At 45.7% G+C, this 57,671-nt stretch carries 55 protein-coding genes (1 of these 55 only partly in view); 29 read left to right on the forward strand and 26 right to left on the reverse strand.

The genetic code is table 11. The annotated features are described in order from the left end of the window. Nucleotides 1-383: 383 nt before the first annotated feature. The 11 genes from HUB64_RS10190 (at nucleotide 384) to dinB (ending at nucleotide 10,115) form a co-directional block, all read left to right on the forward strand. Nucleotides 384-1,718: a Na(+)-translocating NADH-quinone reductase subunit A gene (locus HUB64_RS10190; RefSeq protein ID WP_028761568.1), complete on the forward strand. Its 1,335-nt coding sequence runs from the start codon at nucleotides 384-386 to the stop codon at nucleotides 1,716-1,718. Further along, a complete protein-coding gene (locus tag HUB64_RS10195; RefSeq protein WP_105250021.1) occupies nucleotides 1,718-2,917 on the forward strand; it encodes an NADH:ubiquinone reductase (Na(+)-transporting) subunit B in 1,200 nt (399 codons plus the stop codon). Before HUB64_RS10190 ends, HUB64_RS10195 begins: the two co-directional genes overlap by 1 nt. Further along, the gene (locus HUB64_RS10200; RefSeq protein WP_028761566.1) at nucleotides 2,910-3,698 is read left to right on the forward strand and encodes a Na(+)-translocating NADH-quinone reductase subunit C; all 789 of its coding nucleotides are present in this window, start codon (nucleotides 2,910-2,912) and stop codon (nucleotides 3,696-3,698) included. The genes HUB64_RS10195 and HUB64_RS10200 overlap by 8 nt, the downstream gene beginning before the upstream one ends. Next, nucleotides 3,698-4,330 carry an NADH:ubiquinone reductase (Na(+)-transporting) subunit D gene (locus HUB64_RS10205; RefSeq protein ID WP_006080467.1) on the forward strand — a complete coding sequence of 211 codons (633 nt, stop codon included), beginning with the start codon at nucleotides 3,698-3,700 and terminating at the stop codon, nucleotides 4,328-4,330. The genes HUB64_RS10200 and HUB64_RS10205 overlap by 1 nt, the downstream gene beginning before the upstream one ends. A gap of 5 nt (nucleotides 4,331-4,335) precedes the next feature. After that, nucleotides 4,336-4,944 carry an NADH:ubiquinone reductase (Na(+)-transporting) subunit E gene (gene nqrE / locus HUB64_RS10210; protein ID WP_006080469.1) on the forward strand — a complete coding sequence of 203 codons (609 nt, stop codon included), beginning with the start codon at nucleotides 4,336-4,338 and terminating at the stop codon, nucleotides 4,942-4,944. A gap of 46 nt (nucleotides 4,945-4,990) precedes the next feature. Then, the gene (gene nqrF, locus HUB64_RS10215; protein ID WP_028761565.1) at nucleotides 4,991-6,247 is read left to right on the forward strand and encodes an NADH:ubiquinone reductase (Na(+)-transporting) subunit F; all 1,257 of its coding nucleotides are present in this window, start codon (nucleotides 4,991-4,993) and stop codon (nucleotides 6,245-6,247) included. A 98-nt stretch (nucleotides 6,248-6,345) separates the two neighbouring features. Further along, entirely contained in the window at nucleotides 6,346-7,392 is a 1,047-nt protein-coding gene (locus tag HUB64_RS10220) for an FAD:protein FMN transferase (RefSeq protein ID WP_105250020.1), read from the forward strand. Nucleotides 7,393-7,407: 15 nt separating this feature from the next. Then, the gene (nqrM, locus tag HUB64_RS10225) at nucleotides 7,408-7,632 is read left to right on the forward strand and encodes a (Na+)-NQR maturation NqrM (RefSeq protein ID WP_105250019.1); all 225 of its coding nucleotides are present in this window, start codon (nucleotides 7,408-7,410) and stop codon (nucleotides 7,630-7,632) included. Nucleotides 7,633-7,885: 253 nt separating this feature from the next. Then, the gene (gene bfr / locus HUB64_RS10230) at nucleotides 7,886-8,359 is read left to right on the forward strand and encodes a bacterioferritin (RefSeq protein ID WP_173496933.1); all 474 of its coding nucleotides are present in this window, start codon (nucleotides 7,886-7,888) and stop codon (nucleotides 8,357-8,359) included. A 9-nt stretch (nucleotides 8,360-8,368) separates the two neighbouring features. Continuing rightward, entirely contained in the window at nucleotides 8,369-8,836 is a 468-nt protein-coding gene (bfr, locus tag HUB64_RS10235; RefSeq protein WP_011918791.1) for a bacterioferritin, read from the forward strand. Nucleotides 8,837-9,038: 202 nt separating this feature from the next. Beyond that, complete coding sequence (gene dinB / locus HUB64_RS10240) at nucleotides 9,039-10,115, forward strand: DNA polymerase IV (protein ID WP_173496934.1); 1,077 nt, start codon at nucleotides 9,039-9,041, stop codon at nucleotides 10,113-10,115. A 44-nt stretch (nucleotides 10,116-10,159) separates the two neighbouring features. Here the strand turns inward: dinB and HUB64_RS10245 are convergent, their stop codons facing one another. Then, entirely contained in the window at nucleotides 10,160-11,059 is a 900-nt protein-coding gene (locus HUB64_RS10245; protein WP_028761561.1) for a LysR family transcriptional regulator, read from the reverse strand. A 92-nt stretch (nucleotides 11,060-11,151) separates the two neighbouring features. On the opposite strand from HUB64_RS10245, the gene HUB64_RS10250 reads away from it, so the two are divergent. After that, nucleotides 11,152-12,084: a DMT family transporter gene (locus HUB64_RS10250; RefSeq protein WP_173496935.1), complete on the forward strand. Its 933-nt coding sequence runs from the start codon at nucleotides 11,152-11,154 to the stop codon at nucleotides 12,082-12,084. A gap of 153 nt (nucleotides 12,085-12,237) precedes the next feature. On the opposite strand, the gene HUB64_RS10255 is transcribed toward HUB64_RS10250, so the two are convergent. From HUB64_RS10255 to HUB64_RS10270, 4 genes are all read right to left on the reverse strand, one after another. Then, nucleotides 12,238-13,884, reverse strand: a complete 1,647-nt coding sequence (locus tag HUB64_RS10255) for a methyl-accepting chemotaxis protein (protein WP_173246426.1) — start codon at nucleotides 13,882-13,884, stop codon at nucleotides 12,238-12,240. Nucleotides 13,885-13,977: 93 nt separating this feature from the next. After that, nucleotides 13,978-14,532 (reverse strand): cache domain-containing protein, encoded by a 555-nt coding sequence (locus tag HUB64_RS10260; RefSeq protein WP_106651425.1) that lies wholly within the window; start codon nucleotides 14,530-14,532, stop codon nucleotides 13,978-13,980. Between the two features lie 244 nt (nucleotides 14,533-14,776). Next, entirely contained in the window at nucleotides 14,777-16,237 is a 1,461-nt protein-coding gene (locus tag HUB64_RS10265) for an aminoacyl-histidine dipeptidase (protein ID WP_028761557.1), read from the reverse strand. Between the two features lie 51 nt (nucleotides 16,238-16,288). Next, nucleotides 16,289-16,465: a hypothetical protein gene (locus HUB64_RS10270; RefSeq protein WP_173496936.1), complete on the reverse strand. Its 177-nt coding sequence runs from the start codon at nucleotides 16,463-16,465 to the stop codon at nucleotides 16,289-16,291. On the opposite strand from HUB64_RS10270, the gene HUB64_RS10275 reads away from it, so the two are divergent. Continuing rightward, on the forward strand, nucleotides 16,457-17,995 hold the full coding sequence (locus HUB64_RS10275) for a leucyl aminopeptidase family protein (protein ID WP_173496937.1): 1,539 nt from the start codon (nucleotides 16,457-16,459) through the stop codon (nucleotides 17,993-17,995). The genes HUB64_RS10270 and HUB64_RS10275 overlap by 9 nt on opposite strands. Before the next feature lie 743 nt (nucleotides 17,996-18,738). Then, entirely contained in the window at nucleotides 18,739-19,128 is a 390-nt protein-coding gene (locus tag HUB64_RS10280) for a hypothetical protein (protein ID WP_251071146.1), read from the forward strand. A gap of 46 nt (nucleotides 19,129-19,174) precedes the next feature. Here HUB64_RS10280 and HUB64_RS10285 read toward each other — a convergent pair whose 3' ends face one another. The 7 genes from HUB64_RS10285 to HUB64_RS10315 form a co-directional block, all read right to left on the reverse strand. Continuing rightward, the gene (locus tag HUB64_RS10285; RefSeq protein ID WP_173246420.1) at nucleotides 19,175-19,519 is read right to left on the reverse strand and encodes a DUF2956 domain-containing protein; all 345 of its coding nucleotides are present in this window, start codon (nucleotides 19,517-19,519) and stop codon (nucleotides 19,175-19,177) included. Nucleotides 19,520-19,633: 114 nt separating this feature from the next. Further along, entirely contained in the window at nucleotides 19,634-20,473 is an 840-nt protein-coding gene (locus tag HUB64_RS10290) for a heme ABC transporter ATP-binding protein (protein ID WP_173496938.1), read from the reverse strand. Between the two features lie 10 nt (nucleotides 20,474-20,483). Next, on the reverse strand, nucleotides 20,484-21,500 hold the full coding sequence (locus HUB64_RS10295; RefSeq protein ID WP_173496939.1) for an iron ABC transporter permease: 1,017 nt from the start codon (nucleotides 21,498-21,500) through the stop codon (nucleotides 20,484-20,486). 65 nt (nucleotides 21,501-21,565) lie between these two features. Further along, the gene (locus tag HUB64_RS10300; protein WP_173246411.1) at nucleotides 21,566-22,537 is read right to left on the reverse strand and encodes a hemin ABC transporter substrate-binding protein; all 972 of its coding nucleotides are present in this window, start codon (nucleotides 22,535-22,537) and stop codon (nucleotides 21,566-21,568) included. Nucleotides 22,538-22,634: 97 nt separating this feature from the next. Beyond that, entirely contained in the window at nucleotides 22,635-23,072 is a 438-nt protein-coding gene (locus HUB64_RS10305; protein ID WP_028761550.1) for a biopolymer transporter ExbD, read from the reverse strand. Further along, nucleotides 23,069-23,824, reverse strand: coding sequence for a MotA/TolQ/ExbB proton channel family protein (locus HUB64_RS10310; RefSeq protein WP_173246408.1), 756 nt, complete (start codon nucleotides 23,822-23,824; stop codon nucleotides 23,069-23,071). The genes HUB64_RS10305 and HUB64_RS10310 overlap by 4 nt, the downstream gene beginning before the upstream one ends. A 137-nt stretch (nucleotides 23,825-23,961) precedes the next feature. Next, the gene (locus HUB64_RS10315; RefSeq protein WP_173496940.1) at nucleotides 23,962-24,849 is read right to left on the reverse strand and encodes an energy transducer TonB; all 888 of its coding nucleotides are present in this window, start codon (nucleotides 24,847-24,849) and stop codon (nucleotides 23,962-23,964) included. A gap of 348 nt (nucleotides 24,850-25,197) precedes the next feature. Between HUB64_RS10315 and HUB64_RS10320 the strand changes: the two genes are divergently transcribed. From HUB64_RS10320 to HUB64_RS10335, 4 genes are all read left to right on the forward strand, one after another. After that, nucleotides 25,198-27,288 (forward strand): TonB-dependent hemoglobin/transferrin/lactoferrin family receptor, encoded by a 2,091-nt coding sequence (locus tag HUB64_RS10320; protein WP_173496941.1) that lies wholly within the window; start codon nucleotides 25,198-25,200, stop codon nucleotides 27,286-27,288. Between the two features lie 35 nt (nucleotides 27,289-27,323). Continuing rightward, the gene (hutX, locus tag HUB64_RS10325) at nucleotides 27,324-27,905 is read left to right on the forward strand and encodes a heme utilization cystosolic carrier protein HutX (RefSeq protein WP_173496942.1); all 582 of its coding nucleotides are present in this window, start codon (nucleotides 27,324-27,326) and stop codon (nucleotides 27,903-27,905) included. Nucleotides 27,906-27,941: 36 nt separating this feature from the next. Then, complete coding sequence (hutZ, locus tag HUB64_RS10330) at nucleotides 27,942-28,499, forward strand: heme utilization protein HutZ (RefSeq protein WP_173496943.1); 558 nt, start codon at nucleotides 27,942-27,944, stop codon at nucleotides 28,497-28,499. Between the two features lie 218 nt (nucleotides 28,500-28,717). Continuing rightward, nucleotides 28,718-30,622 carry an ABC transporter transmembrane domain-containing protein gene (locus HUB64_RS10335; protein ID WP_173496944.1) on the forward strand — a complete coding sequence of 635 codons (1,905 nt, stop codon included), beginning with the start codon at nucleotides 28,718-28,720 and terminating at the stop codon, nucleotides 30,620-30,622. Between the two features lie 97 nt (nucleotides 30,623-30,719). Here HUB64_RS10335 and HUB64_RS10340 read toward each other — a convergent pair whose 3' ends face one another. The 3 genes from HUB64_RS10340 to HUB64_RS10350 form a co-directional block, all read right to left on the reverse strand. Beyond that, complete coding sequence (locus HUB64_RS10340) at nucleotides 30,720-32,321, reverse strand: AMP-binding protein (protein ID WP_173496945.1); 1,602 nt, start codon at nucleotides 32,319-32,321, stop codon at nucleotides 30,720-30,722. 521 nt (nucleotides 32,322-32,842) lie between these two features. Further along, the gene (gene ccoG, locus HUB64_RS10345) at nucleotides 32,843-34,315 is read right to left on the reverse strand and encodes a cytochrome c oxidase accessory protein CcoG (protein WP_173246391.1); all 1,473 of its coding nucleotides are present in this window, start codon (nucleotides 34,313-34,315) and stop codon (nucleotides 32,843-32,845) included. Between the two features lie 172 nt (nucleotides 34,316-34,487). Then, the gene (locus HUB64_RS10350; protein WP_105250005.1) at nucleotides 34,488-35,948 is read right to left on the reverse strand and encodes a sigma-54-dependent Fis family transcriptional regulator; all 1,461 of its coding nucleotides are present in this window, start codon (nucleotides 35,946-35,948) and stop codon (nucleotides 34,488-34,490) included. 369 nt (nucleotides 35,949-36,317) lie between these two features. Between HUB64_RS10350 and HUB64_RS10355 the strand changes: the two genes are divergently transcribed. Continuing rightward, complete coding sequence (locus HUB64_RS10355; RefSeq protein ID WP_173497906.1) at nucleotides 36,318-38,894, forward strand: TonB-dependent siderophore receptor; 2,577 nt, start codon at nucleotides 36,318-36,320, stop codon at nucleotides 38,892-38,894. 141 nt (nucleotides 38,895-39,035) lie between these two features. Here the strand turns inward: HUB64_RS10355 and HUB64_RS10360 are convergent, their stop codons facing one another. Further along, a complete protein-coding gene (locus HUB64_RS10360; protein WP_113939891.1) occupies nucleotides 39,036-39,587 on the reverse strand; it encodes a thioredoxin family protein in 552 nt (183 codons plus the stop codon). Between the two features lie 277 nt (nucleotides 39,588-39,864). Between HUB64_RS10360 and HUB64_RS10365 the strand changes: the two genes are divergently transcribed. Further along, nucleotides 39,865-40,479 (forward strand): LysE family translocator, encoded by a 615-nt coding sequence (locus tag HUB64_RS10365; protein ID WP_105250002.1) that lies wholly within the window; start codon nucleotides 39,865-39,867, stop codon nucleotides 40,477-40,479. A gap of 92 nt (nucleotides 40,480-40,571) precedes the next feature. Here the strand turns inward: HUB64_RS10365 and HUB64_RS10370 are convergent, their stop codons facing one another. After that, entirely contained in the window at nucleotides 40,572-40,892 is a 321-nt protein-coding gene (locus HUB64_RS10370) for a DUF3144 domain-containing protein (protein WP_105250001.1), read from the reverse strand. Between the two features lie 74 nt (nucleotides 40,893-40,966). Then, nucleotides 40,967-41,530, reverse strand: coding sequence for a Tfp pilus assembly protein FimT/FimU (locus HUB64_RS10375; RefSeq protein ID WP_173496946.1), 564 nt, complete (start codon nucleotides 41,528-41,530; stop codon nucleotides 40,967-40,969). Between the two features lie 187 nt (nucleotides 41,531-41,717). Here HUB64_RS10375 and ung point away from each other — a divergent pair, with 187 nt between their 5' ends. Beyond that, nucleotides 41,718-42,383 (forward strand): uracil-DNA glycosylase, encoded by a 666-nt coding sequence (ung, locus tag HUB64_RS10380; protein WP_173496947.1) that lies wholly within the window; start codon nucleotides 41,718-41,720, stop codon nucleotides 42,381-42,383. Nucleotides 42,384-42,468: 85 nt separating this feature from the next. Here ung and ispB read toward each other — a convergent pair whose 3' ends face one another. Next, nucleotides 42,469-43,440 (reverse strand): octaprenyl diphosphate synthase, encoded by a 972-nt coding sequence (gene ispB / locus HUB64_RS10385; protein WP_049821790.1) that lies wholly within the window; start codon nucleotides 43,438-43,440, stop codon nucleotides 42,469-42,471. A gap of 272 nt (nucleotides 43,441-43,712) precedes the next feature. On the opposite strand from ispB, the gene rplU reads away from it, so the two are divergent. The 7 genes from rplU (at nucleotide 43,713) to HUB64_RS10420 (ending at nucleotide 48,079) form a co-directional block, all read left to right on the forward strand. Further along, the gene (rplU, locus tag HUB64_RS10390) at nucleotides 43,713-44,024 is read left to right on the forward strand and encodes a 50S ribosomal protein L21 (protein ID WP_006080526.1); all 312 of its coding nucleotides are present in this window, start codon (nucleotides 43,713-43,715) and stop codon (nucleotides 44,022-44,024) included. 14 nt (nucleotides 44,025-44,038) lie between these two features. Continuing rightward, nucleotides 44,039-44,293 (forward strand): 50S ribosomal protein L27, encoded by a 255-nt coding sequence (gene rpmA / locus HUB64_RS10395; RefSeq protein ID WP_006080527.1) that lies wholly within the window; start codon nucleotides 44,039-44,041, stop codon nucleotides 44,291-44,293. Between the two features lie 214 nt (nucleotides 44,294-44,507). Continuing rightward, nucleotides 44,508-45,677 (forward strand): Obg family GTPase CgtA, encoded by a 1,170-nt coding sequence (gene cgtA / locus HUB64_RS10400; protein WP_105250000.1) that lies wholly within the window; start codon nucleotides 44,508-44,510, stop codon nucleotides 45,675-45,677. Nucleotides 45,678-45,704: 27 nt separating this feature from the next. After that, nucleotides 45,705-46,466 (forward strand): threonine/serine exporter family protein, encoded by a 762-nt coding sequence (locus tag HUB64_RS10405; RefSeq protein ID WP_113939893.1) that lies wholly within the window; start codon nucleotides 45,705-45,707, stop codon nucleotides 46,464-46,466. After that, nucleotides 46,463-46,936, forward strand: coding sequence for a threonine/serine exporter family protein (locus HUB64_RS10410; RefSeq protein ID WP_113939894.1), 474 nt, complete (start codon nucleotides 46,463-46,465; stop codon nucleotides 46,934-46,936). The genes HUB64_RS10405 and HUB64_RS10410 overlap by 4 nt, the downstream gene beginning before the upstream one ends. A gap of 27 nt (nucleotides 46,937-46,963) precedes the next feature. Then, nucleotides 46,964-47,446, forward strand: coding sequence for a type 3 dihydrofolate reductase (gene folA, locus HUB64_RS10415; RefSeq protein ID WP_028761532.1), 483 nt, complete (start codon nucleotides 46,964-46,966; stop codon nucleotides 47,444-47,446). 219 nt (nucleotides 47,447-47,665) lie between these two features. Beyond that, nucleotides 47,666-48,079: a DUF3718 domain-containing protein gene (locus HUB64_RS10420; RefSeq protein WP_105249997.1), complete on the forward strand. Its 414-nt coding sequence runs from the start codon at nucleotides 47,666-47,668 to the stop codon at nucleotides 48,077-48,079. Between the two features lie 235 nt (nucleotides 48,080-48,314). Here the strand turns inward: HUB64_RS10420 and HUB64_RS10425 are convergent, their stop codons facing one another. The 7 genes from HUB64_RS10425 to lptD all read right to left on the reverse strand — a co-directional run bounded on the left by HUB64_RS10425 (nucleotide 48,315) and on the right by lptD (nucleotide 57,368). Then, nucleotides 48,315-50,336: a methyl-accepting chemotaxis protein gene (locus HUB64_RS10425; RefSeq protein WP_173496948.1), complete on the reverse strand. Its 2,022-nt coding sequence runs from the start codon at nucleotides 50,334-50,336 to the stop codon at nucleotides 48,315-48,317. A 97-nt stretch (nucleotides 50,337-50,433) separates the two neighbouring features. Next, nucleotides 50,434-51,258 (reverse strand): symmetrical bis(5'-nucleosyl)-tetraphosphatase, encoded by an 825-nt coding sequence (locus HUB64_RS10430; RefSeq protein WP_173496949.1) that lies wholly within the window; start codon nucleotides 51,256-51,258, stop codon nucleotides 50,434-50,436. 21 nt (nucleotides 51,259-51,279) lie between these two features. Then, entirely contained in the window at nucleotides 51,280-51,660 is a 381-nt protein-coding gene (gene apaG, locus HUB64_RS10435) for a Co2+/Mg2+ efflux protein ApaG (RefSeq protein ID WP_028761528.1), read from the reverse strand. A 48-nt stretch (nucleotides 51,661-51,708) separates the two neighbouring features. Further along, entirely contained in the window at nucleotides 51,709-52,515 is an 807-nt protein-coding gene (rsmA, locus tag HUB64_RS10440) for a 16S rRNA (adenine(1518)-N(6)/adenine(1519)-N(6))-dimethyltransferase RsmA (protein WP_028761527.1), read from the reverse strand. A gap of 15 nt (nucleotides 52,516-52,530) precedes the next feature. Beyond that, complete coding sequence (pdxA, locus tag HUB64_RS10445) at nucleotides 52,531-53,517, reverse strand: 4-hydroxythreonine-4-phosphate dehydrogenase PdxA (RefSeq protein WP_105249994.1); 987 nt, start codon at nucleotides 53,515-53,517, stop codon at nucleotides 52,531-52,533. Between the two features lie 6 nt (nucleotides 53,518-53,523). Further along, nucleotides 53,524-54,828: a peptidylprolyl isomerase SurA gene (gene surA, locus HUB64_RS10450; protein ID WP_105249993.1), complete on the reverse strand. Its 1,305-nt coding sequence runs from the start codon at nucleotides 54,826-54,828 to the stop codon at nucleotides 53,524-53,526. A gap of 242 nt (nucleotides 54,829-55,070) precedes the next feature. After that, a complete protein-coding gene (lptD, locus tag HUB64_RS10455; RefSeq protein ID WP_173246378.1) occupies nucleotides 55,071-57,368 on the reverse strand; it encodes an LPS assembly protein LptD in 2,298 nt (765 codons plus the stop codon). Nucleotides 57,369-57,527: 159 nt separating this feature from the next. On the opposite strand from lptD, the gene HUB64_RS10460 reads away from it, so the two are divergent. Beyond that, nucleotides 57,528-57,671 carry the 5' portion of an aminoglycoside phosphotransferase family protein gene (locus HUB64_RS10460; RefSeq protein ID WP_173496950.1) on the forward strand. 897 nt of this gene lie beyond the right edge of the window, so the window shows 144 of its 1,041 coding nt (coding positions 1-144); it begins with the start codon at nucleotides 57,528-57,530; its stop codon lies beyond the right edge, outside the window.

The following is a 57,671-nucleotide window of genomic DNA, read 5'->3' on the forward strand; positions in this document are numbered from 1 at the left end:
TGAATTTAAATCAATTGAAACAAATAAGATCGATTTCGGCTGCGTTTAGTGGACGTTTCGACTTTTTGCTAAATTAAATCTTTAATTATTAATGCTATAGTACCCAGTGGCCGTAATATTCTCTCTTTCTGATCAGTCACTAGGTCGGAAGGTGAACGCCGTAGCGCATGATTCTTTTCAATCCGTATTTTAGGTTTGAAATCACCTATAATTTTCGTGGCGATGCCAAGTCAATTGGGGTAAAATGCGCGCGACCAGCGTGATTGCGATCGCATTTCTGTGATAAATCTGCGCTAGCTCAATGCAGTAGGTTTTGTTTAAAACCTAAGTATTTAGCAGGAACGCGGCGCATTGTCTTTCCTTCAAACGTAGTGCTTGTGGATATGATTACAATTAAGAAAGGATTGGAACTGCCTATAGCAGGCGGACCAGAGCAAGTTATCCATAATGGCCCAGCCATTAAACATGTAGCTACTTTGGGTGAAGAGTATATTGGCTTACGTCCAACGATGAAGATCAAAGTGGGCGATAAAGTACAAAAAGGCCAAGTTCTTTTTGAAGATAAGAAGAATTTAGGCGTTAAATATACGGCTTTAGCCAGTGGTACTATATTAGACATTAACCGGGGCGCCCAGCGTGTTCTGCAGTCTGTTGTCATTGAAGTGGAAGGAAACGACAGCGTTGCCTTTGCTAAATATGATGCCACTGCACTTGATACGCTCGACTCGCAGTTAGTCCGTGACAATCTGATTGAATCAGGTTTATGGACTGCTTTGCGTACTCGTCCTTTTAGCAAAGTTCCTGCTGTAGACTCTTCTGCTGCTGGTATTTTTGTAACCGCAATAGATACTCAACCTCTTGCCGCTGATCCCGTTGTGGTGATCCGTGAGCATAAAGAAGATTTTGCTAATGGTCTTAAGGTCTTAGCAAGACTTACTGACGGTAAAGTTTACCTTTGTAAAGCGCCTGGCGCTGATATTCCTGCCGCAAACGCCCAAGTTGAAGAATTTGCCGGTGTGCACCCTGCAGGATTAGTCGGTACTCACATTCACTTCTTATTGTCTGCCTCTGCAAAACGTACCGTTTGGCATATTGGTTACCAAGATGTAATAGCAATTGGTCAGCTATTTACGACGGGTGAACTCAATACCGAACGTGTTATTGCGATCGCAGGCCCTAAAGCGGCTAAGCCAAGACTCGTACGCACTGTTGTGGGCGCGAGCATGACTGAATTAACCGCAGGTGAAGCCTTAGATGGCAATGTTCGTCTGATTTCAGGCTCTGTTCTGAATGGTCGTACAGCCGTTGGCCCACAAGGGTATTTAGGTCGTTACCATGTTCAAGTAAGTCTGTTAGAAGAAGGTACAGAGAAAGAATTTTTAGGCTGGGTATTACCAGGCTCAGACAAATATTCTATCACTCGTGCATTCTTAGGACATCTTGCTCCTTCTCGTCTGTTCAGCATGACGACCAGTACAGGTGGTTCAGACCGCGCTATGGTGCCAATTGGTAACTATGAGCGTGTAATGCCATTGGACATTCTTCCTACTATGTTGTTGCGTGACTTGATTTCAGGTGACTTTGACGGTGCTGCTACGTTAGGCGCGTTAGAGTTAGATGAAGAAGATCTCGCACTGTGTACGTTCGTATGTCCAGGCAAGTATGACTACGGTTCATATCTGCGTGACTGTCTAGATACGATCGAGAGGGAAGGCTAATGAGCTTGAAAGATTTTTTCGAACGTATTGAACCCGACTTTGAAAAAGGCGGTAAATACGAAAAGTTTTATGCCCTATTCGAAGCGGCATACACGATTTTTTATACCCCAGGTAAAGTGAACAAGGGCAAAACCCACGTTCGCGATAACCTCGACCTAAAACGTATGATGATTACGGTTTGGGCTTGTGCTTTCCCTGCGATGTTCGTGGGTATGTACAACGTAGGTTTACAAGCTCAATTAGCTTTAGTTGCTGGTTTTGCTACCCCTGACGTATGGCAAGTGAGTTTGTTCAGCATGTTCGGTACCGAACTGACGGCAAACTCTGGCTGGCCTGCGCTGATGTGGTATGGCGCCTGTTTCTTCCTACCTATCTACGCGGTGACCTTTGCCGTCGGTGGTATCTGGGAAGTGCTGTTTGCCTCTATCCGTGGTCATGAAGTCAACGAAGGTTTCTTCGTTACCTCTATCCTGTTCGCTTTAACGCTGCCAGCAACTATCCCATTATGGATGGTGGCGCTGGGTATCACCTTCGGTGTGGTCGTGGCGAAAGAAGTGTTCGGTGGTACAGGGCGTAACTTCTTAAACCCAGCACTAGCGGGTCGTGCCTTCTTGTTCTTCGCTTATCCGTTGAACATGTCAGGTGATACCTCATGGGTTGTGGCTGACGGTTACTCAGGTGCAACTGCACTGAGCCAAGCGGCGTCTGGCACTTTAGATTACGCAATTAACCAAAACTGGTGGGATGCGTTCTTCGGTTTCATTCCAGGTTCAGTGGGTGAAGTGTCTACATTAGCGATTCTGTTAGGTGGTTTGGTCATCATCTACACGCGTATCGCTTCATGGCGCATCGTTGGTGGTGTAATGGTGGGCATGATTGCCATTTCTACGCTGCTTAACGTTGTCGGTAGCGACACTAATCCAATGTTTGCAATGCCTTGGTACTGGCACTTAGTGTTAGGTGGTTTTGCGTTTGGCATGATGTTTATGGCGACAGACCCAGTGTCAGCGTCATTTACTAACCAAGCTAAATGGGCATACGGTATCTTGATCGGTGCAATGGCTGTGTTTATCCGCGTGATTAACCCTGCATTCCCTGAAGGCATGATGTTGGCAATTTTGTTTGCTAACTTGTTCGCGCCATTGTTCGACCACTTCGTGGTTCAGGCAAATATCAAGCGGAGGATTGCCCGTGGCTAGTAATAAAGATTCGTTCGGCAGAACCTTATTTATCGTCGTTGGCCTGTGTCTAATTTGTGCGATATTTGTGTCTACTGCAGCAGTGTTACTGAGACCGACTCAAGCAGAAAATAAACTGCTTGATAAGCAAAAGTACATTCTGGAAGCCGCTGGTCTTATCGATACTAAAGCTGGCAAAGTGACCAAAGCGCAAATTCTAGATACATACGGCAAACACATCGAAGCTAAACTGGTCGATTTGAAAACGGGTGCTTGGGTTGAGGGTGTTGATGCTGACACTTATGATCAACGTAAAGCGTCTCGTGATGTGAAAACCTCATTTGTACCTGAGAATGACATCGCTTCAGTGAAACGTGTTGCTGATAAGGCTGTGGTTTATCTTGTTCGTGACGGCCAAGGTAAATTAACCAGTGTCATTCTGCCAATCCATGGTTATGGCCTATGGTCTACTATGTATGCCTTCCTTGCTATGGATGCTGACCTAAACACAGTGCAAAGCTTAGTCTACTACGAGCACGGCGAAACGCCGGGCTTAGGTGGCGAAGTGCAAAATGCTCAGTGGAAAGCGAAATGGCATGGCAAAAAGTTATTTGATGAGCAAGGTAAACTCGCTATCAGCGTAACGAAAAACCCAACTGTTGCTAGCACTGAGTACGGTGTAGATGCATTATCTGGCGCAACCTTAACGAGTAACGGTGTACAACATTCACTGACATTCTGGTTGGGTAAAGAAGGTTTTGCGAGTTTCATTGAAAAAGCACGCAATGGAGGTCTCAACTAATGTCTGACGCTAAAGAACTGAAACAGGTTCTGACCGGACCTATAGTCAACAACAACCCGATTGCTTTACAAGTACTTGGTGTATGTAGTGCATTAGCGGTAACGAGTAAGCTCGAAACTGCACTGGTAATGGCGTTGGCGTTAACTGCGGTAACTGCGTTTTCGAACCTGTTTATCTCAATGATCCGTAATCATATTCCAAGCAGTGTGCGTATTATCGTACAGATGACCATTATTGCCTCTTTGGTAATCGTGGTTGACCAATTGCTGCAGGCTTATGCTTATCAGATCTCTAAGCAGCTGTCGGTATTCGTCGGTCTGATTATTACGAACTGTATCGTAATGGGTCGTGCCGAAGCCTACGCGATGAAAACACCGCCAATGATGAGCTTTATGGATGGTATCGGTAACGGTTTAGGTTACGGTGCAATTCTGTTAGCTGTTGGCTTCGTACGTGAACTGTTTGGTAACGGTTCTCTGTTCGGTGTTGAAATCCTGCACAAGATCTCTGATGGCGGCTGGTACCAACCAAACGGTCTGCTACTACTGCCTCCGAGTGCGTTCTTCCTGATCGGTGTTTTGATTTGGATTATTCGTACCTATAAGCCAGAGCAAGTTGAAGCAAAAGGGTAAGTGCGATGGAACATTATATTAGCCTGTTAATTCGCTCTGTTTTCATTGAAAACATGGCACTGGCCTTCTTCCTAGGTATGTGTACTTTCTTGGCTGTGTCTAAGAAAGTCACTACAGCCATGGGCCTCGGGATTGCGGTAGTTGTAGTGTTAACTATCTCTGTCCCAGCAAACCAAGTTATCTATCAAGGGCTGCTAGCTCCTGGTGCACTTGCTTGGGCTGGCGCACCTGAAGCTGACTTAAGCTTCTTGAAATTCATTACCTTTATCGGTGTGATTGCGGCTTTGGTTCAAATTCTGGAAATGGCACTGGACAAGTACTTTCCACCTTTGTACAACGCATTAGGTATTTTCTTACCTTTGATCACAGTGAACTGCGCGATTTTCGGTGCGGTATCATTCATGGTTGAGCGTGACTACAAGCTGGGCGAGAGTGTAGTGTTTGGTTTCGGCTCAGGAGTGGGTTGGGCATTAGCTATCGTATTGATGGCCGGTATCCGTGAGAAGCTGAAGTATGCCGACGTGCCTAACGGCCTACGTGGTTTAGGGATTACCTTTATCACCGCTGGTTTGATGGCCTTAGGTTTCATGTCGTTTTCAGGTGTGTCTCTGTAAGAGACACATAACGGCTTCTTGAATTGGACCTTCTAAGGATAAGTTAATGGATATTCTTGGTATTTTTAAATCTACTCCGCTCGAGGTTTACCTCGGTGTGAGTATGTTTACTGCTATCGTCCTCATCTTGGTATTAGTGATTTTATTCGCTAAGTCTAAGTTAGTGGCTAGTGGTGACATCACGATCGGCATTAATGACGATCCTGAAAAAGCGATTACAACCGGTGCGGGCGGTAAGTTGTTAGGCGTTTTGGCTAACAGCGGTATCTTCGTATCGAGTGCGTGTGGTGGCGGTGGCTCATGTGGCCAATGTCGCGTGGTGATTAAGTCTGGCGGCGGCGATATTCTGCCAACGGAACTTGACCACATCAGCAAAGGTGATGCCCGTAAAGGTTGTCGTCTTTCTTGTCAGGTTAACGTTAAGAACGATATGGAAATCGAGCTTGACGAAGAAATCTTCGGTATCAAGAAATGGGAATGTGAAGTTATCTCTAACGATAACAAAGCCACTTTCATTAAAGAACTGAAGCTGCAAATTCCTGATGGCGAGTCTGTACCATTCCGTGCTGGCGGTTATATTCAAATCGAAGCACCAGCTCATCATATTAAATATGCAGATTTTGATGTACCTGCACAATACCGTGGCGACTGGGAACACTTCGGTTTCTTCAATCTTGAATCTAAGGTTGATGAAGAAACTATCCGTGCATACTCAATGGCTAACTACCCAGAAGAGTTCGGTATTATTATGCTGAACGTGCGTATTGCTACGCCTCCACCACGTAACTTGACACTGCCTTGCGGTAAGATGTCATCTTACATTTGGAGCTTAAAAGCTGGCGATAAAGTGACAATTTCTGGCCCATTCGGTGAATTCTTCGCGAAAGATACCGATGCAGAAATGGTGTTTATCGGCGGTGGTGCGGGTATGGCGCCAATGCGTTCACATATCTTCGACCAGCTGAAGCGTCTTCAGTCTAAACGTAAGATGAGCTTCTGGTACGGTGCACGTTCTAAGCGTGAAATGTTCTACGTAGAAGATTTCGACGGCCTAGCGGCTGAGAATGATAACTTCGTATGGCATGTGGCACTTTCAGATCCTCAACCAGAGGACAACTGGGATGGTTACACAGGTTTTATTCATAACGTATTGTATGAAAACTATCTGAAAAACCATGATGCCCCAGAAGATTGTGAGTTCTACATGTGTGGACCTCCAATGATGAACGCTGCCGTAATTGGTATGTTGAAAAATCTTGGTGTCGAAGACGAAAACATCCTGTTGGATGACTTCGGCGGCTAATGTTCATTAGTCCTAGATAGAAAAGTTGCAGATGTTGAGGTTAACCTTTCATCTGCAACTTTTGCATTTAAGGGCCCAAATAAGAGTAGTAGGTCACTATGTTTCAGACCTTAAAGATCAATACCTCAGCGTTAAAGTATTCATTTAACTGGCTAGTCCTCGTGGGACTGGCCTTTTTTGTTTCAGCCTGTTCTAAGCAAAACGAAGTCATTTCGTTGGCCGGTAGCACTATGGGCACGACTTATCACATTAAAGTCGTCCCGAATGAGCAGATGCCAACGGCGCAGTTACTTCAAGCGGAAATTGATTTAGCCCTTGAGCTAGTCAATGACCAGATGTCGACCTATCGGCCTAATTCAGAATTATCCCGTTTCAACCAATTGCCATTGGAGCAAAGCGTTGAAGTCTCACCGGATACCATAAAAGTGGTGCAAGAGGGAATACGTTTATATCAAGTGACGGATAAGGCACTTGATATTACCTTAGGTCCTTTAGTTAATCTGTGGGGTTTTGGACCTGATAAGCGTCCAACGAAAGTTCCGACACAGGCTGATATTGATGCGGCTAAAGCCAAAACAGGGATTAGTGAACTTTCCATTGAAGGCAATCGTCTAAGTAAGCACAACACCCATTTATATGTAGATTTATCATCAATCGCGAAGGGATTTGGGGTTGATAAGATCGCTTCTATTCTTGATAAATACCATGCGACTGGGTATTTAGTTGAAATTGGTGGCGAACTGAGTATCAAAGGTGCCAAAGGTGATGGAAGCTCTTGGCGTGTTGCTATAGAGCAACCGACCAATGATGGCTCTGAAGCCGTACAGCAGGTTATTGCACCTGGTACTATGGCGATGGCGACTTCTGGTGACTATCGTAATTATTATGAAGAAGACGGCCAACGTTTTACGCATATAATCGATCCGCGTACTGGTTTGCCGATAAATCATAAGTTAGCATCCGTGACGGTATTGCATCAAAATTGTATGACGGCCGACGGTTTTGCGACGGCCATGATGGTTTTGGGCACAGAAGCATCATTGGAGCTTGCCAAGAAGGAACACTTGGCGATAATGCTAATCGAAAAGCAAGGCGACGGATTTAAGGTCTATTACAGCGACGCCTTCAAGCCTTTCCTTATTTAGTTTTTGGAGTAAACCATGACCTCTTTTATTGCGGCATTTGTGATCTTGTTAGTCTTCTTTTTGCTCATGTCGATTGGTTATCTCATCAAGCGCAAAGCCGTTGAAGGAAGTTGTGGCGGTTTAGGTGTTCTAGGGATTGAGAAAGCGTGTGATTGTGATGACCCTTGTGACAAACGTAAACGTCGTATGGCCGCTGAAGAAGCGCGTCGTGAAAAGTTAACGAAAGACCGCATTATCTAAATAGTCTTGATTCGATCATAGCCTCCGATTTAGGGGGCTATTTTTTTGCCTCGTATTTTCTTACACGGGTTAATCATTTGAGATTTATCCTTGGGATTAGAGTGGGATAGCAAGTTAATCTAAGCAGGAATGAGAATGCTTTTCATCATTAAGTGAGTGAAATATAAAGATAATTTGAGTTGGTCGATAAATTGTACTAGGCTAGAAGCTTGATTTAGATCAATCTTTTCACGCTTACCAAGGATAGTAACTTATGAAAGGTCATCCTAAAGTGGTTGGGCAACTGAATCGGGTGCTTACCTGTGAGTTGACCGCCATCAATCAATATTTCCTCCATGCCCGCATGTTTAAACATTGGGGCTTAGAGAAGTTAAACCACGTCGAATACAAAAAATCCATCCAAGATATGAAGCACGCCGATAAGCTCATCGAGCGAGTGCTGTTTTTGGAAGGTCTGCCTAATCTGCAACAACTCGAAAAACTTCGCATTGGTGAACATAGCCAAGAGATGCTCGATTGCGATCTGGCCATGGTGCAAGAGCAGCTTACATTGCTGCGTGATGCGATCAGCTTGTGTGAAGCTGAACAGGACTATGTGAGCCGCGATCTGCTGGAAGATATTCTCGAAGACGAAGAAGAGCACTTAGATTGGCTTGAGTCGCAGCAAGAGCTCATTACGCTAACCGGTATTCAAAATTATCTACTATCGCAAATTAGCGACCAATAGGAGCAAGATATGAAAGGCGATAAAGACGTCATCGATGCGTTAAATCGACTCCTAACGGGAGAACTCTCGGCAATGGATCAGTATTTTGTCCATGCCCATATGTATGAAGATTGGGGCCTGAATGAACTCTATGAGCGTATCGCCCATGAGTCAGATGATGAGAAAGCCCATGCAGCCAAATTAGTGCAGCGCATTTTATTCCTCGAAGGTACACCCAATGTTGCCGCCCGTGAGGCATTGAACATAGGTAAAGATGTAGAAGAGATGCTACGTAATGATCTTGCCTATGAATACAAGGTCGCGGACGATTTGCGCAAAGTGATTGCACTGTGTGAGCAGAAGCAAGATTACCAGACCCGCGAAATCCTCGAAGTATTACTCGACGATACAGAGTCTGACCATATGTATTGGCTCGAAAAACAACTTGGGCTTATTGACCGTGTTGGATTGCAAAACTACCTGCAAACTAAGATGTGAGCCTTAGATTGTTAGGTTGAGTAAATACCTAGGCCACTGAGTGTAATGGCCTAGGAAACTCAGTTATTAAGCATGTCTGTTGTTCCTCACACTTGTCTTGTTCTCTTTTCCAGCGCTAGGCCACATCTTATTGGCCCAAATCTATCAGGAATACTTGATTACTGTTTTTATATACAGTATTTTGGCATTGGAGGAATTCAACGTGCGAAAAATTATTCATATCGATATGGACTGCTATTTTGCTGCAGTGGAAATGCGCGACTTTCCTGAGTACCGTGGCAAGCCTTTAGCCGTGGGGGGGAGTAGCGACCGTCGCGGTGTTATCAGTACTTGCAGTTACGAGGCACGTAAATTCGGTGTACGTTCAGCAATGGCAACGGCTTATGCCTTTAAGTTGTGCCCTGAGCTGATTTTAGTACCAGGCCGGATGCAGGTTTACAAAGAAGTGTCGCTACAAATTCGTGAAATATTTTCTCGCTATACCCAATTAATTGAGCCGCTTTCCTTAGATGAAGCTTATTTGGATGTGAGTGAGTGCCAGCAATATAAGGGCTCAGCGACCTTGATTGCCCAAGCGATTCGTCGCGATATCTTAGCCGAAACGGGTTTAACCGCATCGGCGGGTATCGCGCCAGTAAAATTTTTAGCTAAGGTCGCCTCGGATCTGAACAAGCCAAACGGCCAATATGTCATTGCGCCAGAGACGCTTTCTGAGTTTGTTAAGACCTTATCGCTGCGTAAAATTCCCGGTGTTGGTAAAGTCACCGCAGAAAAGCTCTCTTCGCTCGGGCTCAATACCTGTGGTGATGTGCAAGCTTATTCTAAACCTGAGCTCTTAGCGCGATTCGGTAAGTTTGGTGGTGTGTTGATTGAGCGTTCCCAAGGCATAGATGAACGGGGGATTTCTGCCGACAGAGAGCGCAAATCAGTGGGGGTTGAAACCACATTAGCAAAGGATATTTATAGCTTAGAGCAGTGCCAGCAGGTGATGCCGAGTTTGATCCAAGAACTGTCGTTGCGTTTAAGTCGCAGTGCTAAGGAACGCAAAATACATAAACAGGTGGTCAAACTTAAGTTTAACGATTTCAAGCAGACTACAATTGAGCACCGGAGCGATGAAGTCTCGATTGTAATGTTCTATGAGCTACTCGCACAGGCTATGGAAAGGCAAGAAGGCCGCGGCATTCGTCTATTGGGGATTTCAGTTGGCCTTACTGATTCTACTCTTGTCGTCGCCACAAGCTTAAACGGCCAGACTCAGCTGGATTTAGCACTCTAGCCGTTTATTGAGTCGATAAGCCGCAGACTCATGCCTGCATTGGCTCAATAAGCCTCGGGTGGATTCGCCAACATAAAATCAATTAACAGTCTGACTCGTAAGGGCAGGTTGTCTCGATCGCGATACATCAAGTAGGCGGTACGCGGAATACCTTGCCACTCGGGCAGTATTTGAATGAGTTTGCCACTTCGTATCTGTTCACTCGCCATGCTGATGGGTATGAGTCCAATCCCAAGCCCCGCCACCACGGCCTGACAGGCAATCGCCATATCATCGACGGCTAATTTGATATTCCCCCTTGGTTCAAACTCGACATTTTGCCCTGTGCTATTGTGCTGTAAACGCCACGTTTTTGTGGGCTTGGCGATGATAACCGGATGCTGATCCAGCTCTTCAATGGATTGCAGCGCATGCCACTGCGTTGCCGATGTGCTGGTGCAAAGTACAAAGCTAATCGTGGTAAGTGGCCTTGCAATCCAATCGGGATCTTTAGGTTCGCCCACTCGAAAGGCGATATCGATGGCGTTTTCACTGACATCGATATTCATGTTCGACAGACTTAAATCGATATCAATATTGGGATAATGCCGTTGGAAGGCGTTGAGTGATTCACCTAGCCAACGATAGGTTGTATTGATGGGCGCCGAGATCCGCAATTTGCCAACCGCTTGATGTTTATCCGCATGCAACTCACCAGATACCTGGTTTAACTCGATAAATAGCGGGCCGCAGCGTTCGAGATACCGCTGACCTGTGGCGGTAAGGTTGACTCTATGGGCGTCTCTGTGCAGTAAACGCAGACCTAAGGATTGTTCTAACAGATTGATTCGACGGCTTAAGGTTGAAGGTGGAATGCCTAAGTGCTGCGCCGCGAGCTTAAAACTCCCTTGCTGTGCCACTACCCAAAATAAGCGCATATCGTCTAAGGAATAATTAAGTTTCATATTTGGAATTTAAGCTCTCAATCTTGTTGGTTTTAATAATATATGAAACTTATAAACTAAGCTCAATCCCAATTACCTCCCTAGAGGACGATATGAAATCCCATACACCTTACATGACATTCGTTTGTCTACTGATTTGCGTTTTTAGCTGGGGCAGTGTGTTTCCGATTGCTAAGCGAGTGCTGGAGGAGATGTCAGGGGAATCTCTCGTATTCTGGCGTTTTACCATTGCGGCTGTGACTCTAGCGTTATATATCGTTTTTACTCGTCAGGTTTGGCCCAAATTGAGTTTGGCGCAATATATTGTCATAGCGTTAGTGGGTGTGATTGGTGTGGGCGGCTTAAATCTGGCGTTATTTAATGGCCTGCAGCATACCTCTGCTGCCAATGGTGCCTTGATTATGGCGCTCAGCCCGTTGGTGACTTCAATCGTCAATGGGCTATTACAGCGTGAATGGCTCAGCAGACAACAAGTGTTCAGCTTAGTGGGCGGTTTGGCGGGCGTACTGCTAGTGATCACCAACGGTAGTGTGCAGCAGTTGCTCAACTTTAGTTTTAACCAAGGTGATGTGATGATTGCCGCCGGCATGTTGGCGTGGAGTGGTTATACCATTTGTTCGCAACGGGTCGGCCATTGGTTGCCTGTGTTGCCATTTACCTTGCTGAGTATGATAGCTGCCAGTGTGTCTATGTCCGTGGTTGGGCTTGGCCGAGGTGAGTTTCACCCTTGGCTGGAGTTGATGGAAGTGTCGGCAACGGCTTTTTCTAGCGTGCTCTACATAGGTTTGTTCGCCACTGTGCTCGGTTATCTGTTTTGGATTAACGGCGTTAAAGCGCTTGGCCCCGCTAAGGCATCGATCTTTTTTAATCTCGTGCCCGTTTTTGCAGCATTAACGGCGTTAGCCATGGGGCAGGCGGTGACGGAAATTCAGTTGGTAGGGATGCTGATAGTGATCCTTGCGTTGATGTTACCTATGTTAGTCAACCTGCGCGCGGCAAGAGGCTTAGTGGTTAAGCGCTGCTAATCAGTGCTAGCTTTGCTGTTTAAATATAAGGGAGCACCTGAATTCAGATAATCACTGCGACAGGTTTATGCTCCCTTATTCGTTAGAGGGGACTTTTCAAACATCACTGATTTACAAAAGGTAACTTATATAAAAGCTTTCACCCTCAACAAATTACAGTTTAAAGCGGCTGACCAGCGCAGTGAGATTACTCGCCATTGACGAGAGTTGTACGCTTGCTGCGTAGATTTCATCAGTGGTTCGTAGACTCTCCTCCGACTGTTCGGCAATGTGTTGAATATTTTGATGACTCTCGTTGGCCATAGTGGTTTGCGCTTTAGCTGCTAGGGCGATTTGATTATTCATCTCACTAATTTGGCTGACCATTTCTGCAATATGCGCTAAGGCTTCACCGGCATTACTGGCGGCTTCTACGCTTGAGATAGCCTTTTCATTACCGATATTAATCGCCGCCACAGCGCTTTGAGTGCCATTTTGCACATTGGCGATCATTAATTTAATTTCTTCGGTGGATTGGTGAGTCTTAGAGGCAAGGGATCGCACTTCATCGGCAACCACTGCAAAGCCGCGTCCTTGTTCGCCCGCGCGCGCCGCTTCAATTGCAGCATTAAGGGCTAATAGATTCGTCTGTTCGGCAATGGCTTGAATCACCTCAAGCACGCGGCCAATATGTTGGCCTTCCTGTTCGAGTTTATTGATCTGCATTTCTGCCGTGCCTACATCTCCCGCAAGTTCACGAATCACATTGATGGTTTTTTTCACTCTTGCCTGACCGTCGGCGGTAAATACGTCGGCTTGTTTAGCGGCATCGGCGGCATGACTGGCACTGACTGATACTTCTTGTACTGAGGCGGCAATATGATCGCTGGCATCGGCGATTCTGTGGGTGGCAGCTTGTTGATCCATCAAGTTATGTTTTGCTGATGCGCTGGTTTTGGCTAGACCTTCGGCAGCGGTGTTGAGCTCTGATGTAGACTGTTTAAATTGCGAGATAATACCGTGTAAGTTATCGAGAAAATGATTGAATGCCTTGGCGAGATCACCAAGCTCGTCTTTAGAGGTTAAGTGGACTCGTTCGGTCAAATCGCCATCACCATCGGTAATGTCGTGGATTTTTGCGAGTAAAACCGCCAGCGGTTTGCTGATGAGTTTAGGCAGTGCAACGATAAAGAGTATGCAGATCAAGAGACTGATGGCTAAGGCAATTAACTGCATCTGTTGTCCATGATTGGCATCATCATCTACTTGGGCTATCGCTGCGGTAGTATTACTGTTTAAATCATTGATTAAATGATTAATGTTCTGGTGTAGTTGCTCGAATTGCGTTGCTGCTTGACCGAAACTAAGATCAATCGCCGTTGTTCTACCGTTACGGCCATTTTGGGTGCGTTGATTACTGATTTCTGTGGTTGTCGCTCGCCAAATATCGAAACTGTGATTCAATTCATTGAGCTTATCTTTAGCGAGGGGACTTGTGGTCACATCGGCAAACTTATCAATATGTTCTTTAACGAGAGAGATACTATTAGTGTGCTGCTTTAAAAGGTCGTTGTAAGAGTCTGTGCCCACGTTAACAAACATCAGGCTGCGCTCGGCCACTTGAGCTTGATAAAGCTCTTTATCGGCTTGTAGTAGTTCAGATTGGCTAGGTAAGTATTCAAGCGCGAGTGTATTCGCGCTGTGATTTAAGGCTTTGAGTCCTAAAATGCCAGTTGAAGAGGCGAAGATGACTACGCCAGCGAGTAGCAGACTTGGATAAGTCAGTTTCTGATTAACGGATAGATCTTTATACCATTCCATAGTCACGCCCTCCTTGATTGATACACTGAAAAGGTGAGAGCCGCAATAACCTCTGTGGTAAGAGTGCAGCCCATCACTGGCGTTCTCTGGTAATTAGAGTCCAAATTGATCTAGGTTGATCCCAATCGTGATAGCACCAATTGCAGCATCGCCATCCATCACTGGAATAGAAATTTGTACTAGATAGGCTTGGGAGCTCTCGTCAAATTTGACCGGACCTATGTGTTTATCACCTTTGCCATTGGCGAAGGATTTTTGCCATTTATCTTCATCACCCTGCCAATAATCTGAAGTTTTACTGATCATGGCGACGTTCGCGCCTTGATTGTCCATGAGGAAAATTTCTTGGTAGTAAGGTTTGCTGGCTTCGAAGGTCGTGAGATACTTGGCCGCTTCGTTGTTCATCAGGGATGACATAAAGTCATCAATACCTGCGGTGGCAATCCATTTTTCATCTAATGTTTTGATTGAATCTAAGCTTTTGCCTTGGGCGTTTTGCGCTTTAACGGCATTCACCAGTACCACTTCTCTGCCTAATGGCATCAGTGAATCGGCTAGGTCGATAACGGCTTTGGGGACTTCTTCGGCGAAACTGAGGTTACTGCTGAGCAGTAGTGCGGCGGCTGACAAGATTTTACCAAATTTCATGATCTCTATTCCTTAAGGTCACAGTATTGAAGGGGAAAGCGGTTATCTCTAAAAGCGCGATAAGCAAAAATACGTTAGGGTCAGACAGAACAACTATAGTAGAAAATTCAAGTTATTCAGTTCTTTCATAAAAATTTTATCGATGGCATTTCTACACAAATAGAATCCGCGGTAAAAAATAAGGCCACATCTGACTTGAGCAGATGTGGCCTTGAATTGAGTGAGCTTGGGTAAGGTTAAAACATTAAGCCTTGACTGGAATGCGCTCGAGTACGGCTAATAATAATGTCCAATATTGGCCGACTGTGGTGATGTTTACCATTTCGTCTGGACCGTGTGGATAGCGAATGGTGGGACCAATCGAGACCATGTCCATGTCTGGATAGGGTTTCTTGAATAGGCCGCACTCGAGACCCGCATGGATCACCATGATCACTGGCTCTTTGTGGTAAATGTCTTGATAGGTTTCGCGCACTATTGCCATTACAGGTGAGCTGTTATCTGGCTTCCAGCCTGGGTAAGCACCGCTTAAATCGATATCGGCTCCGGCTAAGTTGGTCAGCGCAGTTAACATGCCTTCGACTTGAGTACGGCCAGAATCGATCAGCGAGCGGATAAGGCACAGGATAGTGACTTCTTCATCGTTAGTGCTGATAACGCCAACGTTGAGCGAGGTTTCAGTCACACCTTCGACTTCATCACTCATGCGGATCACGCCGTTCGGGCACACATGCAGCAAATCGATCAGGGTATTTTGGCTGTTTTCGCTCATCACACGTTTTGGCGTTGGGATAGTGTTTAACACTAAACGCATATCGGGATCGGCAATGGCGAGTTCGGTGCGGATAAGCGCTTCAAACTCAGCGACTTTTTCGTTTAAGGCGCTGACGTTTTCTTCTGGCAACATAAAGCTGATGTTGGCTTCCCGTGGGATCGCATTACGCAGTGAACCGCCGCTAAATTGGGTCAACTCCAATGCTAAATCATCTGCGTTTTCAAAGAGGAAACGCGCTAATAGCTTGTTGGCATTACCACGACCTAAGTGAATATTCACCCCAGAGTGACCCCCTTTTAAGCCTGATAAGTGCAGGCTAAAGGCTGAGTAACTTTGCTCAGACGCTTGCCACACCATAGGCAGGGTGATTTGAGCATCGACACCACCGGCGCAGCCCATGTAGATTTCACCTTCTTGCTCTGAGTCGGTATTGATCAGAATGTCTGCGTCTAACATGCCAGCCTGTAAACCGAAGGCGCCTGTCATGCCCGCTTCTTCATCTATCGTCAGCAGCACTTCTAATGGGCCGTGCTTGATATCATCAGAGCCTAAAATGGCTAAAGCCGATGCCATGCCAATACCGTTATCTGAACCTAAGGTTGTACCCTTGGCTTTAACCCAATCGCCATCGACATAAGCTTCGATAGGATCTTTAGTAAAATCATGCACTTTATCGGCATTTTTTTGTGGCACCATATCGATATGGGCTTGAATAACCACGATTTTACGATCTTCCATACCCGGCGTCGCAGGTTTACGGATGATCAAGTTGCCAACGGCATCCTCAACGACGGCAAGTTGTTTGCTTTTAGCCCACGCTTGAATGTGCTGGCTTAATGCTTGCTCATGCTTAGATGGATGGGGAATCGCGCAAATTTGTTCGAACCATTGCCATAATGGCTGCGGGTATAACTGACTTAAGGCTGTCACTTGAGTGTCCCTCATAAGGTCTTGTGGGTATAGGGCAAATTTGCGGCCATTCTACCACATTCTGTGCAGCCAAATAATCTCAGCATCACAGGCTTTTGGTGAGCTGGCAGCCAAAGTTTCCAATTCGATTTTTTCTGGGAGTGTCGGTAGCACTTTTAGATTGGTAATTAAGCGATAGAGCGGGAATAATGCAGGCACAATAATGAAAAAGGATGGGTCATGTTTCAAGTTAACTTCGTTGATGTAAAAGCAGAAAATGCCATTTTTGATGGTGAAGGCTGGGATGCGGTTGTGGTGGTGACGCCCGATCTGGATTCTATCGGTTTTGATGAGATAGGTTTATTGGCTCAGCACGGTGCCCACGTGGATAAGCGCGTGGGTAAGAGCCCGACATTACTGTTTGCCCCAGGGCTTGCGGGAGGGCGTTTGATCATTGCCCCTGTCACCCAAGTGAATGACGAGTATGTGGACGTGCGAGTCTATGCCAATGCTGCAAGGGCGGCGATTGCCATTGCAAAAGACGCAGGCGCAAAACGTCCGTTGTTATATGTAGTGCCATCGAAGGACTCACGTTTTAGTTTTGCCTCTGAAGTTGCAGCATTAGCCTGCGGTCAAGAACTGTGGCAAACCTTAGAGCTGCGTGAAGCGACAGGCTTAACACCTGCATTTGAGGCCATAGGGTTATTATCTTCATCAACCCATAACAGCAATTTGCTCAATGCCTTAGAAGCGGGCCGCGTATTAGCGCGGGATTTGTGTGGTACTGAACCTGAGCGCATGTCGGCTAAAGCCTTTGCCGATTATTGTCTGCAATCCTTAGCGGGCAGCGTGATCAAAACCGCAGTGGTAGAAGACAGAGATATTTTAGAGCGTGATTATCCGCTACTCAGTGCTGTGGCGCGTTCTTCTTTTGCCGTCGGTCGTCATCAGCCTCGCGTGGTGAAACTAGAGTATCTGCCGGAGGGTCAAGTGACTCGCACTTTCCTGTTTGCGGGTAAGGGCGTGATTTACGATACCGGCGGCGCCGATCTGAAAGTCGGCGGCGCTATGGCGGGTATGAGTCGTGATAAAGGCGGCGCTTCTGCCGTGGCGGGTTTATTTAAAACTCTGTCAATGCTAAAGCCTAAAGGTATTCGAGTCATTGCCGAGTTAGGTTTAGTGCGTAACAGCATAGGCAGCGAAGCCTTCGTGACCGATGAAATTATTACGAGCCATGCGGGTGTGCGGGTACGAATTGGTAATACGGATGCTGAAGGGCGCTTAGTGCTGGCGGATTTACTGAGCCATTTACGTATCAAAGCCGTGTCGGCGGTGAAGCCTGAGATGTTTTCGGTAGCAACACTCACAGGTCATGTCGTACGTTGTTATGGCAGTTATCCTGCGGCGGTTGAAAACTCAGTGGCGAGTTCACAGCAATGCGCTGTCACTTTACAACAGCAGGCGACTCAATGGGGTGAACCCTTTGAAGTGTCTACATTACGCCCTGAAGACTTCGCTAAGATCCGCGATGTGTCAGGCGCTGCTGAAATATTATCTTCCAATAATGCACCATCATCGATTACCGCCCGTGGACATCAATATCCCGCGGCGTTTTTACTGAAAGCCTCTGGACTATTTGATCATGGGGTTAATGCCCCTATTCCCTTGGCTTACACACACTTAGATATTGCAGGAAGTGCAACAGAAGGTGATCCGCTCTACGGCAAACCCACAGCGAGTCCGCTGGTGGGCTTGTATCAATATCTGATCAATCGCTAACGATTTGTGGTAACAAATAGAAATAATTCTGTAATATCTTATTTATTAGATATTTACAGGGTTATTTCTGTTTTTCTGTGAAACAGATCGCCATTAACCTCACTATAATTGTGTAATTTAATTACATTAAAAAGCCTTAATCAAAAAAAATACAAATAAAGGTTGTAATAAAACTACAAATCCATATAATTACTTTCGTGGATTAGGCACTACGCCTTTCCTCTCTAGTCTATCCAGGATGGATATTTTTCTCCAAGGACCTGAGTGACAAGTCGTCTCAACGGATATGAGAATCTCTAGTTCCAAGGAACCGAGCCAAGCTTCACTAGAGTACTTAATCACAACTAATTTAGGAGTATTGACTATGTCTTATACAGGCAACAACCATATTTATTGGCAAAACACTTGGTTTAACACTGATGTTTTGCGTGGCGGTTTATTCGCCATGAGCTTTAAGGCCTAACCCTCCTTAAAGTTTTAGTTTCCATCATCCATCAACCTTTGTATCGCCTTTTTTGGCGTGTTTAGACTCAAGTAGCATATTGATGTTTTTGCATGGATATGCCAGGTTTTTCCCGCTAGCGCGGTAATGTACTTCCCCGAAAGGGACGCTTGAAATATGTCTTTGCCTGCTCATTGAGCAGGCTTTTTTTTGTCTTTTTTTCGCTTAAGTATTTAACGGTTTTGCCTGATGTAATGAGCGTAAACGGTTCGTGTTAGAAGTGATGTGGTATGGACAATAAATGGATATGGGGTTCAATATACAAGCTATCGGCCTATCGCTTGTGATACTTGTTACTCAGGGACTGTTTATGGACACTAAGTTGTTTTTTCAAAATGGTAAGTTAACACTGGATATCAACCCCAGTGAGATGCGAATGTCGCATTGGGTTTATGCGCCAGTGTTAATCAATACTGAAACGGCGGAAGTGCTTTTTGATTTATCAGGGAAGGGCTGGGATTTTCGGTCTGCAGAAGAAAGTGGTGATGACATCATTTTAAAGCTTGCCCGTTATCCTGATGCGAACAATGTATTTAGGCTCGTTCTGAATATATCAAAAGACCGAGCAAGCCTTAACGGTAATATTTTTTCAATTAATGATGTGTGTAAGGTATTAGAGGATATTGCCTAACAAGTGATATATGGATTTTTTAATTTTTATATATAAATCATAGCCTTTAATCTGCAAAGATATATGCGGCAAACCCTACCCAACTTAATAGTAAAAGCGTTATGGCAATCCAAGTCGCGGTGGTGAACTGACGTTGAGATTCGAATAATGCGTCTGAATCCTCTAGTTCATCAGTGTCATTAACTGTGCGAGATTTTGCTCTCAACTGTTGTTTACGTGCTTTATCCCGTTCGCGAGCTTTGGCTTTTTGCAGCTTTTTATATTCAGCTATGCCTTTTTCTATCCCTTGGGCAATGAGTTTAGTTTGCTCTTTGGTTTGGCCCGGCTTTTGGGTGGCTTTGGCTGCGACCAGTGCTTCTTGTTGAGTTTCTGTCGAGATAGTGGGTTTCATCTGGGCTCTGCCTAAATTAATGCGGCTGTGGCTAAAAGGTGATAGCTAAAGTGTAAACGCAGCGATTATACCCACATTAGACCTCAAAAACGTAAGATGAATATCTTCTTTCCATTAAAAAATCAGTGGATGTCCACCCTGTGGGGCGGGGATATATACAGGCTCGTAGTCCCATACTTCCCTAATGGTATCAACCGACAAAGCATCGGATGGCGTGCCTTCACTGACGATTCGCCCTTGTTTTAACACAATTAATTGATCGCTATAGCGCGCGGCTTGGTTTAAGTCATGCAGTACCACTATTACAGTGTAGCCTTGTTGGTGAGCTAAGTTTTGGGCTAATTCAAGTACTCTGTGCTGCTGGGCAAGATCTAACGCCGATGTTGGTTCATCCAGTAATAGTACGGGCGGAAACGGCGATTGCCTGAGTTGAGTTAAGACTCTGGCGAGTTGGACTCGCTGTTTCTCGCCGCCAGAGAGGGTTGGATAGCTGCGCTTAGCCAGATGGGTTAAGCCCACTTGCGCCAGTTGCTCGGTAACTAACGCATCACCTTCTATCTTACTGATGGTTAAGGGATATAAGCCCATTGCTACGACTTCTGACACAGTGAAAGGAAAGGTGAGGCTGGCGTGTTGCGGCAGTACAGCTAAGGATTTTGCCAGCTCGCTCCTAGGCCAATCCGCCAGCTGGCTATGGCCTAGTCGTATACTTTGCCTTGGTGTGCTGATTTCTTGGCAAAGGGCTTTAAGCAGGGTGGATTTACCCGCACCATTTGGGCCGAGTAGGGCGGTTACCGCACCCGATTGAAACTGTACATTAATATCACTGAGCACGGTTTTTGGACCGATGCTGACATCGAGCTGACAAATGCTGAGCTGGGTGCGATCAAATTGCGCCTTGGCTGAATAAGTTGTCGATTGTGTTGGTTGATTTGCAAAGGATGTTGCAGCCATAAAAACTCGCTTAGATTAGCTTACTGCGTTGTTGCAGTAGTAAAAAGATGAAGAAAGGCGCACCGATGAGCGCGGTGACGAGTCCAACGGGTAACTCGGCAGGCGGTAAAAAAGCGCGCGCGCCGATATCGGCCAATGCCAATAGGGCTGCACCTAAAAGTGCGCTGATGGGCAGCAGTTGGCGATGATCTGGCCCTAACATCATGCGCACTAAATGCGGCACGATGAGGCCGATAAAGCCGATAATTCCTGTTGCAGCTACACTTACGCCAACCCCTAAGGCGCAAAGCAAAATAAGCCTAAGTTTGAGCCTATCGACATCTATCCCTAAGTGGCGTGCTTCGGATTCGCCAAGCAGCAAGGCATTGAGTGCCGCCGCATCTTGGTGAAATCGCCAACTCAGTAGCGCTAAGGTCACAAGACACAGACTGACATATAGCCACTGCGCACCTGCAATCGATCCCATTTGCCATAGGGTTAAGTCACGTAGCGCCATGTCGTTGGCAAGATATGTGAGAACACCTATTCCTGCGCCTGCCAGCGCAGCTATGGCAACACCCGATAAAAGTAATAATACGACCGATGTACCTGTTGGGCTGCTGGCGAGTCGGTAGACGATAAGGGTGGTCACTAATCCCGATGCAAACGCACTGATGGGGATCATCAATGGATTCGCGTTGGGTAGCAGCACGATACAGATGGCTGCGCCAAGTGCTGCGCCGGATGACACTCCGATAATACCGGGATCCGCTAAGGGATTGCGAAAAAGCCCCTGCATTACCGCGCCGCACTGTGCGAGCGTAGCGCCTACTGCTAACGCCAGTAATGTCCGCGGTAAGCGCACATTGTTGATTACCAGTTGCTCGTGGGGCGCAATATTGCCGATATTTTGCTGGGTAGCCCAATTGAACACTGCATTTAGGGCGTCGATAAAGCTGATGCTAACGGGGCCAGTGCTGACCGAGAGTAAGCCGCTTAGGGCTAACAGTGTGACTAGACTCGGCCAGAGCCAGCGGTTGAGGAACATCTCAAATATCCTTTCTATTTTTATCTGGGGTTAATTAGTGCTAACTGTACTCATCGCTGTGTTTGTTAATGGTTTTGCTTGAGCAATGTGCTGGCGAGCGTATCCGCGGCGCTTATGGCACTGATGCCTAAACCACCGAGAAGGGCTTGCGGTGCTAGTGTTTGAATATGGCCGTTTTCCCCTGCTGGGGTATGGGCGAGTAGTGGCATCTCTTTCAACAGTTCTTGGGCAATTTGTGCATTAGTTTGATCTGTGGGTTTATCGCTACGCTTTGACAGCAAAATAATGTCGGGCTGTAAGGATAGAATCCCTTCTTGAGACATGCTTTTGTAGCCATCAAACTCGGCGATATTTTGTGCCCCAGACAGCTCAATAATAGTATCTGCGGCTGTGCCTTTACCGCCAACACGTGCACCGCGGCCTTCTTGTAACAGCATGAAGAGAATTTTGGGCTGAGAGCCAGCATCGCGCACTTGTTGTTTTTTACCCGCTAAGCTTTGCAGTTGTTGATGTAAATCTTGTTTTAATTTAACCGCATGTTCTTGGCGATTGAGTAAGTGACCTAAGGTATCCACATTGTTCATCAGTTGTGGTTCATCATTTGTTGCGGGTAATTGCACAACTTGGATATTCGCCTGTTTTAATACCTTTAGTGTGGTTTCTGGTCCCATCACATCTGAACCGACAACCAGCGTTGGGGAGAGGGCAATAATGCCTTCGGCGGAGAGCATTCTGTGATAACCAAGCTTAGCCACATGGCTCAAACTTTCAGGCACATAGCTGGTGGAGTCGATGGCGACTAGCTCATTGCCTGCGTCGAGGGCGAGTATGAGCTCTGTGACTCCTGTACCCGCACTCACGAGTCTTATCTCTGGCTCGGCACTCAGTTCAGCGCTAAAAACGCTTGAGGATAGTAAGGCCGTAAGTGCTGATGTGAAAAAAATAAATTTTTTCAATGCTTTATATGTGCGTCTATGTTGATAACGTTGAGCAATGGAACCTTTGTTTACTGGTATTTTAGTTGCTTGAAACAACATGGTTAAACTCCTAATACAACTTGTTCGCGACAGGCTTAGATGCCGTTTTTTGATGTCAGACTTTTGCTTTCTCGTTTAAATGGCTGGTTCGGATACGCTAATGCTCCATCAAAATTTGGGTCTGACTGATGGACTGCGTCTGCAACAGTGCAAGCAGTTGCATCAAAGGTTCCACTGGCGCGGCTTTGTCGGCGGCAATGACAACCGTCGCCTTCGGCATAGTCTGAAAATGTGCAGTAAATTCAGTGGTAAAAGTGGCTAAGTCATCAAACTCTTTGCCATCAATAGCCCAATAAGGCGCTGTTGCCATGATATTGATGGCAATTGTTTGTTTGTTGTCGATTGCCGTGATGGCCGAGCTTGGGCTTTGTGGCACATCTACCGGCAAACTTAATAATTGGCTATTTGCCGTCAGCAGTAAAAACACCAGCACGATAAAAATAATGTCGATTAACGCGGTTAAATCTAGGCTCGGAAGTTGCTCAGGCGAAGCAATGCCAGCCTGCGATAAGAATGGTTTATCTGCACTTATCATGTCTGTGGCTCAATTTGAGAATGGGGCTTGGATGCCAATTTTTGCTCGACTCTGGTTTTACTGACTCGGGTGAATGCATGGTAATGATTGGCATCAATTGAAATATCTTCGATACCCGCTAACCAGAGATTGAGTTGATTGAGCACATGCCCAGCACGCAGGCATTGGCCTTGAGCCCAGATCCCAAAAAGATGGGCGGCGGTAATGGCGGGCACGGCGATCATGAGTCCGGCAGCTGTGGTGTTCATCGCAAGGCCCAGTCCAGCACTGAGTTGTGCTGGAGTGACGGGGCCTTGTGATTGCCCGAGTTGGGCAAACATTTCGATGAGTCCCAATACTGTGCCGAGCAAACCGAGTAGTGGACTAATGATGCCAATCACTTGTAAAACCTTGAGTCCGGCTTGCAAGTCGCGTTGTTGCTTATTGAGCCACAGACTGAGTAATTCTTCCCTTAGCACTTTTGGCTGGTGGACTTGTTTGAGTAGCAAGGTCGCGCCACGGGCGAGTAAATCTTGCTGTGCGCTGGTTTGCGCTAGCAGCGCGCTGACGTTTTCAGTGGTTGCCGCTGAGCTTGATTGACGCAATGCTTTTACCCAGGCCTGTTTTTTGGGCCAGATTGATAGCAAAGTTTGATGCAAAAACAAGGCGCTACGTTCAAGGCAGATCATCAAAGCTAAAAAAGCACATAACAACAAGGGCCAAGTCAGCACGCCAAGCTGAGTCTGTAGGGTTGAAAAATCAGTTACGGGCATTAAGCCTCTCCAATCTATTGAAAAAAGTAGTTTTATATGTAAGTTAGTAAAACAAAAATCAGGCTAGTTGTGCGGTGGCTAATTCCCTACGAGCTAACTCTCCACGGGCTAACTTTTCACTGGTAGCATTGGGCCTGTTAGTTGAGCGCGAAGCGAATAGGCACTCTGACCTTATAATGACTCGCTAGCCTTTGCGCTGGCGCCGTAAATTGCCAGTTTTCAACTGCATCTAACGCGGCTTGATCTAACAGACTGAACCCTGAGCTTTTTACTAACGTCAGTGCCAGTTGCTCACCAAGTTCGTTAAACATCACTTCTATGGTTGCAGTTCCTTCTAGCCCTTTTTTACGCGCTATTTTTGGATAAGTCGGTTGCGGTGGCGTTGCAGCGAACAGCGGTTTTGCTAATTCCACTATGTTAGTTTGGGCACTGTCAGTTGTTACACTGGCCACATTTGGGGTCGCTTTTGCATCAACTTCGGCTGCGTTAGCGATTAAATCCATTTGTGCAGTTTGGGGTTCTGTTTGTTGTTCAACTTGTTCGAGTCGCTTATGTGCTAAAACGCTTGGATTTAAAGCACTTGAATTTAAAGCACTTGGTTCTAAAGCGTTCGTCGCTAAAGGGTCCGTATTCGGATGATTGTTAGCCGTGGGTTTTGTTGCTGAAGATTTTTTGGCGAGTTGGCTGTCAATTCGTTGATCAGCTTTAGTTTTCGGGATAACCGCCTTATCGACAGATTCTGCTGTTGATACTTTTTGCGCTGTACTGTTTTTTTGCACTGTACTGTTCACTGTTGCTACTTTGGCGTCTGTTTGCTTGATGGGCTCTGCACTCGTGTTGCTTGTAGCGCTAGTCGCGGTAGAAAAATTAAGGGTGACAGTATTTGCGCTGGGAGTGAGTGATGCTTGGTTTACGCTCGATGATTGGGCGCTTGGCTGCATAGTCATAGCGGGTTGGGAGGCGATAACACCCGTCTGGATGGCAACCGTTAACGCGCCAAAGGCAAGATATCGTTTTGGTGTCACAGCAACCTCTTTTTCCAATGAAAGCCATTTTCCTAATTAAGATATCTCAATATAAACAAGATCGCAAATGATAATGATTTGCATTTGATCTATTTTGTTGTCTCAGGTAGAGTGCCTGCAATAGCTCGAATGAGCGCTTAACAAAGCAGCTAAACCGACAATTTATCCTACTTTATGGGTACTGATTGCCTTGGGCTCGATCTGGAAGAGGCTCAATCTCGAAAGGGCCAAATCTGGAATGCAACATCTGTAACAGACTAAATCTCGAAAGGATTGGCGTCTGGAAGAGAGTCTAGGCTCAGTAATAAATTGTACGGAAACAGCTGAATATCACTTGAGGATGAAGAGATGAAAAAAAAGCCGTTAGTGATCGCCATGGCGATAGCACTGAGTGGTACGGCCCTAAGTTTTACGTTAGCGGCAGAGGAAAGTGTTAAGCCTGTTGTTCAACAGGATGCGGATAAAAAACTGGTCACAACAGAGTTTGATGAAGTATTAGTGAGTGCAACACGCATCAGTGAAAAAGCCTCCGAAACCAGCCGTAGCGTGGCAGTGGTGGATGAAGAGCAACTTACGGTCGCCCAAGCATCATCAGTTGCCAATGCCCTTAAAAATGAGGCGAATATTACGTTGACCAATGGCCCAAGAGCTTCGTCTCAAGGGGTTGAAATCCGTGGTTTAAGTGGCGATCGTGTGTTGCAAACAATTGACGGCGCAAGACAAAATACCAGCTCTGGTCACAGGGGTACCTACTTTATGGACCCAGAGTTGCTCAAATCCATCGAAGTGCTGCGCGGCCCTGCCAGTAGCTTGTGGGGCAGTGGTGCCCTCGGTGGCGTCGTAGCGCAGAATACTAAGTCGGCACAAGATTTTTTAGCACCAGACGAGACCTTTGGTGGCTATTTCAAACAAGGTTATGAGACCAATGGCTCCCGCACTAAAACCAGTGGCGCTATTTATGGTCAACAAGACAGCATCGATTGGTTACTCAATGGTTCCTATTACGATTCAAACAATATAAAAACCGGTAATGACGAAACTCTAAACAACAGTGCATCCCAAGGCAGCAGTGGTTTAGCTAAATTCGGTTGGCAAGCCGACGAGGCATCACGGTTAGAGTTATCTGCAAGAGCTAGCAAAAACAATGAATTAGTACCGAGCAATCCTTCTGCTGCTGTGAGTAGTTCAGTGCCTTTGGTGCGCCGCAAGACTGACGATCAAAACCTCACCCTAAACTATAGTCTCAATCCTGCTAATAACCCGTATCTGGATACTAAGATGCAAGTGTATTGGAACAGTACCGACTACGATGAAGACCGTATTTCGAAAGGTCAGCAAGACAGTACTGAGTTCAGCACTGTGGGGATTAACCTTAATAACAGTTCGCGTTTAGGCAATACTCTGTTGACCTACGGGGTCGATGGTTTTCGCGATACCATAGAAACGACACGTGATGATTCGGGCCAAGTGGGCCAGCGTCCAGAGAATATTGATGGCGAAACCACAGTATGGGGCGCTTTTACGCGGGCAGATATTGAGTTGACTCAGACGTTAAATCTTGATGCGGGTCTGCGTTATGACAGCTTTAAAAATGACAGTCATAATCTCAACTTATCCTCAGATGACAATGAGTTATCACCATCGCTTGGCTTGGTGTGGCAGACTCAGCCTTGGCTGACCTTAAGCGCCCGTTACGATCAAGCCTTCCGCGCACCTACGGTAGAGGAAATGTTTTCCAGCGGCACCCATTATTGTATCCCGCCAATCCCCGGATTTTTACCCCAAGGTTTATGTAACACCTTCGCGGTGAATTCGGATCTAAAAGCAGAGACTGCGCGCAATAAAGAAATCAAAGCGGACTTACGTTTCAGTGAGTTAGCGGGTGATGATGAACTGGCGCTAACGTTTAACGTTTTCCGTAACGATGTGGACGATTTTATCGTGCAGCAAGTGTCTAATCCTTGGCGTGGCATTCCTGGATTCGAGCAAACGACCTCATGGAATAACGTTGAAGATGCACGTTTAACAGGTTTTGAAATTAGCGGTCGTTACCGTATTGGCCAAACTCGTTTAGCGATGAATTACGGCCAAACCCATGGCGAAGATCGTCAAACGGGCGATGATATAGAAAATATACCTGCCAATAAGTTCAATGTCGATTTATCCCAAGGCATTATGGAAGGCGACATGAAACTGGGCACTCGCGTCACTTATGTGGCGACTCAGTCGAATACGCCTGATGGCTTTAAAGTGGCGAAATACGACGATTACACCCTATGGGATGTGTATGTTGCGTGGGAGCCGACTATGGGCGCGATGGCGGGTGTGAGAGTGGATTTCGCAATCGAAAATATCGGTGATGAGAAGTATCAACAAGCGTGGCAAACCTTGTATCAACCGGGTCGTAATATGAAGTTATCGGCGCGCTATATGTTCTAAGCCACTCAATAGTCACTACCGCTGGAGACAGTAAAATGAAGATGACACTCGATACCGAGCTCGATGTCGTGCCAGATTTAAACTCTGAGCAACGTCAGCTAAGTGAGCAACAGGCGCAATTGCGACAACGATTTGAGCAACAAGCTGATTTAATGCCGGCGCAGCTCGCCAGTGAATTAGGCATTGCCGAGCTTGAAGTGGTCGCTGCATTGCCGCCCGAACAAGTGGTGTTTGTTCCGTTAACTCAGCTCGATACCTTACTGCAAGCCTTACCCAAATGGGGAAAGTTAACCACTATTGTGATGTTATCTGGCAGCGTATTTGAATTTAAAGGGGATTTCCCCGAGGGAAAATACGCCCACGGTTATTACAACCTCTACAGCAAGGGTGACGGTTTGCATGGTCATCTCAAATTAGATGCCATGAGTGGTATCGCCTTGATCAGCAGACCTTTTAGAGGCAGCGAGAGCCATTCGATTAACTTTTTCGGCAGTGAAGGTGAGGTAGTGTTCAAAGTGTATTTAGGCCGTGATAAACAAAGAGCACTGTTTCCTGAGCAAGTTCGCCAATTTAAAGCGCTCGCGACTGCCTTTGCCTCGGTGCAATCACACCTCTGAATTGAGCATTAACAAAAGTATTAAGGAAAACAGTAAATGAAGTCTGAAATTACCGAACAAGAACAGCGTTTAAGAGACAAACTCTTACCCGAAATCGAAGCCTTTAAACAGCAGCGCGAAACTCTGCAACTGGCCACCATTGGTACAGATGGCCAGCCGAATGCGAGCTATGCGCCCTTCGCTCTGGCTGATGATGGTTTTTATATTTTGGTGAGTGACTTAGCCCGTCACGGTCATAATTTAAAGCACTCATCTAAGATCTCTGTGATGTTAGTTGAAGACGAAACTGCGGCCAAATCGGTTTTTGCCCGCAAGCGTTTAACCTTCGATGCGATTGCCGAGGCAGTGCCTCGCGATACGCCCGCCTTCAGTAAAGGTGTTGGTGTGCTATCGGCACGTTTTGGCGAAATGTCCGATAACCTTGCGGCATTAACCGATTTTAACTTATACAAGCTCGCGCCCCATCAAGGTCTTTACGTGAAAGGTTTTGGCCAAGCATTTAGCCTTAGCGGCGCAGAGTTGTTAGATGTGGATTGGAAACGCGATGGCCACCACGGCACGCCAAAAACGCCGGAAAACAAGCAAGTCGCTTAAGCCGCGCTAAGCGATGGCAATAAAACAAACCCGCACTCGCTGCGGGTTTGTTTTATGCTTTTCTTTTGAGTAAAACCACACAGCCCTTGAATTCCACTGCAAGAGGTAGCATCTCACTTATATGCTTTAAGTCATGCTGCGCGGTTAACGGCTGCAGATGATCCCATTCATGCTGATGTTATATTTGAATTGCCTTACCTACCTCAAGGATGCCACCCGTGACCGAGCCGACAGCTGAACTCGCCAAATCTTCTGAACCCATTAAAGCGGGGGCTGAGCCATTGCCCGAAAAGTTAATTCCAGTCATGCCTACAACAAGCGCTGATGCATCAAAGGCTAAATGGACCTCGGCGCAGCAAAGATCGGTATTGCCTTGGATTATGGGTTTTCTTAAACCCTACAAACTGAAAGTTGTCGCGGCGATTATCTGCTTGATGATAGGGTCGCTCGCTTGGTTATCATTGGGCCAAGGTGTGCGCTTGATGGTCGATGAAGGCTTTGTAAGGGATAATGCGCAGCGGCTGAATGAAATCATACTGTTAGTGCTCGGAATTACCGCCGTCAGTGGCACAGCGGTGTTTTGCCGCTTCTACTTGATGACTTGGCTTGGCGAGCGGGTCAGCGCCGATATTCGTCTAACGGTTTACAATCAACTGCTTAAACTCTCTCCCGCCTTTTACGCTAAGGTACGCACTGGTGAAGTTATCTCCCGTTTTACCGCCGATTCTACTTTGCTACAAACTGTGGTGGGTTCGAGTCTGTCCATGGCGCTGCGCTCTAGCGTAACTGTTCTTGGTGGTTTAGTCATGATGGGTATCACTAGCGTTAAGATGACATTGCTGGTGTTGTTGGCTGTGCCCTTAGTGTTAGGGCCGGTGATCTTTTTCGGCCGTAAAGTCCGTACGCTGGCGCGAGAAAGCCAAGATAGGGTTGCCGATCTCGGCGCTTATGTTGATGAAACGCTTCATGAAATCCATACGGTGCAAGCCTATGGGCATGAAGATAAAGACCGTAGCTTGTTCAATCGCCGCGTCGAAGATGTCATGTCTGCGGCCAGTGGCCGGATCCGTTACCGTGCCTTGCTGATCTCAACTGTGATGTTTTTAAGTATCGCCGCGATTGCTATGGTGACTTGGGTTGGTGCCCACGATGTGATGGTGGGTAAGATGACGGGCGGTGAGTTATCTGCCTTTATGTTTTACGCTGTGATGGTCGCGGGCGCAGTGGCGACGATTAGCGAAGTGATAGGCGAAATTCAGCGGGCTTCTGGCGCCGCCGAACGTTTAATCGAACTGGCTGAAACACAAGTGGATATTCCCGTTGCAACTCATCCTGTGACTTTGCCCGCCAAGGTCAGTGGCGAGTTAATGATTGAAGGGCTCAATTTTGCCTATCCAGAGCATGATGCCTTAGTGCTAAAACAGCTCAATATGGCTATTGCCGCGGGTGAGCGGGTTGCCTTAGTCGGGCCAAGTGGCGCGGGTAAAAGTACCTTGTTCCAGTTATTGCAACGCTTTTATGTGCCTAGCGCTGGCAGTATTCGACTGGAAGGTATTGATATTGCCAATCTTCTTCCGCAGGAGTTGCGGTCGCAGTTTGCTCTAGTGCCGCAGGACTCGGTGATTTTTGCGACTAGCGTACTTGAAAACGTGCGTTATGGTCGAGTCGATGCCACCGAGCAAGAAGTGATAGATGCCTGTATTGCGGCCCGTGCCCACGAGTTTATTAGCGAGTTTACTGAAGGTTATCAAACCTATTTAGGTGAGCGTGGTGTGCGGCTTTCTGGTGGACAAAAGCAACGTATTGCCATTGCGCGGGCGATTTTAGCCAACAGACCGATATTGTTACTCGATGAAGCAACCAGCGCTTTAGATGCGGTAAGCGAGCAGAAAGTGAAGCAAGCGCTGGATGTATTGATGGCGGGTAAAACGACTTTGATTATTGCTCACCGTTTATCGACGGTAATCAATGCCGATAGGATTTTTGTGTTTGATAAGGGCGAGATTGTCGCCAGCGGTCGCCACCAAGAGCTGATGCAATCTAATGCGTTATATCGTGAATTTGCCAGTCTGCAATTGTTAACCGAAGAGGCCAATGCCAGCGCCTTGAATGAGACCATTTAGGTAAAATAAAACCCAGTTGCTAGCTGAAACGCTCAGGCTAGCTTACTGGGTCTTTTATTGTGTTTTTGTTTCTTAGCTTTGCCTTTAAATGCGTTTTTTAAGCTTTATCTTTTAGCTCGCGGCGCAGAATTTTGCCGACGGTACTTTTAGGTAATTGCGCCATAAATTCAATGACTTTTGGCAATTTATAGGCGGTTAACTGCTCGCGGCAATAGGTTAGAATGGCCTCTTTAGCCTGTTGATGATCTTGGCTATCATCCTTAAGCACGATAAAGGCTTTAACCGCTTCGCCCGAGTGTTCATCTTTTACTCCCACCACGGCGCATTCGATCACATTAGGGTGGCTCGCTAGGACGTTTTCCACTTCGTTGGGATAGACATTAAAACCTGAGACTATGATCATATCTTTTTTACGATCAACTATTTGGTGGAAACCTTCCGCTGTTGCTATGGCAATATCCCCAGTTTTGAAGAAGCCATCTTGAGTCATAGCATTGGCGGTTTCCTGCGGATTATTCCAATATCCCCGCATGACTTGTGGGCCGCCTGCAGCTAATTCTCCGGCCGTACCTAAGGGCACTTCAATGTCGTTTTCATCTAAGAGTTTAACCTCAGTGCCAATCACAGGTTTACCAATAGTGCCTAGTTTTTGATAACCGGGTGCATTGAGTGAAATCACCGGCGAAGTTTCAGATAGCCCATAACCTTCACTGATCATGTTGCCTGTCGTCTGTTGCCAAATGTTGGCCGCCGCGGCCGTCAGTGCTGTGCCGCCCGAGATGGTGATTTTTAAATGGCTAAAGTCGAGTGCTTTAAACTCGGGTTGATGGCATAGGGCGACAAACAGAGTATTGAGTCCTGCAAATCCAGTGAAGGGATATTTGGCGAGTGTCTTAATTAAGCCGCTAATATCCCGTGGATTTGGAATTAATACCGAGCAGCCGCCACACTCGAAATACAGCACTAAGTTCACCATAAATGCATAAATATGGTAAATCGGTAGCGGTGCAACGAAGATATCTTCCCCTTCGGTGATCACGCTCGCGATGCGGGATTTTACCTGCGCCGCATTAGCGAGCATATTGCCGTGGGTCAACATGGCACCTTTAGATAATCCAGTGGTGCCGCCCGTATATTGCAACGCCGAGAGGTCGTCGAGATTTGAGATAAATCGGCTAAAGGGGAGTTCTGCGCCTTGTTTTAAAATTTGGCAAAACTCCACATTCTTCAGGCCTGTCTTAGGCTGTACGTGCGGATCGATCAAATCTAAAGGGTGGGTTGAAATGACATATTCTATTTTGGTGCTGTCGATGACTTTGGCTAAGGTCGGTAATAGATCGGATAACACCACGATCGCTTTGGCACCAGAATCATTGAACTGATGGATGAGCTCACGCTCGGTATACAGGGGATTAGTGTTAACTAAGATAAGCCCAGCCCTGATTGCGCCGTAGGCCGCGATGACAAATTGGGTGATATTAGGCAATTGAATGGCGATGCGATCGCCCGGTTTGAGTGTGGTCTTATTCTGTAAATAGGCGGCAAAGTAACGAGAATCGCGTTCTATCTCGTTAAAACTGCTGGTTTTACCGAGACAGGCATAGGCGGGTTTATCACCGTAACGCAGGCTAGTTTTCTCGATCAGATCGACCAGTGATGAGTAGTTTAGTTTGAGTTGAGAGTCTTGATCGTATGCCATGCTGAACTACCTCAAAGATGATGTTTATTAGTTGTTATTATTTTGGAGTTAAACAGGTGTTTAGATTAGAGGGTGTTAGCACTAGAGGTCAATGCTTATCGCGAAAAACATCTTTATGCCAATAACGGTATCTTTATGTAACAAATAGTATTTTTACTCTAAAGCTGAGTGCTTAACTATAGCTTAGTTATCTTAGAAGCTTAGTTAACTAATGAACCACAAAACCTAAATAAGAGTTGAAGGAAAGATAATTTAAAATTTGTAACCGTTATGTTTCTAAGGATTGAGATTAAATGTGCTCAATTTGCTTTGTCTATGCGCCGTTTAACGGGGAAATTTTCAGCTTTGTAGGCGTTTAAGGTTTAATTCCGATGTATGAGACGTTAAAGATCTGGTTGTCTTTGGGGATGAATATCTGCCTTTAACCGGCGCTTGAGTTGATTCCTCAAGCGCCGATTGGCTAGTTAATTTGATGATGACCAATGTTACGGTAACTCATATTAAGCGCTAAAAGCTTAGTGCTAAGGACTGAAGAATCCGGTTTCTTGGCTCACTTGTTGTGTTGGCTGTTTAACATCCGTCACCGAGAATTGGATAATTTTGCGCCCCGAGGGGATGGCATCCTTATCGGCTAATACTGTGACGGGATAGTCCACTTGTTCACCCGCTGCCAAGGTAATAATAGGATCGGCAATCAAGCTAAAGGGCATTTCACTGTCGACGGCGAGTTGATATTGCTTAGTATCTTGTGTCTTGTTGCGGATCTTCAGCTGATAGGTATTTTCAACTTTATTATCCGAGGTTTCACGGTACAAGCTTTGACGATCACGGATCACGTTAAGCTGGATCTCGCTGCGGCTATTTAAGTCTAACCCTATGACGATAAACATGATAATGACCGCTGCACCGTAGCCTAAGAAACGCGGCGAGCGCCAATAGGAGTAATTCACTCCCTTAAGATCATTTTCACTCATATAGCCGATAAGATTCTGCTTGTAATCGAACTTCAACATAGTCTCATTACAGGCATCGACACAGGCGCCACAGTTAATGCACTCATATTGCAAGCCGTTACGAATATCTATCCCTGTCGGGCAAACTTCGACACACAAATTACAGTCAACACAGTCACCTAAAGTATGGTTATCTTGATTGTTCTCTTGTTTACGTTTGCGAGGGCCACGGGCTTCACCGCGCTGTGCATCATAGGTCACGGTTTTAGTGTTGGCATCGAACATCACAGCTTGGAAACGTGAATAGGGGCAGCAATGTAAGCACATTTGCTCGCGCATCCAGCCCGCATTGAGATAAGTACAAATGGCGAAAAACCACACCCAGCTTGTCACCCAGAAGCTGGCATTACCCGTCAAGATGTCCACATAAAGTTCGCGGGCGGGAATAAAATAACCGATAAAACCACAGCCAGTGAGCAGAGCTGTTAGACCCCAAAGTAAGTGTTTTGCACTTCTTTTACCGATTTTACTGCTAGACCAAGGGGCTTTGTCGAGCTGCTTACGTTTATTACTGCTGCCTTCGATGCGCGTTTCTATCCACACATAGATAAAGGTCCACGCCGTTTGTGGGCAAAGGTAACCGCACCAAACACGGCCCCAAAATACGGTAATGAAAAACAGACCGAAGGCGGCGGCGATAAAAATCCATGCCAGCAAGGTAAAGTCCTGTGGCCAGAGCGTGATACCAAAGAAAAAAAACTGTTGTTGGCTGATATCTAACAGTATTGCTTGGCGGCCATCAATAGAGATAAACGGCAGGGCGAAAAACATCACGATCAATAGGCTATTCATCATGGTTCGCAGGCGCTGAAAATCACCTTTTTGCTCACGAAAATGGATATTGCCAGAGGGGAGACGGCTTTTTGCTGCGGTTTCAGTAGAGAGGTTTTTAACCGGAATGTGTAGCTCTACTGAGGCAGGTTTCGCGCCCACACTCTTATTTACACTTGGAGAATTTGGGGTAACTTCGCTCTTGGGCATAAAGGGTCCTAACGGCTTAAATAAGATTCGCCTCCCTATAGCAAGCGCTAGGCCAAGTTTTAATTGGCTCAACATCATGATATTTATAATTATTTTTTGATTGGAACTAGATGGAGAACACGATATATCACACATTGGCGATATATCGCGTTTTTAGTGTGCTCGTTTTGAATTAGATTTCACTCGATTGACGCTGGATCCCCAGTTTTTTCATTCGCGATCTCAGTGTACTTGCGGGCACACCGAGGACATTCGCTGCGCCGAGTGGGCCGGATATGCGCCAGTTTAAGCGCTTAAGGGTTTGTTCTATATGCAGCGCTTCCGCTTCTGCTAAGGTTTGCCCTTGGGTTTGAGCTAAGGGATTATTGCTCGGCATAGCGTGGATCTGCAGAATATCTCCTTGGGATAGAATGGCTTCGCGTTCGAGGATATTTTGCAGTTCGCGCACATTGCCCGGCCAAGTATAAGCCATGAGTTTTTGTAGCCCTTTTTGGCTCACTCCACGAATTTTTTTACCTAGCTTACGATTCAAGTTGTGCAGAATATGGCTGACGAGTTCGGGAATATCTTCGATTCTTGCGCGCAGTGGTGGTACTTGAATAGGGAATACATTCAAACGGTAATAGAGATCCATCCTAAATAATCCCTGTTCGACTCGCTTGAGTAAATCGTGGTGACTGGCGGCGACTAAGCGAATATCCACTTGAATGGTTTCGCTGCCACCGAGACGTTCGAAGGATTGTTCTTGGATGACTCGCAGTAGCTTTGATTGGGCTTCTAAACTGAGTTCAGCGACTTCGTCGAGGAACAGTGTGCCTTGATGAGCAAGTTCGAAGCGACCTTTACGGCGGCTTGTGGCGCCAGTAAATGCCCCCTTCTCGTGACCAAAGAGTTCACTTTCTAGTAAAGATGCCGAAAACGCGGCACAGTTGACACTGATCATGGGTTTATCTTTGCGGCGACTGAGCTGATGTAAGTTACGGGCAACGAGTTCTTTTCCTGTGCCATTTTCACCACAAATGAGCACAGTACTGTCGGTATTGGCCACCATGTGCAATTGCTGGATCATATGGCGGATCACTGTACTGGCACCCGAAATATCCACATCACCCGTTTTGTCTGCCAACTCTGCCTGTAGATAATGATTTTCAGAGGCGAGTCGCTCCGAGAGTGCTTGTACTTGGGCTAGGGCTTGGCGTAATGACTGCTCTGTTTGTTTTTGAATACTAATGTCACGAAATATCGCGACTACGCCAATCAGTTGATTGTCACGGTAAACAGGGGTGGAACTGTAATGAACGGGGAAGCTACTGCCATCTTTACGCCAAAATACATCGTGGGTGATTTCTCGGGTGATCCCATCCTTTAAGGTGTTGTAAATTGGACAATCCTCTTGGGGATAATGACTGCCATCTGCATGGCTGTGATGATGGCAGTTATGGATGTTTTTACCGAGTAGCTCTTCATTCTTCCAACCCGTCATGCGTTCGGCTGCCGGATTGATAAACACCGCATTACCGCTTAAATCAAATCCATAAATACCTTCGCCGACAGCGTTGAGCAATAACTGGTTTTCCGGTAAGAAATGCTTATCTATCGATTTTTCATTATTGACTGAAATCTTATTGGTCATCTGTCTTACTCTGGTTTTGGCGGTATTTTCTGAGTATACCTTAAGTACTGTGACGCGATATATCGTGTTTTTGATTATGCCCTTTAAGCATTTTTTCTTTGGTGATTTTTCTGTTCACACTTTTTGCCGTTCGAGTACATTTTACTTGGTGCCATACTCTAAAAAATATTTTCATCTAAGAAATTGATATAAAAGATAAATGACTAATATTCATTCAAAAGTCTGATTTAACATTGGATATTGTTTAATTTGTGTTATAAAAATGTTTGTGTAATGTGATTTTGTGTTGGCCGTGGTAGCAAGGTTTAGGGACGAGAATCGCACAAAGCAGGTCAGGTATTCTAAAAATAATAAGCAGTTGGGATGAATATGATGACCTCAAAGAAGCAGAAGTTTGGATTAAGTGCAGTGAGTTTGGCGATTACTCTAGCCTTGTCTGGTAGTTTAATCAGTCCGCAGGCAATAGCAGAAGAAGATGAGACGGCTGTTAAAAATGAGAACGTTGAAAAAATTGCAGTTGTAGGGTCCCGTGCTGCGCCACGCTCAATCGGCGATTCCCCCGTTCCTATTGATATTATTAGTAGTGACGACCTTAAAAAAAATGGTTCGACTGACATGATTGATATGTTAGTGACTTCGGTGCCATCGTTTAACTCACGCGCTCAACCCATTAGTGATGCAGCAACCTTAGTTCGTCCCGTTAATTTACGGGGTTTGCCATCAGACAGCACGCTAGTGCTAGTCAACGGTAAGCGTCGTCACCGTGCATCTGTGATTGCGTTCCAAGGTGGTGGTATTAACGATGGCGCTCAAGGTCCTGATATCTCAGTTATTCCTGGTTCTGCATTAAAGCAAGTTGAAGTATTGCGCGACGGCGCTGCGGCGCAGTATGGGTCGGATGCGATTGCCGGAGTCATGAACTTTGTTTTAAAAGATAATTCCGAGGGTGGTTCCATCACTGTGACCCAAGGAGAATATTACGAGGGTGATGGTGCTACGACTACGGTCGAAGGTGATGTCGGTTTACCTGTGACTGAAAATGGCTTCGTCAATTTAAGCTTCCAGTATAAAAATGCTGACTCCACTAGCCGAAGTGTGCAGCGTCCTGATGCGGCTAACTTAGCCGAGCAGGGTAATACCGCGATCAATGACCCCGCTCAAGTGTGGGGTAATCCTGAAATTAATGATGACTATTCAGTGTTCATCAACTCAGGCTTAGACATTAATGCCAACATGCATGCTTATGCCTTTGGTAATCTGTCTTCCCGCGATGCCGTGGGAGGCTTCTATTATCGTTACCCGCAAAATCGTAGCAATGTGTATTCCAATGATGGTGGTCAGAATTTACTTGTGGGCGCTGTAAATGGTGATCCATCAACATGTGGACTCGTACCTATCCCTAAAAATGCTGATGGAAGTGACGGCAACGTACTCGACACTGATGCATACAAGGCGATGGTTGCCGACCCAAATTGCTTTGCTATGAACCAGATATTTCCAGGTGGCTATACGCCACAGTTCACCGGCACCATTGAAGATATGTCCTTCTTCGCAGGTGTAAAAGGCGATATCGGTGAATGGAATTATGATTTCAGTGCTGGTACTGGGGCGAACAAAGCCAGTTTTGGTCTTAAAAATTCGTTGAATCCATCACTGGGATTAGATACCCCGACGGATTTTGATACGGGGGCTTATGAGCAAGTTGAAACTACCGTTAACCTCGATTTCTCGCGCTTCATAACCTTAGGAGGCATTGAAGACATTAGTTTTGCTTCTGGTTTTGAATGGCGAAATGAGTCGTTTGAGATTTCTCAAGGTGATGAAGCCTCGTGGATTGCTGGCCCTTATGCTAGCCAAGGTTTCAACATTGGTGCGCACGGTTTTAAAGGCTTTGGCCCAGAGTCTGCGGGTAAAAACTCACGTCATAACATAGGTATTTATACTGATTTAGAAGCTTATTTAAGTGATGACTGGTTACTCGGTTTAGCACTGCGCTACGAAGACTTTTCAACCTTTGGTGATACGTTAAATTACAAATTGACGTTGCAGTATTCTGCAACGGATGAATTGTCGTTCCGCGCCTCACACAGCACCGGCTTTCGTGCTCCAACGGTTGGCCAAGAAAACGTGGTGAATACCCAGACATCGATCATCGATGGTGAATTGATCCAGACCTTTATTGCCCCCCCAACCGATCCGCTTGCGGCATTTTATGGTGGTGAAGTGTTAAAGCCAGAAGAGTCGATTAGTTATGCGATTGGGGCTGTATATGAGTACGAAAGCTTCTTCTTAACGGTCGATTACTACAACATTGGCGTAGAGGGCCGTATTGCACAGTCGAGTAAGATTGATGTTGAGGCTAAAGATTATGATGCCTTACGTGCCGCTGGGGTTGAGTTCCCTGAGTTAATCCAAGGTGTGAGCTATTACACCAATGACTTTGATACTACGACTCAAGGTATCGATATCGTCGCCTCCTATGATGCGGAAATTCTATCGGGTAATGCTAAGTTCAGTCTTGCCTATGGTTGGACCGATACCAGCGTTGATAAGTTTGATCTTAAAACGACCGATGCGGGTAAAGTTCGTCGATTAGAAGATGGTATCCCCGCACATCGTGCCACCTTAACTTGGGCACAGTCATGGGACAAGTTAACCCTGTCACTGCGTGGTAACTATTTTGGTGAGTACTATGCGACTCATGCTGACGATACCTCTGATTGGGGCTCTGAAATGGCTGATGCTGCGGTGACCGTCGATCTTGAAATGAGCTATCAATTACTTGATGGCTTAACGCTGGCTGTGGGGGCTAATAATCTATTTGATCAAGAAGCGCAAAAGCTGAAAGAAGGGACCTTGGGTGAACTCGGTGGCGTTTATTATGAAAGTGGGCCATTCGATTACAACGGCGGTTTCTACTATGGTCGAGTGAATTACCGTTTTTAATGAGTAAGCCAATTTATAGAAGCGATTTCTAACCCACCTTTCAAGAAATTTGGCTTTTATAAATAGAAGTGAAGTAAGCAAAAAGGCTGCAATGCAGCCTTTTTTATTCGTATTTGACTCGTCCTAAATATGGTTTAGTGCTTAGTTACGATTCGTTTGCGCGGCAACTAAACCATTTAACACATCACTCATACTGAGTTTTGACGGCAAGAGAATTCCATTGGGGGCGCTTGGACCATAAATTTTATTGTAGGGCGTGCCGGGCACTCCTTCGTGGCGCATATAGGTTTCAATCGTTTTATTCGCCTCACTCCAGTTACCTTGCATCAGAATGATATTGTCGGCCATCAAGGCATTTACAATTTGCTCCCTGTGGGTGACTTCCGCTTTATTCGTTTGGCAGATGGTGCACCAATCAGAGGTAATATCGACAAAGACGGTATAGCCTTGGGCAACCAGAGGCGCGATTTTCTCTGGGGCTAAGGTGTGCCATTGTAGTTTTTGATAGGCTTGGTAATCCTCGCTTTTGTGCACAAATCCAATAATAGCACTGAGCCCTAAGGCGAAAAATCCCAGCACAAAAATCACCGTCAGCGGTATGGTTTTACCTTTTTGTCTTTGCCAAAGCAGTAATAAGATCGCACCTATTAATAGGCAAAGAATAAAAATACTGATCAGCGTTATAGTGTTCATAAAATTTCCTGATTGAGAATCGCCTTTGTGATAATAGCGATGAAGGCTTAGGTATTAAGGTTTGGCTATAAAGACTTAGGTTAGCGCTAATCTTAGCGGTTAACGGCTTAAATCAGTGTGAATTTATGGGATTATCGCATTTGGGGTTCTCTTAAATGACTGTTCATTTATTGAAAATGGATTTATTAGCGTTAACGCCTTGATGACGCGATGTTAGAATAGCAAGCAAGTTTAAGGCCCAGCAGTGGGCTTTTTTATTCGGCGAAAGGTGTCATCAATGAGTTGGAGTACTTGGTTAGGTTTATTGGCTATTTGTTGTTTGGGGGCTATGTCGCCGGGCCCAAGTTTGACTATGGTAGTACGTCATACTTTAGGTGGTGGGCGGGGGAAGGGTATCGTCTGTGCTTGGGCACACTCGATAGGGATTGGGATCTATGCGCTGGTGACGTTACTGGGCTTAGCCGTAGTTCTTAAAAAGGCGCCCTTAGTCTTTAATGGCATTGCGATTCTCGGTGCCTTATACCTTGCTTGGATGGGAGTTCAAGCGCTGCGTTCTAATGGAGGTATGCAAGCTAAATTGGCTGCAGGGGAGGCGACAGATACCTTAACCGCAGCCCGTGATGGTATCGCTATTTCTTTATTCAACCCTAAGATAATGCTATTTTTTCTTGCGTTATTCAGCCAATTTGTGATGGTCGCCGACAGCATGACGGCTAAAGCATTAATTGTTTTTACACCGTTAGTGGTCGATGGTCTTTGGTACACCTTGATAGCCTTATTGCTATCCCACTCGAGTGTGTTGCCTAAGTTGAGAGAAAAAGCGGGGTTAATTGATAAGTTATCCGGCGTAGTATTGATATTGCTGGCGATCCGTGTGGTGTACACGCTTTAGTTATCTATCTAAAATTATTGGTTTTAAATAACAAACACGCCATCAATCGATGGCGTGTTTGTTTATGGCTATGCATTTAAATCAAGGCGTGATTAGCCTTTAAACATTTGCACAGAATTATCAGCTTCTTCTGCCACACTTTCTTGGATAATGGGTGGGTTGGCAATGTGGTCGTCTAAGTTGTCACTCAGCATTTCTTTGAATTCACTGCTAAACCATTCTAATGCGCTCTCTTTTTCTGCACCGAGATCCGCTGATTTAATCGCGGCTTCGAAGGCATTAAAACGTGCTGCGGCAAAACGGAGTGCTGTGCCAACTTTACCTACATCTGCTTCTTGTTGGCTTAGCTGATTGGCTAAGGCAATAAACTGATCGGCAAGTTCGTAAATGGTGGTGCTGCTCGTGTCGGTCATGGCGTTCACTCTAAAAAAGTAACAGATTAAAGTTCGATTCTAACTTAATTGGTGTAAGAAGGAATCGTCAGGCATTAACTATTGGGATCTGTGTCGGTAATGACGACTCCTGTGTGGGAGTCATAATTAATCGACAGTTTATCGTTTGTTCGATACAAATAAGTGCACTGGCCAGGATCGGTATAACTGGCTTTATAGTCGGTTTCAGTCGCATCAATATTCAAGCGCGAGACACTCGGCTGGGCATTTTGAAATAATACTTCCCATACCGATATACAGTCTTCAACATTATCGAGTGCCGGAGAGGCCTCATTGCCATGGATATAGTGTTGTGCTGGCCAACCGAAGGCGTTGAAATCTATTTGTTCGGATTGTGCCGTACCAAATACGGGTAAATCCTCTTTTGGACCTGAGCCCACTTTTACAGCCCATACGGAACGTGCCAGATTGATGGCTGATTTAAAGCTTCCGCCTGCCGCTTTAACGGTTGCAATTTGCGCATCTTGTTGCACATTGATAAATTTTGGCAGGGCCACTACGGCTAAAATACCGAGCACTATGATGACCACCACAAGTTCAATTAAGGTGAAACCCGTTTGATGTCTTTGAATTGATTTATCAGAATGTTGGATCATCATTACGTATCAGAGTGTGCGAGAATGGGCGCACTATATCACTTAATTTCGAATGTTTTAAATTGAAAGTCTTAACGTGAGACCTAGCAGGTTTAGTGGTATTACTTAGCGGCAGGTAAGGTCTGTAAACTTGCCATACTACTACAGGACTTTTAAGCTAACCCGATTATAGAATTGAGGAAGTAAAATAGTGACTCAGGCGACATGGCAAACATTTATCGATGAGCAAAGAGCTTTGCCTTATTTTCAGCAACTAAGCGCATTTGTTGATAATGAACGCAGGGCTGGGAAAGTGGTTTATCCATCTGAGGCTGATGTTTTCAATGCTTTTAGTATGACGCCCCTTGAACAAGTCAGAGTGGTTTTGATTGGCCAAGATCCCTATCACGGCCCAGATCAAGCCCATGGTTTATGTTTTTCGGTTAAACGCGGGATAAAACCACCGCCATCTTTAGCCAATATGTACAAAGAATTAGCGACGGATATTGAAGGTTTTGTTGTGCCATCCCATGGTGATTTATCTGCATGGGCGGAGCAGGGGATACTGATGCTCAATACTGTGCTGACCGTTGAGCAAGGCAAGGCGCATTCCCATGCCAAAGCCGGGTGGGAAGTCTTTACGACTGCGGTGCTGGAATTATTAAATCGGCAGACCCAGCCGATTATTTTCGTGCTTTGGGGCAGTCATGCCATTAAAAAGGGCCAAGTCGTTAACGCACCGCAACATCAAGTGCTCACAGGACCACATCCTTCACCTTTATCGGCTTATCGCGGTTTTTTTGGTTGTGGGCATTTCTCTCAAGTGAATCAATTATTGCTTGAGCGAGGCGAAACGCTGATCCTTTGGCAGGTTTGATTTTAGGATTGCGGTTAAAGCAATAAAAAAGGTCTTACTGAGTAAGACCTTTATTTTTTTGGGGCGAAACTACATTAGTTAGCAATCAGTGGTTTCTGTCGACCGAAATCTTAGCTAGCGTTACTAAGGCTTGCTTATAGTCGCTATCGGGTAAAGCAGATAATGCCGCGATGGCTTTCTCTGATTCTTCAATTGCTTTTTGTTGGGTGTAGTTTAACGCGCCGCAATGGTGCAGTGCTGCTACGATTTTATCTATGGCCTGAGTACCATCACCTTGCTCAATTGCTTGACGTATGAGCTGTTTCTCTTCGTCTGTGCCATGGGCAATGGCATAGATGAGTGGCAGAGTCGGTTTACCTTCGGCAAGGTCATCGCCAATATTCTTTCCTAGCTCGTCACTGTCGGCGGTATAGTCGAGTAAGTCGTCGGTGAGCTGAAAGGCGGTGCCGAGATACTTACCATAGTTGCCTAAGGCGGTTTCTTGCTCAGGCGTTGCACCTGCTAGCACGCCCGCGAGTAGCGTAGCGGCTTCAAATAACTTGGCTGTTTTGCAATAAATGACCCGCATATAGCTTTCTTCAGTGGTGTCTGGGTCATTGCAATTCATCAGCTGTAAGACTTCGCCCTCGGCCAACACGTTAGTCGTATCAGCTAACACTCTGAGCACTTTCATGTTGTCAAGTTCGGTCATCATCTGGAATGAGCGGGTATAAAGGAAATCCCCGACTAGCACACTGGCACTATTGCCAAACAGTGCATTGGCGGTTTCTCGTCCGCGGCGTAACGTCGATTCATCAACGACATCATCATGGAGCAATGAGGCTGTATGGATAAACTCAATAATCGCCGCTAGCTTAAGATGTGCTTCGCCTTCGTAGCTCACCGCACGTGCGGCTAAAACCGACAGCAGAGGACGAAGACGTTTACCACCACCATTAATAATGTAAAAACCTAATTGATTAATTAGGGCGACATCTGATTCAAGCTGTTTATATATCAGCTGATTGACTGCTTGCATATCAGTGTCAGCCAGTTGACGAATAGCGTTTAAATCCATAATAGACTCTGGTTGTGGGGTCATTACGTACCCGGCCCCTGTTTAGGCTCACGTGTTATAATGAAATGAATTTTACCTAAAATTCTGACATATGACAGCACTAGCTCAACTAATGTGAGAGTTAATCCGGTCTTTTTTTATTCTTTCTTAATTAGGGCTTGCCAGAGTTGGATTCTTCGCGTAAACTCCGCGCCCATTGTCAATAAAGTTTTTGTAGCACCCTGCCTCATCCAAGAATGAGCCCGCGTGTTAGGAATTGGAGTAAAATAGCTATGTACGCTGTTTTTCAAAGTGGTGGTAAACAACACCGTGTAGCTGAAGGCCACACAGTACGTTTAGAAAAGTTAGAAGTTGCAACTGGCGAAACTATCGAGTTCGATCAAGTTCTTTTGATCGCTGATGGCGAAACAGTGCATGTTGGTGCTCCTTTAGTGGCTGGCGGTAAAGTCGTTGCTGAAGTTGTAAGTCACGGTCGTGGCGATAAAGTTACTATCGTTAAGTTCCGTCGTCGTAAGCACCACGACAAGAAAATGGGCCACCGTCAGTGGTTCACTGAAGTTAAAATTACTGCTATCAACGCATAATAGGAGTCTAACTCATGGCACATAAAAAAGCTGGCGGTTCTACTCGTAACGGCCGCGATTCAGAAAGTAAACGTCTAGGTGTTAAGCGCTTTGGCGGTGAATCAGTTCTAGCTGGTAACATTATTGTTCGTCAACGTGGTACTAAATTCCACGCTGGTGTAAACGTAGGTATTGGTCGTGACCATACTCTGTTTGCTCTGACTGACGGTAAAGTTAAATTCGAAGTTAAAGGCGCTAATAACCGTAAGTTTATTAGCATCGAAGCTTAACTTTCGAACCTAGCTTATACTGTTAAAGCCCCGCCATTGGTGGGGCTTTCTGTTTTTTGTGCTTCTATTTACGCCGTGTAGATGCTTGAGTTGGTAAATGATTACCAAGAATGAGCATTGACAGGTAAGATTGGGAGCAAAGTATCTCGAGTTTTTTGGCGACCAATGAAGTTAGACGGTATAATTGCTTCATTCAGTGGTGCCAGGAGTAAGTATGAAGTTTGTCGATGAGGCAGTAATTAGGGTCGAAGCAGGCGACGGCGGTAGCGGTTGTGTTAGCTTTAGGCGCGAAAAGTATGTACCTGATGGTGGTCCTGATGGTGGTGATGGTGGCGACGGTGGCAGTGTTTTCCTGCAAGCTGACGAAAACTTCAACACTTTGATCGAGTTCCGTTTTGAACGTTTTCACATGGCTGAACGTGGCGAAAATGGTCGTGGCCGTGATTGTACTGGTCATAGCGGTAAAGATCTGATCTTAAAAGTTCCTGTTGGTACTCGCGCGGTCGATCATGATACTGAAGAAGTCCTTGGGGATTTAACAACCCACGGTCAAAAGCTATTGGTTGCCAAAGGTGGTTTCCATGGTTTAGGTAACACTCGTTTTAAGAGCAGTACTAACCGTGCCCCACGTCAAAAGACGTTAGGCACACCCGGTGAAGTTCGTAGCCTTAAATTAGAGTTGTTACTGCTGGCTGACGTTGGTTTGCTTGGCATGCCTAACGCGGGTAAGTCGACATTCATTCGTGCGGTTTCCCGTGCAACGCCGAAAGTGGCTGATTATCCGTTTACAACACTGGTGCCTAACTTAGGTGTGGTTAATCCACGTCCTGGACAAAGCTTTGTGATTGCGGATATTCCTGGTCTCATCGAAGGCGCTGCCGATGGTGCGGGTTTAGGTATTCGGTTCTTAAAGCATCTTGAGCGTTGTCGTATTCTGCTGCACATCATAGATATTGAGCCGATTGACGGAACCGATCCGGTTGAGTCTGCGCGCGCTATCGTAGGTGAGCTTGAGAAATATTCTCCAAAGTTGGCGAGTAAGCCGCGTTGGTTAGTCTTTAACAAAACCGATCTGCTGCTTGAAGAAGAGCTGCAAGAGAAGGTTGATCGTATCGTTAAAGAAATGGGTTGGGAAGGCGATGTTTATACTATCTCCGCCTATAACCGCGACGGTACCAGTGAGTTGGCATTAAAACTCCTCGATTACATTGCGAGTCTTCCACCTGAAGACAATGAAGTCGACCCAGATAGTGAAGTTGAGTTCAAGTGGGATAATTATCATCAAGCAAACCTTGATTCATTGAATGAAGATTATGTTGATGAAGATGATGACGACGACTTTGATGATGACGACTACGACGTAGAAGTTATTTACCAAAGATAATAGTAATCTTTGAGTTTTGAGAGTTCTGTGTACGCTGATACTCAAAATGATATTACTCGGCAAGTTGTGCGTGCTGCACAATTGCTACTGGCCTACGGCGCGGAATCTGATTTAGTTGAAGAAATCAGCCAGCGTCTAGGTCAGGCTTTAGGTCTTGCCAGCGTAGAACTCTCTATTTCCTCTAATTCCCTCGTGTTAACCAGTTTGGTTCATGGTCGCTGTATCACAACTACTCGTCGTATTCGTGAGCATGGCATTAACATGACAGTCGTCTGTGAATTACAACGTATCTGTTTACTCGCTGAAAAGGGGTTGTATGGCCCAAATGAAGTGCGTAAACGCTTGGCGCGGATTGAACCTAAAACCTATCCTCCTAGCTTAGTGGTATTCATGATTGGCCTGTCGTGCGCTAGCTTCTGTCATTTATTTAATGGCGATCTCACTGCATGCGTGATTACTTTTTTTGCCGCGGCAGTGGGTATGTCGGTACGTTTAGCAATTGCTAAGCGGCATTTTAATTTATTAGTCAATTTTGCCATCACAGCTTTCGTCACCAGTATGCTGGCTCAAACGGGTTATTTGTTTGAGTTAAGTGAAACTCCTAAGGCTGCTATGGCCGCGAGTGTGCTGATGTTAGTGCCGGGTTTTCCGATGATTAATGCGATTTCCGACATGGTAAAAGGGCACATGAATGTCGGTATATCCCGCTGGGGTCATGCTACTTTGCTGACAGTTTCTTCTGTGATTGGCATTACGATTGCGATGCAGATCGGCGGAATTTTCCTATGATGGAATTACTGATAACGCTGCTGCACGATGCTTTTTTCTCAGCAATTCCCGCCGTAGGATTTGCTATGGTATTTAATGTTCCTAAACGATTTCTTCCTTACTGCGCTTTAGCGGGAGCCATTGGCCACAGTTCCCGTACTTTAATGTTACAGTTTGGTCTGCCAATCGAGTGGGCAACCTTCGCCGCAGCGGCATTAGTAGGGATTATTACCATAGGGTTTGGTAAGCGCCACTTAGCGCCACCTTTAATGTATGCTGTCGCCGCGATTATTCCTATGATCCCAGGTACTTATGCATTTAATACTGTGATTGCCTTAGTGCAATTGACCGCTCAATCTCAAGTCAGTCCTGAACTGACGGGGCAAGTGATTAGTAATGGCCTCAAAACCGTCTTTATTCTAGGGGCGTTAGCCGTGGGTTTGGCCATGCCGAGTTTGCTGTATTTCAGGACTCGCCCCGTCATTCAATAATTCTATTTCTATAAAACAGGAGTGAGCATGCGCATTGCTATGATAGCCGCGATGGCAAACAATCGAGTCATCGGAAAAGATAATAAAATGCCATGGCATCTTCCAGAAGATCTACGTCACTTTAAAGCGATGACCCTAGGCAAGCCTGTTGTGATGGGACGTAAGACCTTTGAGTCAATCGGTAGGCCCCTTCCTGGTCGACATAACATAGTGATTTCACGCCAAACGGATCTTGTGATTGAGGGCGTGACCTGTGTGACCTCATTTGATGCAGCCAAACAAGCTGCTGGTGAATGTGAAGAGTTAGTGGTTATAGGTGGTGGCCAGCTTTATGCCGAGTTATTGCCCTGCGCCGATATCTTATATTTGACGCAAATCAATCTTGAGGTGGAAGGCGATACATTTTTCCCCCACTGGGACGATGGGACTTGGAAGGAAACTGAATCTTTGGCGAGTATAAATGCTGCTGGTTTGGAATATCGCTTTATCAATTTGGTAAAAAAATGTTAAATTGCAGCTTCTGTTGTGTACCCTGTGTGTATGGGGCGTCAGTTTATCTAACGTATTGCATCATATCGGACATTTAGTTTTCACGGAAAGAGATAGCCTATTTCGTTATCCTAGATTTCGAACGAGAGCTAAAGCCAAGAGGTCAATATCATTTAGACAATAGATGCAGCCCATACAGAATTGATAATAAAACTATAAGAAAGTATTAAGGAGTATCGGATGCGTCTTATGCCTGTGGCCTTGGCTGCGTTGATTGGATTTAGTTCTATTGCTGTACCAACCTCTGCTGTTGCGGGGGAAGATCCACTCGTAGCGAGTCTTTGTGATTATGTAAAAGCTAACGACAAAAACCGCTTACGTAAAAAGTTAAAAGAAAGCCGCGTTAAGTTACGTCAGATTTACAGTGGTATCAGTTGCGATGGTGCAAGTCTATTGCGCACCGCTTACGGTGCGAGTGCAAACGATACCGGTGAGTTTGTGGCTAAGCGTTTGTCGGCGACTGAATTGAGTGTTGCTGAAGCTGATGGGATGACAATCCAAGCTTGGGCTGAAGCAAACGGTCATGGTGCTAGCCCAATTACTGCTGCAGTGAAAGAGCGTCTTGGCGCTGCTGCTGGCGGTGAAGAAGAGTAATGCGGATTTGAACTTAGCGGCACTTTAGCCCTATTTGCTGCTACGTTATATTAAACGTCTAATATCAAGTATCTAGCATTAAGTTAGATAAAAATGCCAAACTTAAGTTTGGCATTTTTTATGGCCTTAATTTGTGCAAAGGCCGGACAGTTCGAGTCGTCAGTAAGATAGGCAAGTGAATTCGTCTCAAAAGAAAGGGCCGCTAAGCGGCCCTAGGTTTTAGTGGTGATAAACATTAGACTCTAAATTCACCGACCGAAGCTTGGAGTTCTTCGGCTAATTTGGCGACTTGATGGCTAGACTGAGCCGTTTGATCTGCACCGATAGCGGTTTCTTCTGAAATTGCTGCAATATGCTCTAGTTTTTCAGAAACTTGCTGGCTTACTAAATTCTGTTCCTGCGCAGCATGGGCGATATGGGTGCCAGAATCATAGGCCTTATGCACAGATTGGCTGATGGTCTCGAGGGCAATGTTGGCTTGCTCCGTTTTTTCAACACAGGCGTTGGCTTGAGCACGCCCCATATCCATGGCGGCAACGGCTTGCTCTGCACCTTGCTGCAACACTTCGATCATCTGTTGGATCTCTCGGGTCGACACTTGAGTGCGTGAGGCTAAACTACGCACTTCATCGGCAACTACCGCAAAACCACGACCTTGTTCACCCGCACGGGCGGCTTCAATAGCGGCGTTAAGGGCGAGTAGGTTAGTCTGTTCTGCAATACCACGGATCACATCCAAAATTGAGCCAATAGAGGCGCTGTCCGACTGCACTTTATTAATCACAACACCCGCTTTGGCCACTTCATCGGCTAAAGCCAAAATAGTCAGTTTGTTCTCTTGTGCAATGGCACGCATGTGCTGAGTTTCTTGATCAGCCTGTTTGATTTGCTCAAGGGCTTGATTGGCACTTAAAGACACCTGCTGAGCACTAGAGCTAAGTTCAGTTGTCGCAGTAGCCACTTGGTCAACTTGGCTTTTTTGTTCTTGTATGCCTGAGGTGGTTTGCGCTGTGATTGCTGATGTTTGTTCGGCTGCCGCGGCAAGTTGATTTGACCTATCTAGAATACCTATGATTAAACTGCGTAAGCTATCGACGAGACGATTACAGTTTTTTGCTAGTTCGGCAAATTCATCGTGTCCAGAATCATCTAGTTTATGGGTAAGGTTGCCTGAGGCTAAGACGTTAAGGGCATTGTTCACTTGGCTGAGTGAGCGTTTTAACGGATTCACCACAGCAAAACTCACAATCACTGCGACAACGATTGCTATTAACACGACAATCATGGTTTGTATGCTGGCAGAGTCAATTTTGGCTATGGTGTCATTGCTCATGTTTGCGGCAACAAGTTCGATGTTATCGCTGACATCATTCATGTTGGAATTGATGACTTTCACATCATTTTCAATAATGCCAAGTTTTATCACTGCTTCTTTGGCGTGTGAGAGCTGACTCGATTTTAGCTGCAACATAGATTGCGGACCGGTGACGAGCGCTAATACTTTTTCAATATCTTTAGTGACCGAGCTTAAGGTATCCGCTTCGACAATACCTTGACCGTGACGATTCACATATTCAAGTTTGTTCTTGGTTTCGCTGATAATGTAGTCAAGTTCCTTTGAGATCAGTTCGTGCTTACTGTCTTCGTCATTCGTTACTAAATCTGCAATAGTAGTGATGATATTTCCGAGACTAGTATCAATAGCGCTGGCTGATGCAGCAAGACTCTGCTCATCGGGATTCTGACTGCTTTCTAAATCAACAATATCGAGCAGTTCTGATGAGGCATCATCGGCGGCATTTTCGAGCTTTTTCTTTAGTTCAACTAGCTGTTCTTGCTTGCTCAATGAGGCCTCACGTTCGGCGATCATGGCAATACTATCTCGCTCAAAGGTGGCAAAGCTGCCGCTTAATTGGGCAATTAAAGAAGATAGATTCTGCTGGCTCTTGACTAACTGAGTGAGGGTGGCAATTTCGTTTTTGAACTGAGTCCCGTGGTCTTCAAACACTTTACGAATATTCGGGATATTTGCCGATCTAGGGGTGTTATAGGCAATGAGGATTTGTCTTTGTTGCTCACTCAATGCTTCACTAAGGTGGTTTGTCGATTTCAGCGCGGGCAAGCTTAATTCTTGCATCATAGCAGAGCTGGCTTTTAGGCTATTGTTGGTTAAATAAGATGTAAATCCTAGCAACACGAGTAAAAGTGTGACAATACCAAATCCGCCAATCACTCTGGTGGCTACATTAAATTTCATAGGATACTCCGATTTTTATTATATTTTTCCAAATGAAAACAGGGTGATATTTAGGGTTAGGCGGCTCAGTCTGTTATCGACTTTAAGCTGTTTTAGTTTAACTCTTTTTTAACTTTTTTTGCGTAATTTTTTGGTCTTTTTCAAGATGCCATAAGGTTAAGTGCTCACCCCAGCAACAGCCTGTATCTAAAGCCTTTAATTTAGTATCGTCGACCTTGCCCATCAACGCAGCCCAATGGCCAAAAACTAAGGTATGACTCTGGCGCAGCGGCGAAGCAAACTCAAACCAAGGTTTGAGTTGTGGATTAGTACAGTTTTCAGGAGGTTGTTTGCAATCAAAATCAAGTCGGCCATCGACATAAAGATAGCGCATGCGTGTTAATGCATTGATGCAATAACGTAAGCGCTCTATGCCAATTGCACTTGGATCCCATTGCTCTGCGGTATCTGAATACATTTGGCTTATTAATGTCTCAAGATAATCATCGTGCTTGAGGGCGCGACTGACGAGTGCGGATTCTTCTCTTAATACCTCCAGCGACCACTGAGGTGGTACACCCGCATGACTCATAATGAGTTGGTGTTCAGGTAATTCACGCATAAGAGGTTGTTGTCTCAGCCAGTCAATTGAGGCTGAGATATCGGGGGATTCTAGAATTTCAGTGAGATTATCGCTGGGTTTAGCGCGCTTGAGCTTACCGTGTAATGCCATTAGATGGAGATCGTGGTTACCTAAAACCGTTTTAGCGGAATCACCTAAGGAGCGAAAAAAACGTAGCGTAGCTAAGGAGTCAGGTCCGCGTGCAACAAGATCACCTACAGCCCAGAGTTCATCGCAGGAAGGATTAAAATCGACCTTAGCGAGTAATTTTTGTAACTCAGCGAAACAGCCTTGAATATCACCAACAAAATAATGCGCCACAGTACCCCTTTCCTAACGATATTAATGTAGTAAGCCTGGGGTCGCTAAACGGAAGGGACGGATTGTCGCCTGGAAACGCTCACCCGATTCGCTGACCATACCATAAGTGCCGTGCATTATGCCAAGTGGCGTATCGAGCACAGTACCACTGGTGTATTGATAGGCAGTATTCGGCGCTATGGTTGGCGTTTCACCGACAACACCGGCACCTTGGACTTCACTGGTGTTGCCATTGGCATCAGTGATTATCCAGTGACGAGTTTCAAGTTTAGCCGCTTGCTCACCTAAATTGATGATAGTGATGGTGTAACTGAAGAGGTACTTTTCATCCTCGGGCGAGGACTGCTGCTCTATATACTCAGTTTTGACTTCGACCCGAATGGAGGTGTCCAATGCGCTCATTCTTGTTCCTAGGCTCTGGTCTAAGGGCACCTAAGTGCCCTGACATATTTATGCTTTCTTATCGCAAACCATGTTAGCCATAGCAACATACTGCTGCACGCTAATCTGTTCTGGGCGTTGACTTGAGTCAATCCCTAACTGCTCGAACTCATCGTCAGATAACATGTGCTTTAAGTTATTACGCAGAGTCTTACGACGCATGTTGAATGCGGTAGTACAAAGGTGGCGTAGTACGGTCACATCTTTACAAGGGAACGGCTTTACGGCGTATGGCAATAAGCGTACGACTGCTGAGTCCACTTTAGGCGCAGGGGTAAAGCTGTGGGGCGGCACTTCGAGAACCGGAACTACTTGGCAGAAGTATTGTGCCATGACCGTTAAACGGCCATAGGCTTTACAGCCTGGGCTTGCCGATAAGCGCAGTACCACTTCTTTTTGTAGCATAAAGTGCATGGTTTCAATCTGTTCGGCAAATTCGAACAGGTGGAACATCAGCGGCGTTGAAATGTTGTAAGGTAAGTTACCAAATACTTTCATCTTTTTGCCAGGCACACTCAGTTGGCCAAAATCAAACTGCAGTGCATCACCTTGGTGAATAGTCAGTTTATTTTTAAGGACTGGGTGTTGATGTAAGCGTTCAACCAGATCGCGGTCGAGTTCGACGACAGTCAGATTATCCACAGCATCGGCTACAGGTTCTGTTAAGGCACCAAGGCCAGGGCCGATTTCGACCATCACATGGTGATTATCGGGTGCAATTGCACCCACAATGCGGTCAATCACATTGCCGTCGGTAAGGAAGTTTTGTCCGAAACGCTTTCTGGCCGTGTGGCCTAAATGTACTTTGTTGCTCATTAATAATGTAATCGTTTAGTTCTTTGAGGATAACTCAATGGCTTTATTCAGAGCACAGACAAAACTGCCAATATCGGCCTTGCCTGTACCCGCGAGATCGAGCGCCGTACCATGGTCAACCGAGGTACGAATATAAGGTAAACCTAAGGTGATGTTTACCGATTTGCCAAATCCTTGTGACTTGAGAACGGGAAGTCCTTGGTCATGGTACATGGCCAAGACGACATCGGCGTCCTGTAAATATTTAGGTTGGAACAGAGTATCGGCCGGTAATGGGCCGACAATATTCATTTGGAACTCTTCACGCAACTCGTTGAGTGCAGGAATAATCACGTCGATTTCTTCACGCCCTAAATGGCCGTCTTCACCAGCGTGTGGATTGAGACCACAGACATAAATTTTCGGTGAAACTATGCCAAATTTGCTGATGAGATCGGCATGTAGAATCTTGATAATATGCTGTAAGCGTTGGCGTGTTATGGCTTTTGCAACATAGGCCAGAGGAATATGGGTGGTCACGAGTGCCACTTGCAAACCCGGCGTTGCCAGCATCATCACTACATCGGGGCAATTTGCTTGATGGGCAAAAAACTCAGTATGGCCACTAAAGGAAATACCTGCTTGATTGATAATGCCTTTATGCACTGGGCCTGTCACGACAGCATCAAACTCGCCGCTCATGTTTTTTTCGCCCGCATAACGCAAGGTTTCAACTACATAAGTGCTGTTTTGCTCATCGAGCTGACCGCAAATCGATTCGCTCACTAATTTAAAGGGCGCTATGGTTAATGTGCCCGCTTCTTGTGGCTTAGGAGCTTGATTTGGCTGGTAAGGGCGGAAAGTCACTTGCAAACCGAGTCGTTTCGCACGGCTCGCAAGTAATTCTGGATCCGCACAAACGACTAACTCAGCAGGCCAAGCCTGCTGAGCGAGTTGTACGACTAAATCGGGGCCAATACCTGCGGGTTCGCCAGGGGTAACGGCAATACGTTTAGTGCTCAATTAGAATTAACCTCGATTGGTCTCTGGCTGGAAGATTTCAATGTATGCGTCTGAACGCATTTCGTCTAGCCAGTTTTGCAGTTCTTCGTTAAATTTGCGACGGAAGATCAACTGGTGCGCACGGTTGCTATTGAACTGATCCGTGGCGTCGGTTTTTCTGCGTTCTTCTAATTGAGTGATATGCCAACCGTGAGTCGTACGGAATGGCTCACTAATTTGGTCGTTTTTCAAACTATTGAGCGTTTGAGCAAACTCAGGTACGTAAATGCTTGGTTCTGCCCAACCTAATTCACCACCTTTTGTGGCCGAACCAGGATCTTCTGAGTACTGACGCGCTAGGTCTTCAAACTTAGCTTCACCTGAGCGGATTTGCTTCAGGAATTGCTCAAGCATGGCTTTAGCGCGGTCTTCTGACAGGATCGGCGATGGCTTGAGCAAAATGTGGCGCGCTCTAACTTCTTCGATTTCTTTGGTTTGTAGGCCGCGAGCATCCATGATCTTAATAATATGGAAACCTGCACCACTCTTAATCGGGCCGATAATGTCACCCATTTTCGCACCGTTAATCACTTCGGCGAACAGAGTTGGCATTTCGTTGATGTTCATATAATCCCAAATACCGCCTTCGAGTGCCTTAGGACCTGAAGAAGAAGCGATAGCGGTACGACGGAAATCCTCACCACTCTTCAAACGTTCTAATACGATATTGGCGCGTTTGCTTGATGCTTCGAGTTGTTCACTGGTGGGGTTATTAGGCACGTCAATCAGGATATGGCCAATTTGGTATTCCACATCTTTCATCCCTTGTTCTTGGATGAGTTTGACTAGGCTAGTAATTTCCTGTGGTGATACTTGAATACGGCGTTGTACTTGAATACGTTGAATTTCACCTAGAGTGATTTCTTCGCGCAATTGTTCGCGGTATTGGCTGAAACTTAAACCTTCGCTTTCAATTTTTTGTTGCATCTGCGCGACAGACATTTTTTGTTCACGCGCGATGTTTTCAATCGCTTGGTCTAGTTGTAAGTCACCAATATTCAGCCCTATACGACTGGCCATTTGCAATTGTAGGCGAGTTAAGATTAAACGCTCAATCACCTGAGTGCGCAGGGCACTGTCAGAAGGTAACGATTGGTTTGCTGCTTTGGCATTCGCTTTAACAGTGTCAATCATGTTAGTGATTTCACTTTCGAGCACTATGCCGTCGTTAATTTGGACTGCAACGCGGTCGAGCGGCTGGGGTGCGGCCAATGTAGGTTGGCTGATCGCGAGTGCAAATAAAGCAAAAATCAGATGTTTACTGGGTTTCATCCACAAAATCCTTGGCACGTTCTAAGGTCAGGTTCGACGGCTTAATTGAAATAACTTTACCATTTATATCGAAATTACAGTGAGTTGCCCTAATGTAATTTTTTGGCGACGCATTTGAGTGCAAGGTTAGACCTTAAGATCCGCTTTTATTCGCTTTAGCAAAAGGTGAACGGTAAAGCACTCATTAATCTGTTTGGACTCTGAGTCCTTGTTGAGGTTCAGCAATCTATCACAATTCTTTGCTAATTCCTCAGATAAAGCGGTTTTCTGTAGTTAAACAGGCCGTCATTGAGCATATCGGATACGCCTAATGGGCCAGAACCACCGAGTCCCTTAATGATTAAGTTCAGGTAGACACCACTATCAAACTGCTCACGAGGATCAATTGTGGCAGAACCTATATTGTCGTCATAGTTGGTTTTAATGCGGTAATGATAACTAAGTCTTACTGCGTAACAGCATGATTCGTACTGGATACCTGTGTAAGTTTCAATACTGCGACTTTCGTTAAGGTCATAATACCAATTACCAACAAAGTAGAGGTCATCACTGATTGGCCAAGCGCCACGAACGCCCGCTTGGGAGATGTTCACTGTATCATTGGTATTTGAGTTCAATAAATCTGGGACATAGCGATAGCTAAATTGCAGCAATTTATTCGCTTCAGGTCTGAAATCTAAGGTGACTTCGGATTTTTTATTGTCACTGGTGTTGGTATCGTACTGAATCGCAGCCCCCATATACCAATCATGGGACAAGCGGGTATCTAACTCTGCAGCAAGTACTGAAGTTGATTGATTAGACTCAAAAATACTGTCTTCGTAACCGACTTTACTGTCTTGCAGGTAAAAAATTTGTCCTAGGCTGAATTTAGTGGCTTCTTGGTTGTGACTATCAAACAGGCGTGTGGTAACTCCTAGAGTGACTTGATTTGCATCGGAAATCCGATCCAGACCCGAGAAGCGACGATCACGGAATAGACCAAAGTAGTCGTCCTGTAATTGAGCCGTATCATAAATGCCTATGTTGCGTTGGTCTTCGTAGCCGACATAAAGATATTGAAATTGTGGCTCGAGCGTTTGGCGGTAGTTTTGATCGAAAAGCTCAGTAAAACGTTCGAAGTTGATTTGACCATTAATCCGTACCTGCGGGATGGTGCGATTCACTGTGTCGTCAACAACTATGTCTGGATCTTCGTTATGCTGCCAATAATTGGTCTGCATCAACTTAACTTGACTGGTGAGCGAGCCTGAAGGCCCATGTATTGGCAGAGTTACGCTTGGTGACATGTACAAACGAGTCGCCGTATTAACATTGTTGTCCTGATGGGCAAAATTCGTTAGCTCCGAATTGAAACCAAAATCTAAATTGTTCCAAAAATCAGCAGCGCGATAGTTAAAGTTAACCTGAGGCATGACTTGATATGGTTTTTCATCCTCACCCAGTACTTTAATATCTTGTACTCGGGTGCTTAGATCCCAGTTACTTTCGAAGTAGCTGATTTCACCTATGCGTGATAACTGGTTATCGGTTGCACGGTTAACATCTGACTTTAAGTCATTGAAATAATTGTTATCTGATACATCGGTAAAATTCGCTAATACGCGCCAATTTTTGTCGATCGCCCCTTGATGCTGCCAGTTATATAAGTAGCGATTCGGGCTACCATCGATCAATTTGTCATTGCCTAGATATTCTAAATTGACTCGGCCATTTTGGGCCTCACCCGCCAGATAACCAAACTCTGTTTTAGTGAATAAACCACGGTTTGACATATAGCTAGGTGTAAATGTTAAATCGTACTCTGGGGCAATATTCCAATAATAGGGTGCGGAAATTTCGACACCATCAGTAGTGCTAGTGCTAAAACTAGGGTAGAGAAAGCCAGATTTACGTTTGTCTGAAACGGGGACTGTCATGTAGGGAATATAGAATACAGGTACACCGCCAATTCTTAGTTTGGCATTCCAAATTTCGCCCCATTCTTCTTCACTGTTGATCTTGATCTTTTCGGCCTCGAGTAGCCAAGACACATTGTCAGGAGGGCAAGTAGTGAAGTTGGTATTCGTTAAAATTAAATTGTTATTGATAGTAATTTGCAGTTTTTCGGCATCACCGTGAACTTGTTGGCCATGGATCCAATATTGTGCGCCTTTAAGGGTGGCACGGTTTGTCCGCATTTGAGCTTGTAAGGATTCGGCTGTAACGGTGAAGTTACTGTCTTGAAAGACTAAATTACCATTGGCATCAAACTGTTCAGTAGCTTGATCTAAAATCGCCTCATCGGCTGCTATGTGCCTATCGCCTTGGCTAAAAACCACATCGCCACGGAAAATCGCCTGCTTCCCCATTTCGGCATTGGTGTTATCAGACGCAATACGTATTTTGTTGAGTTCAGCCGCACTCATCCCTTGGGTTTGAGATACGATACGGGGTACTGGCGGTTCGATTAAGCATTGGGATGCCGAAGCGGTTAGAGAGTCGTCTGCCAGGACTAATTGCGGTAACAGGCTCAGGGCCAGAAGGTATCGGATCTGCATCTTTAGGTCAGTAATTATGATTTCTTATTCTGGACAAGTATGGATGGGGAAAGTTGCAATTGACAAACGCAACATCGCTTAATAAATCTCTCAATTTCTTAGCTGTTTCCAAATTCTATGCCAGCTATAATAAAGCAATTTTTCTTTAAGAGCCATGAAATGACTTTATCCGATCCGAGATTTCTTTCCCTTAATCAGTGGCTGAATGCTTATTTTTCCTGTGAGGTGATGCCTGTGTTGATTTCCGGAGACGCAAGTTTTAGGCGTTACTTTCGGATTTCGATGCCCGATGCCACCTTTATC

This window comes from Shewanella sp. ISTPL2 (genome assembly GCF_013283205.1).
GTDB lineage: Bacteria > Pseudomonadota > Gammaproteobacteria > Enterobacterales > Shewanellaceae > Shewanella > Shewanella oncorhynchi.

What these genes read in the sequence shown, in the direction of transcription:
- HUB64_RS10190 (WP_028761568.1), top strand. Translation starts at nt 384, where the DNA reads ATGATTACAATTAAGAAAGGATTGGAACTGCCTATAGCAGGCGGACCA.
- HUB64_RS10195 (WP_105250021.1), top strand. Translation starts at nt 1,718, where the DNA reads ATGAGCTTGAAAGATTTTTTCGAACGTATTGAACCCGACTTTGAAAAA.
- HUB64_RS10205 (WP_006080467.1), top strand. Translation starts at nt 3,698, where the DNA reads ATGTCTGACGCTAAAGAACTGAAACAGGTTCTGACCGGACCTATAGTC.
- nqrE (WP_006080469.1), top strand. Translation starts at nt 4,336, where the DNA reads ATGGAACATTATATTAGCCTGTTAATTCGCTCTGTTTTCATTGAAAAC.
- nqrF (WP_028761565.1), top strand. Translation starts at nt 4,991, where the DNA reads ATGGATATTCTTGGTATTTTTAAATCTACTCCGCTCGAGGTTTACCTC.
- HUB64_RS10220 (WP_105250020.1), top strand. Translation starts at nt 6,346, where the DNA reads ATGTTTCAGACCTTAAAGATCAATACCTCAGCGTTAAAGTATTCATTT.
- nqrM (WP_105250019.1), top strand. Translation starts at nt 7,408, where the DNA reads ATGACCTCTTTTATTGCGGCATTTGTGATCTTGTTAGTCTTCTTTTTG.
- bfr (WP_173496933.1), top strand. Translation starts at nt 7,886, where the DNA reads ATGAAAGGTCATCCTAAAGTGGTTGGGCAACTGAATCGGGTGCTTACC.
- bfr (WP_011918791.1), top strand. Translation starts at nt 8,369, where the DNA reads ATGAAAGGCGATAAAGACGTCATCGATGCGTTAAATCGACTCCTAACG.
- HUB64_RS10245 (WP_028761561.1), bottom strand. Translation starts at nt 11,059, where the DNA reads ATGAAACTTAATTATTCCTTAGACGATATGCGCTTATTTTGGGTAGTG.
- HUB64_RS10250 (WP_173496935.1), top strand. Translation starts at nt 11,152, where the DNA reads ATGAAATCCCATACACCTTACATGACATTCGTTTGTCTACTGATTTGC.
- HUB64_RS10255 (WP_173246426.1), bottom strand. Translation starts at nt 13,884, where the DNA reads ATGGAATGGTATAAAGATCTATCCGTTAATCAGAAACTGACTTATCCA.
- HUB64_RS10260 (WP_106651425.1), bottom strand. Translation starts at nt 14,532, where the DNA reads ATGAAATTTGGTAAAATCTTGTCAGCCGCCGCACTACTGCTCAGCAGT.
- HUB64_RS10275 (WP_173496937.1), top strand. Translation starts at nt 16,457, where the DNA reads ATGTTTCAAGTTAACTTCGTTGATGTAAAAGCAGAAAATGCCATTTTT.
- HUB64_RS10280 (WP_251071146.1), top strand. Translation starts at nt 18,739, where the DNA reads ATGGATATGGGGTTCAATATACAAGCTATCGGCCTATCGCTTGTGATA.
- HUB64_RS10285 (WP_173246420.1), bottom strand. Translation starts at nt 19,519, where the DNA reads ATGAAACCCACTATCTCGACAGAAACTCAACAAGAAGCACTGGTCGCA.
- HUB64_RS10290 (WP_173496938.1), bottom strand. Translation starts at nt 20,473, where the DNA reads ATGGCTGCAACATCCTTTGCAAATCAACCAACACAATCGACAACTTAT.
- HUB64_RS10295 (WP_173496939.1), bottom strand. Translation starts at nt 21,500, where the DNA reads ATGTTCCTCAACCGCTGGCTCTGGCCGAGTCTAGTCACACTGTTAGCC.
- HUB64_RS10300 (WP_173246411.1), bottom strand. Translation starts at nt 22,537, where the DNA reads ATGTTGTTTCAAGCAACTAAAATACCAGTAAACAAAGGTTCCATTGCT.
- HUB64_RS10305 (WP_028761550.1), bottom strand. Translation starts at nt 23,072, where the DNA reads ATGATAAGTGCAGATAAACCATTCTTATCGCAGGCTGGCATTGCTTCG.
- HUB64_RS10310 (WP_173246408.1), bottom strand. Translation starts at nt 23,824, where the DNA reads ATGCCCGTAACTGATTTTTCAACCCTACAGACTCAGCTTGGCGTGCTG.
- HUB64_RS10320 (WP_173496941.1), top strand. Translation starts at nt 25,198, where the DNA reads ATGAAAAAAAAGCCGTTAGTGATCGCCATGGCGATAGCACTGAGTGGT.
- hutX (WP_173496942.1), top strand. Translation starts at nt 27,324, where the DNA reads ATGAAGATGACACTCGATACCGAGCTCGATGTCGTGCCAGATTTAAAC.
- hutZ (WP_173496943.1), top strand. Translation starts at nt 27,942, where the DNA reads ATGAAGTCTGAAATTACCGAACAAGAACAGCGTTTAAGAGACAAACTC.
- HUB64_RS10340 (WP_173496945.1), bottom strand. Translation starts at nt 32,321, where the DNA reads ATGGCATACGATCAAGACTCTCAACTCAAACTAAACTACTCATCACTG.
- ccoG (WP_173246391.1), bottom strand. Translation starts at nt 34,315, where the DNA reads ATGCCCAAGAGCGAAGTTACCCCAAATTCTCCAAGTGTAAATAAGAGT.
- HUB64_RS10350 (WP_105250005.1), bottom strand. Translation starts at nt 35,948, where the DNA reads ATGACCAATAAGATTTCAGTCAATAATGAAAAATCGATAGATAAGCAT.
- HUB64_RS10355 (WP_173497906.1), top strand. Translation starts at nt 36,318, where the DNA reads ATGATGACCTCAAAGAAGCAGAAGTTTGGATTAAGTGCAGTGAGTTTG.
- HUB64_RS10360 (WP_113939891.1), bottom strand. Translation starts at nt 39,587, where the DNA reads ATGAACACTATAACGCTGATCAGTATTTTTATTCTTTGCCTATTAATA.
- HUB64_RS10365 (WP_105250002.1), top strand. Translation starts at nt 39,865, where the DNA reads ATGAGTTGGAGTACTTGGTTAGGTTTATTGGCTATTTGTTGTTTGGGG.
- HUB64_RS10370 (WP_105250001.1), bottom strand. Translation starts at nt 40,892, where the DNA reads ATGACCGACACGAGCAGCACCACCATTTACGAACTTGCCGATCAGTTT.
- HUB64_RS10375 (WP_173496946.1), bottom strand. Translation starts at nt 41,530, where the DNA reads ATGATGATCCAACATTCTGATAAATCAATTCAAAGACATCAAACGGGT.
- ispB (WP_049821790.1), bottom strand. Translation starts at nt 43,440, where the DNA reads ATGGATTTAAACGCTATTCGTCAACTGGCTGACACTGATATGCAAGCA.
- rplU (WP_006080526.1), top strand. Translation starts at nt 43,713, where the DNA reads ATGTACGCTGTTTTTCAAAGTGGTGGTAAACAACACCGTGTAGCTGAA.
- rpmA (WP_006080527.1), top strand. Translation starts at nt 44,039, where the DNA reads ATGGCACATAAAAAAGCTGGCGGTTCTACTCGTAACGGCCGCGATTCA.
- cgtA (WP_105250000.1), top strand. Translation starts at nt 44,508, where the DNA reads ATGAAGTTTGTCGATGAGGCAGTAATTAGGGTCGAAGCAGGCGACGGC.
- HUB64_RS10410 (WP_113939894.1), top strand. Translation starts at nt 46,463, where the DNA reads ATGATGGAATTACTGATAACGCTGCTGCACGATGCTTTTTTCTCAGCA.
- folA (WP_028761532.1), top strand. Translation starts at nt 46,964, where the DNA reads ATGCGCATTGCTATGATAGCCGCGATGGCAAACAATCGAGTCATCGGA.
- HUB64_RS10420 (WP_105249997.1), top strand. Translation starts at nt 47,666, where the DNA reads ATGCGTCTTATGCCTGTGGCCTTGGCTGCGTTGATTGGATTTAGTTCT.
- HUB64_RS10425 (WP_173496948.1), bottom strand. Translation starts at nt 50,336, where the DNA reads ATGAAATTTAATGTAGCCACCAGAGTGATTGGCGGATTTGGTATTGTC.
- apaG (WP_028761528.1), bottom strand. Translation starts at nt 51,660, where the DNA reads ATGAGCGCATTGGACACCTCCATTCGGGTCGAAGTCAAAACTGAGTAT.
- rsmA (WP_028761527.1), bottom strand. Translation starts at nt 52,515, where the DNA reads ATGAGCAACAAAGTACATTTAGGCCACACGGCCAGAAAGCGTTTCGGA.
- surA (WP_105249993.1), bottom strand. Translation starts at nt 54,828, where the DNA reads ATGAAACCCAGTAAACATCTGATTTTTGCTTTATTTGCACTCGCGATC.
- lptD (WP_173246378.1), bottom strand. Translation starts at nt 57,368, where the DNA reads ATGCAGATCCGATACCTTCTGGCCCTGAGCCTGTTACCGCAATTAGTC.